Source organism: Paenibacillus sp. GQ49 (assembly GCF_059759055.1).
On the sequence record NZ_JCAXEL010000034.1, the window covers coordinates 1 to 48,992 of the forward strand.

Below are 48,992 nucleotides of genomic sequence, written 5' to 3' on the forward strand. Positions count from 1 at the left end.
CGCTTTCATTCTGCAAGCAGAATTTTTACTCACTCGTTGTTCAGTTTTCAAAGATCAAACTCGTTTTTTTGTCACCATTTTCTCTCAGCGGCGACTTTTATAATATATCATACTTCGTTTGTTTTGGTCAAGTGTTTTTTTGAAATTCTTTTTCGAAGTTCGTAATGAACTCCTTCATTTCATCTAAAGCATCTAACCAAGCAAGCAAAGCAACGAGATATAATGTACCATATAAATATCCTGCGAGTCAACTATCCGAACAAAGAAATTTTCAACCCTAATAATAACCCCACACCTGGCAATCCCAAAACAGTTACAGTCCCTATCGTTGCAGGGTTCAGCGGGATGTAGGTTCCTGTAATCCAGCCGGAATAATTCACGATATATATCCCTACTGCAGCCAGCACCAGATGAATTCCGAATGACGTAAAAAATGATAACCCTATCCGCTTTCTGAATAAAACAATGATAAGCCCCAGTAATGATATAACCAATACACTTCCCAGTATGATACTCTTCATATGTTACACCTCCGTGTTTAATGTAAACGTGACTACATACTAATCCCTCGCTGTGATGTAACATCATCATTAGCTCTGGCTCGCTTCGCTCTTCTCAAGTGGATCTGGTATTTCCGCTCAGCTGCCTCCAATACATAAATGGCATAATCAATCTCATCCTGTCCCTGTGCATCTTCAAACTGTCTCATAGCCCCTTCCCATTCCTGCTTTGCCATCTGAATATCTGCATAGATCTGATCCGCCTCAAGTTCCTTCAACATTCTGTTGTGTTTCTCTACCGAGTTCCGTGTATTTCGCCACAAAAACATAAACTCTCCCCCTCCTGATCAGCACAGCTATTCTCATACTTATCAGGGAAAGGACAAACTTAGAACTCGGGCATTCATTTTCTTCACAAAAAAAGAGAGCCCTAAGGCTCTCTTTACACATCGAAACTTATTTAGCATCCGAAGTTTCCAAGGAAGTGCACTGTGTAATACAAATCGATCACACTAACGCATCTCCCTGCGCCCTTCCAACGCTTTGGAAAGGGTCACTTCGTCCGCATACTCAAGATCGCCGCCTACAGGCAATCCATGCGCAATCCGGGTCACACTGATCTCAAATGGACGCACCAAGCGGGAGATATACATCGCTGTAGCCTCCCCCTCAATATTGGGGTTTGTCGCCAAGATGATCTCTTTTATACGTTCATCACTTAATCGAACCAGGAGTTCCTTCAAACGAATATCATCTGGGCCAATTCCCTCCATAGGTGAAATCGCGCCCTGTAACACATGATAGTATCCATCGAATTCCTTGGTGCGCTCCATGGCCACAAGATCTTTCGAATCCTGAACTACACAGATTACAGATACATCCCTGGACTTATCCTGACAGATGCGACACGGGTCCGTATCAGTGATATTACAACATACAGAACAGTAATGAAGATTACGCTTCACACTTACGAGTGCTTTGGCAAAATCGATAACGTCATCTTCCTTCATGTTAAGCACATGAAAAGCTAAACGCGCTGCCGTCTTGGGACCCACACCCGGCAACCGGGTGAAGGCATCAATCAGCTTGGCTATTGGTTCGGGATAATACAATCGATTGTGTCTCCTTTGACAGGATCAATTTTTTAATTAAAATAATCCCGGAATATTCATGCCGCCTGTGAACTTGCCCATATCCTTGTTGGCAATCTCATCGGCTTTGGCCATAGCATCATTAACAGCTGTCATAACGAGATCCTGCAACATTTCAACATCTTCCGGATCTACCGCTTCAGGTTTGATCGTGATAGCAAGCAATTTCTTGTGTCCGTTAACTTCAGCCGTCACTACACCGCCACCAGAAGTACCTTGGACTGTTTTGTCCGCCAGTTCCTCTTGTGCTTTCAGCATTTGCTCCTGCATTTTCTTCACTTGTTTCATCATTTGGTTCATGTTGTTCATAATTGTTCATCTCCTTTGTTATAGTTATCGCGCTATGCGCATTATTCTTTGATCACTACAAGATCCTTACCAAAGAGCTGGATGGCTTCATCAATCCAAGGCTGTTTGTTGCCTGAACCGCCGTCTTCATGCTCAGGTTCAAGCTTAAAGTCCTCCTTTGGCGCTTCAGAAGCTCCCTCCATTGCTCCGGTCCAATCTTTGAGCATCATCGTCACCAATCGTGCAGGACGCCCAAGCTGTTCCGACAACACTCGCTCAATGACATCGCGGTTAGCCTGCTTCTCCGTCGTTTCACGGTGAATATTGTTTTTAAAAGCAACCAACACATTGTCTTCAAGCAATGATACCGGCTCACCATCCACAAACCAGGCGTGAACGGTAACCCTCTCTTCCTTCACTCGTTGCAGGATCTGACTCCATTTTTTGCTGATCTCTGCGAACTCAGCGGCTCCCTTGCGTGCAACATACTGATCCAACTGTGCAGGAAGCTTCGCAGGTGAATTGCCTCTCGATACAGGCGCTCTTGTTGCCGGACGAGATGGAGCACTTGATGAACCTTCTCCACCAGACAAACCACTTTTCAGTGCACGATCCAACTTCTTCTCCAACTCAGCAAGCTGCTGCTTCAAGCGGTTGATCTCTCCCCCATCAGCAGGTGCTGCATGAGCTGAAGCTCCCACCTGAACAGAAGCCTCACCTCGAGCTGGAATACTACACAGTTTAAGCAATGCAACTTCGAATAATGTCTGTGGTTGTACTGCATATTTCATTTCACTCTGGTACCGATTAAGGGTGTCTATCATGTGGAACAGTTGTTCCCTGGTGAATGACTCCGCCATATCACGGAAAGACTCGGGATTAAGTACCCGGTCCGTCAGTTTATCTGCATCAGGTACCATCTTAATCATAAGCAAATCACGGAAATAATACAGCAAATTCTCCATACACTTGTCTGCACTCTTTCCTTCATGCATGAAACCTTCAATCATCTGCAAAATATGACCAACATCACCCTTGAGCAGCGAAGCAGCCAGTTTGGCAAATTGCTCTGAAGCAATCCCACCCGTCATGTCCATGACCTGCTGGTACGTTACTCGTCCATCCGTAAATGAAGAGATCTGATCCAGCACACTAAGTGCATCCCTCATTCCACCGTCCGATAAACGGGCAATGTATTGGAGCGCATCCTGGTCAGCTTCCATGCCTTCCTGTTCACAGATCAGTGTAAGTCTTGCTGTCTGCTCTTCCAGGGATACCCGGCGAAAATCAAATCGCTGACAGCGCGATATAATGGTAGCCGGAAGGCGGTGCGGTTCGGTTGTTGCCAAAATAAACATCACATGCGGTGGTGGCTCTTCCAATGTTTTGAGCAAAGCATTGAATGCCTCCGTTGTCAGCATGTGCACTTCATCAATAATATAGACTTTCTGCCGGACCTCGGTTGGCGCATATTTAACCTTTTCCCGAAGATCACGGATTTCTTCAACGCCACGATTGGATGCAGCATCAATCTCCTGCACATCCATCACAGCGCCAGTCGTAATTCTGCGGCAAGCTTCACACTCGTTACAAGGTTCAGGCGCAGGCCCACGTTCGCAGTTCACAGCTTTGGCCAAAATCTTGGCGGCACTTGTCTTTCCCGTTCCTCTGGGCCCGCTAAATAAGTAGGCATGGGAAGTCCGCTGTTCACGAATCGCGTTCTGCAAGGTCTGAATAATATGCTGTTGCCCCACCATATCTTGAAACGACTGGGGACGCCAAGCCCGGTATAACGCGATATGCTCCATGATGCGTTACCTTCCTTCCACTTCGCATTCGAGTCCTTTGTCGTTCCCCTATTATACTATATTCTAGGGTGAATCCAAACTTTATCTGACTCATTCATGCGTGGTTTATTAAGACATATCAAAAAGACCTCTGCATACATACAACTGCAAAGGTCTCTACATTTAAAAGATAAGCCGTGCACCTGCTATCGATATTTGCGATCCAAGTGGCACCCCTGAACAATAGCTCGGGCTAGGCAACCCTCCGGCACAAGAGTGATCTCACTTATGGCTGCTTCCTTCCGGACCTGACCAGGTTCATGAGTACTCATTGCGGAGGACCCAACCGTCAACACCACGTTTAGGGACCAAACCTCACATCGGCAAAACCTCTAGCAGGAATTCAACCTCGCTATAGCGGATTGCGAGTTACAGGGCACCGCTACCTCCCCATCTAGCACGGTAAGAAATAGTATAACGTAAGGTTATCCAAATTGCAACCAGAGGAACTCGGAAGCAACCATGCTTACATATAAAATATAAAAACCCCTGCCAGATTAGCAGGGGTATGTTGGATGCAATTAGCAGACAACTCCAAGAATTGTCCAATTAGATTCCGTATTTCTTTTTGAAACGATCAACACGGCCGCCAGCATCGATAAACTTCTGTTTACCTGTGAAGAACGGGTGGCACGCGGAGCAAATCTCTACACGAAGTCCGTCTTTAACCGAACCTGTCTCAAAAGTATTCCCGCAAGCGCAAGATACTTGACCAATCGTGTAATTAGGATGAATTGCTTCTTTCATTACCTTTCACCTCTTTCCGCCCTGAGCCTCAAGCGGACCCAGAGTAAATGGCACAACCCTGAGATTATAACACGGCCTTGTGCCTGTTGCAATCCATTATTGTTATGAGGTAATCAACCGTTTTGGACGTGCCATTCCAGCGGGTGGAACATGGGTGTACGATCCGATCACAACATCAGGCAACTCGTCTTCAAAAATCTCAATCATCTGCTTCATGCCCAGGATATCACCTTGAGCTGGAGGAATTAATTCAAGATAGCTCTCCGGATCAATATTGAGATTACGCATCTGAATCAAGCGTAGATCGGTTCTTCTCGCAAACTCAATCATCGCCTCAATCTCTTCTTCACGGTCTGTTACGCCCGGGAAGATCAGATAGTTAATGGACGTGTATACACCCTGCTGCGCTGCGTATTTCATCGATTTCTCAACATTGGCTAAGGTATAACCACGCGGTTTATAGTAGGCGTTATAGTGGTCATCCAGTGCGCTAATTGTACTTACGCGCATCAGATCCAATCCAGCATCTACAATACCTCTAATATGATCGTTCAGACCGGCATTGGTATTAATGTTGATATACCCCATGTCCGTTACGGAACGCACTTCGCGAATCGCTTCAATAATCAGCTTGGCCTGCGTGGAAGGCTCCCCTTCACAACCTTGTCCAAAACTAATGATAGACTCCGGCGTCTTCAGGTGTTCCAGCATAACCTCCACAATCTCATCCACACGTGGTCGGAAGTTCATACGTGTCTGTGGGGAAACAAAGCCGCTATCATCCGGTTGCTCGGAGATACACCCGAAACAGCCCGCATTGCATGAATAGGATACCGGCACTCCACCTTCCCAACGATTCAGGAACGTGTTCGATGAAGTTAGGCATTCATATCCAAGCGCACAGTTGGATAGATGCGTGTAGAGACGGTTCTCGGGGTATTGCTCTGTCAATCGTTTAACCCCGGAACGTACATCGTCACGATCACAGTTGAGCGGATTCCATTGGTCAGGACTATCCGACTTCGCAGCCGTGACATAGAAACCGCCATCTTTCCAAACCACTGCGGAATAACCGAATAAAGGCAATTTATACTCTTTATCCGTCTTCACATAACCAGGGAGACACAAACGAGTGAATCCCTGTGGAAGCAACGCACCTACAGCCTGTGTGTCCGTTGGCATCGGCAACATCTCACCTGTGTCCGGGTCCATACCAATGGGCCGGGTACTCGGGAGTCCAACCAACGTTGCACCCTCTGGCAAAGGGATGAGTTCGTCTTCCATAATCTCAACGATCATATCTCCACTGCGGGCAAGCCCGTACAGGGAAGGATGATCAAATACATTACCTTTTTCATCTGCGTATACTAAATACATGATGTTCTCCTCACATCTAATGGGTTAAACCTAACGACGAGTGTATTGTAACATTCACAGCAATGCTGCAAAAAGAAAGTGATTAGTCGAACGACACTTACGTCGATGTACCTGACGTTGCTGTCTGTCTAGGTGAGCGACGGGTTGTTGTTGTCCCGGAATTGCTTGTTGGGCTATTACCAGCCGAATCAAAAGCCGCCAAAAACTCTGCATTTGTCTTACTGTTACGAAGTTTTTTCAGGAATCCTTCAACAAAGTCATGGGAATCATTCATGTTTTTACGAATCGCCCAGATTGTATCCAATTCTTCCTTGCTGAGCAACACTTCTTCACGACGTGTACCGGAACGGCGAATGTCGATCGCCGGGAATATGCGGCGCTCTGCCAGACGACGGTCCAGATGGAGCTCCATATTACCTGTACCCTTAAACTCTTCATAAATGACATCATCCATACGTGATCCAGTATCAATTAATGCCGTTGCCAAGATGGTCAGGCTTCCGCCTTCTTCCACATTCCGGGCAGAACCGAAGAAACGTTTCGGACGATGGAATGCAGCTGGGTCAATACCACCACTAAGCGTACGACCGGATGGTGGAATAACCAGGTTATATGCACGGGCAAGACGTGTAATGCTATCCAGCAGGATAACAACATCCTTTTTAGCCTCAACCAGACGAAGCGCACGTTCAAGCACCAATTCCGCCACCTTGATATGATTCTCAGGCAGTTCATCAAATGTTGAAGCCACAACTTCCCCTTTTACCGAACGCGACATATCCGTTACTTCCTCTGGACGTTCGTCAATCAACAGGACAAACAGTTCAATTTCAGGATTGTTAGTTGAGATGCTGTTGGCAATTTCTTTGAGGAGAAGCGTTTTACCCGCTTTGGGAGGTGCTACGATCAATCCGCGCTGTCCCAATCCTACCGGGGCGAGCACATCCATAATGCGTGTGGACAAATGGTTGGGGGATGTTTCGAGAACCAGTTTTTTCTGCGGATACAGTGGGGTTAGTGCCGGGAAGTGAAGTCGCTCTGCAGCCGCCGATGGATTCTCACCATTTACAGCGTTGACTTGCAACAAACCGAAGTATCTCTCGTTTTCCTTAGGCGTTCTACACTTACCTGATACGAGGTCACCTGTTCTTAGGTCAAACTTGCGAATCTGAGAAGCTGAGATGTAGATGTCTTCCGTACTTGGCAAGTAGTTGATCGGTCTTAAGAATCCGTAACCTTCAGGTAAAATCTCGAGTACGCCTTGCATGAACATCAGACCGCTCTGTTCAGCTTGTGCACGTAGTATAGCAAAGATTAATTCTTTCTTTTTTAACGTACCATAGTAAGGTATCTGATATTTTTTGGCCAGTTTGTAGAGGTCCGTTAGTTTCATTTCTTCCAAATCGGAAATTTGTAGATCCATATAATAACCACCTATTCAATTAATAAGTCCGTGTGAAATGGATAGTTTCGCTAGATGTTCCGGCTATAGAGCGCAGCATATGCCACAATCTCTTCTGTCCATTGTACGGAATGTAACCGTTATAATGCAAATACTTGTCTTTGAGTGTAAGTTTCCGGGTGGGATGGCCAACATTCGGCAAGATCCGCTATTGAGTGAACGATGCATTGAGGCGATCAATCCGGATAGACCGGCTGTGGAGCGCAGTTCAAACAAAACCGGGGGTTGGGGATGAGAAATGATGTTCTTACAGCCATATGAAGTTTAATTCAAAAAAAGACCCTCCGGTAAAGGAAACAGAAACATTTCGTCTTATGCCGGAGAGACTGAGAACTCTATTAAAACAGGTTTACCCAATCAACAAAAAGATATGCAGTTCAGTTAAAAAAACATTTGTAGGACCAAATTATGCATAACGCTTCCCGTTTAATCGGTTTCCCGCCATACATCTGCACCGAGCAGGCGCAGATTAGTCACCAGATGATCGTAACCACGATCGATATATTCGACCCCTGTTACTTCAGTCACACCTTCACTGACCGTAAGACCTGCGATCACCAGCGCTGCTCCAGCGCGAAGATCGGATGCTTTTACTTTGGCCGCGTTTAATGCACTGCCTTCAATAATCGCTGACCGCCCTTCTACTCGAATCTTTGCACCCATCCGCACTAACTCAGGCACATGCTTGAACCGATTACTGTATACAAAGTCGCTCAGGACACTCACACCGGTTGCCTGTGTTAAAACACTCGTCATGGGTGACTGTAGATCCGTTGGGAAACCAGGATATACAAGCGCCTTCACGTCAACGTGGTTATAGCTTGGTTTACCAATGACACGTATACTTTCATCCAATTCCTCAATGCCAACACCCATTTCCAGCAGCTTTGCCGTTAAAGCTTCCAGATGTTTGGGAATCACATTGTCAATCAGAACATCTCCGCGCGTCGCCGCTGCAGCGATCATATACGTACCTGCTTGGATACGGTCCGGAATGATGGAATGACGGCAGCCTTTAAGCTCCGAGACTCCTTCAATACGGATCGTTTCGGTACCCGCACCCTTGATGCTGGCACCCATGGAATTCAGAAGTGTTGCTACATCTATAATCTCAGGCTCTTTAGCCGCGTTTTCGATAATTGTAGAGCCTTTGGCACGAGTAGCCGCCAGCATGATATTAATGGTTGCGCCGACACTGCTTACATCAAGATAGATTTTTGCGCCGCGCAGCTCTTTGGCATGCAAATGAATGGAGCCATGTTCGTTTGTTACGGTTGCGCCAAGCGCTTCAAACCCTTTGATATGTTGATCAATTGGACGAGGCTCAAAATTACAGCCCCCTGGTAAACCTATGGTCGCTTCTTTGAAACGCCCTAGCAATGCACCCATCATATAATACGAAGCGCGAAGCTTCTTCACGGGACCATTCGGCATAGGAATGGATTTGATGTCAGAAGGGTCAATCTTCATCTGACTGCCTTCCCAAGTCACACGTGCTCCGAGTTCCTCCAAAATTTCTGCATAAACCGCCACGTCACTCAAAAGCGGCAGGTTGTCCAACACGACTTCTGACTCGGCAAGCAATGCTGCAGGAATAAGCGCAATGGCGCTGTTCTTGGCGCCGCTTATAGTTACAGTTCCCTGTAACGGACGTCCGCCACTAATCATCAATTTTTCCATAAAGCTTAATGTCCCCCTACGTGTTTTGCAGCCGATGAACGGCAATACGTGCTGTTGGCTTCCGATGTAGAAATAAGGTGTGAAAATGGAAAGACACCGGCTAGGCGGTGTTTTTCCATTTCACAGTATGGAACTGGTAAAGATAAATTACGCTTTGTTGTTAGAACCAAACTCACGGATTTTACCTTTAACGGTTTCTTTGATTGCTTCACGGCCTGGTACGATGAATGTACGTGGATCGTAAGCATCTGGTTTAGCTGCAAGCACTTCACGAACCACTCTTGCAAAAGCAATTTGGTTCTCTGTGTTTACGTTGATTTTGGATGTACCCAGGGAAATGGCTTTGTCGATGTCGTGTTTAGGAATACCTGTACCACCGTGCAATACGAGTGGAACTTGTACCGCGTCACGAACTTCTTCCATTTCTTTGAAGCCCAGGTTAGGCTCGCCATGGTAAGGACCGTGTACGGAACCAAGAGCTGGTGCCAATGTATCGATACCTGTTTCTTTAACGATACGGATACACTCGTTCAGATCAGCGTACATGATGCCGCCGATAACGTCGTCTTCTTGTCCGCCTACAGTACCTACTTCAGCTTCTACAGAAACGCCTTTAGCGTGTGCATATTCAACAACTTTTTTAGTCATTTCGATGTTCTCATCGATAGAGTGGTGGGAACCGTCGATCATAACGGATGTGAATCCAGCATCGATCGCTTCTTTACACTTGTCGAAGCTTGAACCGTGGTCCAGGTGAATTGCAACTGGAACGGTGATTTTCATGTCGTGAATGAGTCCTTCTACCATTTTAACTACAGTGTAGAAGCCACCAATGTGACGTGCTGCGCCTTCGGATACACCCAAGATTACTGGGGATTTCTCTTCTTCAGCAGCACCAAGAATCGCTTGAGTCCACTCAAGGTTATTGATGTTGTATTGACCAACTGCATATTTTCCTTCAAGTGCTTTGTTCAACATGTCTGTCATAGATACTAATGGCATGGTTTCAATCCTCCTAGGGGTTTGGGTTGTGTCTATGGTTTTTAGCCGAAATCACATACGGGCTTATTATACCACATCCCATGTCAAATACTAAACAAGCATTTGCAAAAATGCTGTGCTTTGCAGCACAGTTTTCATAGACACCGCTTTATAACTTCCCCATTTCCAATATTCCCCGGATGAAGGGGTGAAATACCTCATTTTCCCACCACGTACCTTCTATGTTCTCCACACGCAAAAAAATCCTGTATCAACAGGATTCAGCTGCATTTATTGGCGGTACCGTTGCGAAGTTGCATATTCACAGCCACTCGCATCTCGTCGATATCAAACGGTTTCGTAAAGTGCATGAGCGCTCCGAGATCCGTGGCTTCCTTAATCATGTCCAGTTCACCATAAGCGGTCATCATGATCACCTTGATACCCGGATCAATTTCTTTAATATGTTTCAGGATTTCAAGACCGTCCATCCCAGGAATCTTCATATCGAGCAATACCAGGTCAGGCTTATCATTATTCACAATCTCCAGAGCAACCTTGCCGTTGGGTGCTTGAAACGTGTTATACCCCTCACTGCTGAACACTTCCATTAACAGGATTCGAATACCATTCTGGTCATCAACAATCAAAACTTTTTTATCTTCCACTCTGTAACCTCCTAGAATTAGGAAAGCATGCACATCTTCGAATCTGGATAACTATCCCATAGTCGTCATGATAAGTATTCTACCTCTTCCATTAAAATCCTGCTACCTTCACAAAATGACAAAAAGCATTTCCACCTGCTTTCTACGCAAAAAAAAGGATGTTCCGGCATCCGCTATGGTTGCCAGGAACATCCCCAATATCTATTACGTTAACACAAAAAAATTTATTACTTCTGCGCATTCTCCAGAGAAGCTTTTACAAACTCACGGAACAATGGTTGCGGACGGTTTGGACGGGAAGTGAATTCCGGATGGAATTGTACCGCCAGGAACCATGGGTGTCCTGGAAGTTCCACGATCTCAACCAGACGTCCATCCGGGGATGTACCCGAGATAACCAGTCCTGCTTTTTCGATCGTTTCACGGTATTCATTGTTGAACTCATACCGGTGACGGTGTCTCTCATACACCAGCTCGTCATCATAACAAGCCATCGCCAAAGAACCTTCCTGAAGCTTACAAGGATACAGACCCAGACGCATCGTGCCACCCAGATTCTCGATATCTTTTTGCTCAGGCAACAGATCGATCACCGGGAATTCCGTAGCCGGATTAATCTCGGAACTGTTCGCACCATTCAAGCCAACGATGGAACGTGCATATTCAATAACGGAAACCTGCATACCCAGGCAAATACCGAAGAACGGAATTTGTTTCTCACGAGCGTAACGGATTGCCGATACTTTACCTTCAATACCACGATCTCCGAATCCACCAGGAACAAGGATACCGCCAATACCATGTAACAGGTCGCCTACATTCTCATCCGTAATATCTTCAGAAGGAACCCAGCGAATTTTCACATCAGCATTGGATGCAAATCCTGCATGAGACAACGACTCAACAACACTCAGGTATGCATCATGCAGCGCTACATATTTACCAACAATAGCGATCTCAACTGTATGCTCCAACTTGTTGATCCGGTCAACCAACCCTTCCCACTCGCTCATATCCGGTGCAGGAGTAGTCAGTTTCAGGTGATTTACCACGATCTCATCCAAGCCTTCTTCACGCAGGTTCAGAGGTACTTGATACAACGTGTCTGCATCACGACATTCAACCACGGCATTTTCATCAATGTCGCAGAAGAGAGCGATCTTGGCTTTCATATCTTTAGACAATTCATACTCTGTACGGCATACAATCACATTTGGTTGAATACCGATGCTTCGTAATTCCTTAACACTATGTTGTGTTGGTTTTGTTTTCACTTCACCAGCTGCTTTGATATAAGGAATAAGTGTTACGTGGATATACATCACATTGTCGCGACCTACATCACTCTTGATCTGACGGATAGCTTCCAGGAAAGGCAAACTCTCAATGTCGCCCACTGTTCCGCCAATTTCCGTAATAACCACATCCGAACCCGCTTCACGTCCAGCGCGGAATACACGCTCTTTGATCTCGTTCGTAATGTGTGGGATAACTTGTACCGTTCCGCCCAGATATTCCCCGCGCCGCTCTTTGCTGATGACGGAAGAGTATACTTTACCAGTCGTGACGTTGCTGTTTTTGGAGAGATTGATATCAATAAAACGTTCATAGTGGCCAAGATCCAGATCCGTTTCCGCGCCATCATCCGTTACAAAAACCTCGCCATGCTGATAAGGGCTCATTGTCCCTGGGTCGATGTTAATATATGGATCAAATTTCTGGATCGTTACCTTAAGCCCTCTGTTTTTCAGCAATCTGCCCAGAGAAGCAGCCGTAATCCCTTTGCCCAGGGAGGACACAACTCCGCCCGTCACGAAAATATACTTTGTCACTGTTATTACCCTCCTAATATAAGTACAGAAATTCAGGCGATATATGATGTTATCGTAACCTGTTTCCCAGGTAATCATCGTTAAAAAGAGCAATGGCAGAAATTCCCTGCATCTGCGAACTGCTCTTTCTGCGAAGACGGTTTAAATAAACGTTGTTCTACAGCAAAAAATGGTGCAAACATTCCGGTAGCCTTCATTCCATTTCGTGTTTTTGATATACAAAAACGGGCCACGAAATGTTGGCCGGGAGCATGTGGAATTGAAAACATTTTGCAAAATTATGCCTCTAAAAATACAAAAAAAAGTACTCCCGCAGGACGGGGCACCTTCTATAAAAAACATAAATATATTGTCGCTCATTCATAAGCCCATGCAATAGTTTACCCGTTACCCCGTCTGCTGTCAAGGCTGACTATTCCGGGGAAACGGGTAAATTATAGACGTCAAAAATGACTACCGATTATCAGAATCGTCGTCAAATTCATCCTCGTTTTCGGACTCTTCTTCGTCTTCTTCGAGGTCTTCATCTTCCAGATCATCATCTTCAACCAGCACTTCTTCTTCGCTGTCTTCTTCGTCAAAGATGTCGTCTTCGTCTTCATCTTCTTCGTCTTCTTCTTCGTCTTTATCAGTGCTGTCGAAGCCTTCATCGCTGCTATAGCTGTCTTCTTCTTCACCGAAGTCTTCATCTTCCAGATCATCGTCTTCATCGTTGATGATACGCGGACGCTTCGCACCCGTCATGGAATCTTCTGTTCCAGCTACCGGATACCAGCGCTTTAAGCCCCACAGACTTGTACCGACGCAAGCAAAACGGCCATCGATATTAATCTCGGTATATAGCTGGGCGATAAACTCGTTGATTTCTTCATCAGTCATTCCGCGCTGCTTCGCTACCTCATTCATTAAGTCACGATAGTAATACGGCGTATTAGCCGCTTTCAGCACCATAAAGGCAAGGTCCACCAAAGGGATCTCTTTTACCTTTTCTTTATCAATTTTCAAATTGAGCGAGGTACTCACTGCAGACACTTCCTCTCACACAAAATTCACTTTTTAACCCCTACGAACTGGACTGTTACGTATAACATATCCATTAACAAACCTAAGTAAAACCTATTTAGCGTTAAAAAGCAAGTTTTTATGTACGGATGTGACGCAAATGCGGAGAGCAGCAACAATATGTCCACATATTAAACGTGAAGTGACATCAAACCCACAGGAATATCCTCTTTGCCAAAGAGACAACTCCATAATAAAAAAGACGGAGTCCCCTCCGCCTTCTGACTGTATACCCTTGGAGGATTACTCCTCACCAGGTTCCCCGCAAGAGCCCTCTAGCTCTCCATCCATCATATGTCCCTGCGCCCGTTTTGACACGAAGAGAATGTGTTTTTGTAAAAAAAGGGCAAGTTCCCCATGCGGCGGGATGAGCGCATTCATAGAATACCTCAGCATGTTCATCCCGAAGGGGGCTGCCCATTATGGACTATACTGGTTTATTGCATCAATTGATTGACGGAATGCGACGCCCTGAACCAGAACAGGGAGGGCGATATTTGATCCGATTTGCCAAACCGCAGCAGTACGAGGCCTGTCTCGTAGAATTGTCCCGAATGCGGAATGAATTCACCGACCTTGGGGCTGTCCGTTCCTCGCGACTGGCTCGTTCCATTATCGCTCCAGTCCAACGCCCGGAGGACCTATACCGCTATGGGGATGAAATTACGATTGAAGCAGACGTTCCCATCTCCCTTCATGCCACTGCACTCCACAGCAAACCAAGCAATGCTCAAGGCATACCCTGGGGAGTAAAGCAGATTCGGGCGCCCAAAGTATGGTCTGTGTCTACCGGACACCGGATTAAAATCGGTGTGATTGATACAGGTGCTGATTATCACCATCCTGATCTTCGTTATTCTCTGGCGCGTGGAATCAACCTGTTAAACCGCAGCTTGCTTCCTCATGATGATAACGGACACGGCACCCACATTGCAGGGACTATCGCTGCTGCCAACAGTACCGCAGGCATGATTGGTGTAGCTCCACGTTCCCTGATCTATCCGGTGAAAGCATTTGACCACAACGGATCGGCTTATGTATCCGACATTGTACTTGGCATCGACTGGTGTGTACGCAACAAGGTCGATATCATCAATATGAGCTTTGGCATGAAAACACGTAGCAAGGCGCTTCTTGACGTTGTCAACCGTGCGTACCATGCTGGAATCGTTATTGTTGCTTCGTCAGGAAATGACGGCAAACGCCGCAGTATTGATTACCCTGCACGGTATCCCCAGACCATATCTGTTGGGGCAACCGACAAAAACAGACGTATTGCGTCCTTCAGCAATCGTGGCGCATATGTGGATGTCTATGCACCCGGTGATAAAATTGTCTCCTCCTGGGTACAAGGCAAGCATCACGAGATGAGCGGCACATCCATGGCGACGTCCCATGTGAGTGGCGCTATCGCCTTGCTACTCTCCAAACATCCGGGGTTATCCCCTAGTGAAATCAAGACACTCGTCAAACGTGCTACGATCCCTTTGCGCGCCCGCAAGACTACCACCGCAAAGAGCAAGGTGCGCGGTGGTGAGATTGATGCCCTGAAGCTAATGCAGGAGGGCGGGGAGTGAGCCAGCTCTGTCAGCCGTCAGCAGAACTTGATTGAGGCTCGTGGCGAAACGCAGTAGCCCGGCCCAGGTAGTATGCAGAGGGAGTATTACGTAGCGGCTGAGACCCTAGGTTACGTCCACTGTGATGTCAGAGCAGGCTAGTGTGCCTTGGATGGACCAGGCATTTCGTTTCTTCAGCTAGGGCACAGAACAAAAAAAGTCTCCATGTACCACGTTGAAGGCACTCAACATGGACATGGAGACTTTTTGCCTTAGGCAGAGCGACGGATAGGCCGCGAGCCTGGAATTTACATTTTGTCAGGAGCGGTTACGCCTACCAGACGAAGCGCTGTTGCGATAACGGTACGTACAGCACCGATCAGTGCCAGACGTGCTTGAGTTTGCTGCGTGTCTTCCGTAATGACACGTTCTGCACGGTAGTAGCTGTGGAACAGGGATGCCAACTCGTATACATAACGGATGATACGATGAGGCGCATATCCTGTTGCTGCTGCCGAGATTTCCTCAGGCAACTCTCCCATTTTGCGGAGAAGGTCATACTCGTGCTCTGTTGTCAGCTTGGACAGGTCAATCTGTGCCAGTGGCAGCAGTTCAATACCTTGTTCTTCAGCCTGACGGTATACGCTGCATACACGTGCATGCGCGTATTGTACGTAGAATACCGGATTCTCATTGGATGTCGAAATCGCAAGGTCCATGTCAAAGTCCAGATGGGAGTCCATGCTGCGCATTGTGAAGAAGTAACGGATGGCATCAATGCCGACTTCATCCATCAGATCTTCCATCGTTACAGCTTTACCTGTACGCTTGGACATCTTCACTTTTTCACCGTTCTGGAACAAGCTCACCATCTGTGCAATCAAGACCACCAGTTTCTCAGGGTCATTACCCAGTGCTTGCATCGCGGCTTTCATCCGTGGAATATATCCATGGTGATCGGCACCCCAGATGTTGATCATCGTGTCGTATCCACGAGCATATTTGTCGCGGTGATAAGCAATATCTGGCGTAAGGTAAGTATACGTGCCATCGTTCTTGATCAACACACGTTCTTTGTCGTCACCGTACTGCATCGTTTTCAACCAAGTTGCTCCATCTTGCTCATAGATCTCATTGCGGTCACGCAATTCATCAAGTACTCGCAGAACTTCTCCGTTGTCGTACAGAGAAGTTTCGCTGAACCAGATGTCAAAGTTCACACGGAAGCGATTCAAGTCACGTTTGATCTTGTCCAGTTCCTTCTCCAGGCCAAAGTCACGGAAATAAGCCGCACGGTCACCCGGATGCATGGACAGCAATTCATCACCCTTTTCAGCAACAAGTTGCTTGGCGAATCCTTTAATATCTTCACCGTGATAACCGTCTTCAGGCATCTCAGCATCCTGACCCAGCTCTTGCAGATAACGAGCTTCAATGGAACGAGCCAGATTAAACACCTGATTACCTGCGTCATTAATGTAGTATTCACGGGTTACATCATATCCTGCATAGTCAAGGATGTTACAGAGTGCATCACCTACAGCTGCTCCACGGGCATGGCCCAGATGCAGGCTGCCTGTCGGATTGGCACTGACAAACTCCATCTCGACTTTGCGTCCTTCTCCGATGTTAATTCTGCCGTAATCTTCACCCTGCTCCTGCACAAGTGCAAGTACTGGATAAAGGTAACTCTTGTCCAATTTGAAGTTAATGAATCCTGGGCCCGCAATCTCAGCCTTCTCGATTCCAGCTTCTGCCAGATTCAGATTGGCAATGATCTCTTCAGCAATCTGACGCGGATTGCGCTTGGCAATCTTGGTCAGCTGCATGGCAGCATTGGTTGCCAAGTCCCCGTGTGTTTTCTCACGTGGCACTTCCAATGTGATGGCTGGCAATTCTTCCTGCGTAACAATTCCGGCCGTCACAATGGCGTTGCCGATAGCCGTGCTTACCCGTTCGTTAATCGTATCTAGTGGATTACGTGTCATGAAATTGGTTCCTCCTGTATATGCAAACTAATCGCGAAATGTCCGGATTCTTCATCAAAGCGGTAAAAGTCGTAGCTCCACGCTGCGCGTGCGCTCAATCCCTGAATGGAAAGTTCCAGCTTCTGTGTATGCGTGGACAGGGCAAACGACATGTATGGCGATCGGTAGAAACCAGGAAGCTTCCGATTCAATTCAAAAGTCTGCTCCGATTCCACCTCACCGTGACGTATAATCTTGATGGATTGTCCGCCCAGCTTCAATGTTGTACGGGTTGTACCTCCCTCAGGTCCAACCTGCGGTTCTTCATAACGAACATAAAGAACGGACCCTTTTAACACAGCTTCACCCTGCATTTCCTGCAGCACATCTTCACCTTCATAACGGCTGTGCAGCCGGATGTGTACCGGTCGCATGTTCGACATGAATGTTAACCTCCATTATATTCGAGGCGACGCAAAATCAGGCACGGCTGGTGAGAACAGCCCTTCCCGTATTGTTGTGTCGCTATACGCGCTCATATTCCCGGATAGCTCGCTATCCTATACTCTACTGTATAACTATATCCAGTTCCCTCGCTCAATTCAAATCCAAATTCAGAGTTTTTTCCTCATCAAGCCAAAAAAGAAGAGCCGCACCTGTAAAGTGCAACTCCCTTTTGCTTCATTATAATAAGATTCGTTCATCCGATCAGGCCCATTGCGATTCATAAGGAAAAGGACATGTCGACTCACTCAGCTTCGCTCGCACCTGTACGAGACAACCACAATGCCGACAAGTTGTGCCATATTGCAATCCCGGACAAGTAGAGCAGATGGATAACCGCCGTTCATATTCCTCATCCTGTACCGTCGGACGCGAACGTGAGGCAATCTCCACAAGTCTGGCCATTTTGGCATCGCTAATCTTCACATCGTACTGATCATTACAGCCCTTGCAAGGTTCCTGCCTTTTCATCATTAACCCTCGACAGCGATGACCCCAACCGATGCTGGTGGAAGGACAAAACGCAAGGTGTTATTCTCCAGTGTGAGTCCTTCCCACGCCACAGGCTGAACATGATTCGGCTGTTCAAAGGTATTGAATGCACCAAAATCAGTATGGTGCAGAATCTGCCCGGTTACTTTAGCCGCTTGAGCTGCGTCCAGCTGGCATACTACTTCCAACTCATCCGTGTGGCTTAGATTACAAGCTGTCACATGAATGACCCCATCCTTGTTGCGGGAGGCTGACAAGCTGAGCTGAGGAATGGTTTCTTCTCCGAAGGTATACCCAGGGCTGTCATAATTCAAATCCAGTCGCTGCGCATCCATATGAACCTGATACATATCAAATACATGATACGTAGGAGTCAGGAGCATTTTGTCCCCTTCCGTGAGCACAAGCGATTGAAGTACATTGACGATCTGCGCAAGATTTGCCATGTGTACCCGTTTATTATGTTGGTTGAAAATATTCAGGTTAACACCTGCAAGCACAGCGTCCCGCATCGTGTTCTGTTGATATAGGAATCCTGGATTGGTTCCCGGCTCAACGTTATACCAGGTACCCCATTCATCCACAATAATGCCGACTCTGCCCTCTGGATCATATTTGTCCATAATCTCGGAGTGTTTCACCAGTAATTCATCCATATGGAGCGTTTTTTTCAAGGTGGTGAACCATTCAGCCTCACCAAATCCTGTAGCTGCGCCTTTATCATTCCACTCTCCTGTAGGGATAGTGTAATAATGAAGACTGATCCCATCCATAAAGCGAGCAGCCTCCCGCATCAGGACTTCCATCCATTCATAGTTGCCTTCGTTCGGTCCACAAGCGATTTTATAAATCTCGTTCCCGGAATAGTTACGTACATATGTAGCATACCGGCGATATTCATCCGCATAATATTCAGGACGCATATTGCCGCCGCATCCCCAGTTCTCATTTCCCACGCCAAAATACTTCATTTTCCACGGTTCTTCCCTACCGTTACTCTTACGCCAGTTCGCCATCGGGGATTCGCCGTCAAACGTGATGTATTCCACCCATTCCTGCATCTCCTGCACTGTACCGCTACCCAGGTTGCCACTGATATATGGCTCCGTGCCGAGCAACTCACATAATCTCAAGAATTCATGTGTGCCAAAGTGATTGTTCTCTTCCACACCGCCCCAGTGTGTATTGATCATACGAGCACGCTCACTCTTCGGACCTACACCATCTTTCCAGTGATATTCATCGGCAAAACAACCGCCTGGCCAGCGAAGTACTGGAATATTAAGCTTCTGCAAGGCCGTTAATACATCATTTCGAATTCCATCCGTATTTGGAATGGGTGAATCTTCTCCTACCCACAGCCCCTCATAAATACAACGTCCCAAGTGTTCGGAAAAGTGACCATATATATTGCGATTTATTAATCCTTGATCTGAATCTGCCTTTAAAATAACATCAACCATGATTTCAACCTCCATATAATGTATTGTTATCGCTTACAATAACTTGTTTTAGAGTAGGTTTCAACCGTTTTTATTTCTACACAAACAAGCCTCTTCCTGTGTAATTGATTAGGAAAAGGCTTGTTTGTTATAGAAATTCATACGGAGACATACCAAATTGATCATCATTCATTTCTAATTTGGATTTGCCCCGTTGTTATTTCAGAATAACAGGCTATTTAATCCTGCTCTGAAGGCAACAACATTTTTTGTGTCCAGGTCGTTCCACCATCTGTAGTCTGATAGATCGCAGGAGAGTTATCACTTGTGACTACGAGCCAACCCGTCTTGGCCGATGGGAACGAGATACGGGAACTGTATCCCGGATCTTTCAGGTCAATATTTTTCCACGTGGAACCTGTATCATAAGAACGTCCAATACCCACTTTGCCAGCTGCGGGTGAACCTGCAGACAGATACGCCGTCTGATTACCAATCAACGCCATGTTGCCGGGATGACCACCCGGGTTGGCTGGTCCGTTTCCTTTGCCCGTACTGTTTGTACCTGGTGCAGGACCTCCCCCTGCTGTGGATTGCGCAAATACTTGGGTCCAGTTCTTGCCTTGATTACCGCTCGCATAGAGGGAGTAGGATTGTTGGGACATGCCTGCATCACCATACAGAAGGGCCCATACTTGCTGGCCATGTGCATACAGATCTGCTCCGCTCCATGTGTCTGAGACAACTTGAAGAGAGGTGGTCCAGTTCTTGCCGCCATCACTCGTTTGCTTCAGATGATATCCCGATCCAGGTACAACCACGACGGCATACCCTTGTTTCTCTGTTGCAAAGGCAGCTGCACGCGTGTTGGCAGGTGTTTTCATTTTACTCCAGGTTACCCCGCCATCCTTCGTCTGATATGCACCATTATAGGTGTAACCGTAACCTACATCTTTATTGCGAAAATCGATTTGCTTGAATTGAATGCCCGGCGTATCAAGCCGCGTCCAGTGCGATCCGCCATCATGGGTACGGATCAGATAGGTTGCAGGTGAATCCTTCACTCGCGCCAGCGCATATCCGTTCACATTATTCGGAAAATCAAGCTGTGTGAATTGCCACTGCCCGGTATATATGGACTGCCACGTACATCCTGCATTCGAGGTACCGATCAGGAAGCCTTCACCCCCAGCTCGTCCAGTCGTATTATTAAGAAAATCAATGTCAGTAAATTGCAGGTGTTGCTCTTCCACACCACTACCTTTTTTCAGTGTAGCAGATAGTCCATGATCTCCCTTTCCACATGCCTGTGAGGATGCGGCGTTAGCACCTGATAGCGTATGTACCGGACCCATCCCCCAAGCCAGCGTTAACGATAATGCGAGTGCACCAATCCGTTTCCATGTCATTGTACTCTTGGTTGTCATCGTAACACCTCCTTTTATGGTTTTACCCAAATTTGATGGTTCTAACGTAACAATCTGATTAACCCCGATGACAATTTCGCAAGAAAAAAACCACCTTTACCCATGATTGGATCATGTAGGCAAGGGTGGTTCATCACCAAACATTGTGTACACTAAGTTAAATGGGATACATCACCACAGCAAGGATAACAAAACTGATACTTCATTCAAGGCATAAATATTAAGATGGAGTCATGCCAAGGCGGGATATCTGCGTAAGAGAAGAATCCATACGAACACATGCAATAAATGGTAGAGACATAGGAACATACGTGCTATAATTAATGTTATGGACTTTTGAATATCGGTGGATGTTTTCAGACCACGACGCAGCTTCCCGAAAGGGGGTGACGTCGATGGTCACACTTGTAGCGTTGCTTGATGTAATCCGATGGATTGCTGCGATCCTCAGTATTGTACTGAGTGGACGAAAGCTTTACCGTTGGTTACGCAAAAAGTTTCGTAGCAAGCGAAAACCCACCTCATAAGGTTGGCGCCTAACGGTGGGTTTCGCTTGAACAACAGTATTTAATTCATGCGCGCCGTGGCAATCCACAGCCTATCGGGTCCTAAGAGTCTTTACCGTTGACGCGGTGAAGACTCTTTTTTAGTATATGACCGAACCCAATCACCATATACTTCACGAATGTAATATATCAATTAATATACTACTGAATACTTATGTAGTCAGTATATCACAGCTCTGTACAAAAGTTAACAATACAAAAACGCCCTCCCCTGCGCAAATTTGAAAAGCGCGCAGACAGAGAGCGTTATACTTATCGATTATTCTGTGATTATTTCACGAACCCAAGCAGCATTTCACGGATCAGCTTCGCAGCTACAATCTGTGTCTGTTGTGTTGGATCATAGATCGGTGCAACTTCAACCAAGTCACAACCAACGACATTCACATCAGCTCCTGCGATCATATGAACGGCTTCCAGCAGTTCCTTGGACGTAATGCCGCCCGCTTCTGCTGTACCTGTTCCTGGTGCTGCTGACGGATCAAGCACATCGATGTCGATAGTTACGTATACCGGACGATTGCCCATCTTCGGAAGAGCTTCCTTCATCGGAGCTGCCACTTCAAATGGATAGAAGTTGATGTTCTCGCGACCATACTGGAACTCCTCACGGGAACCGGAACGGATACCGAACTGATAGATGTTTTGGCCACCCATCAACTCAGCTGCTTTACGCACTGGCGTGGAGTGAGACAATGGCTCGCCTTCATAGTTTTCACGAAGGTCAGCGTGTGCATCAATATGAATCAGGATAAGATCCGGGTATTTCTTGTACATTTGTTGGATGACCGGCCAAGTAACCAGATGCTCACCACCGAGACCAACTGGGAACTTGTCGTCAGCGAGCAGACTGCCGATGTATTCATGAATTACCTCAAGGCTGCGTCCCGCGTTACCGAAAGGCAAGAGCAGGTCTCCAGCGTCAAAGTATGTCATGTCTACAATGCTTTTGTCGAGATATGGGCTGTACTCTTCAAGTCCAACCGATGCTTGACGGATATGAGATGGGCCGAAACGAGAACCCGGACGGAAGCTGACGGTGTAATCCATCGGCATGCCATAGATAACCGCTTTGGAGTTCTCATAATCCTCAGAGCTGCAAATAAATACGTTTCCTGAATAAGCTTGATCCAGTTTCATTAATGATTTCCCCTTTTATTTCGTTAAATCTTCCAAGAATTTAGGAAGTACAAATGCTGCTTTGTGCAGACGCGGAGAGTAATACTTGGTATCCATCTCCGGGATTTGAGTCTCATCCACTTCAAGCGGGTCATGTTTCTTGCTACCCATGGTGAATGTCCATAAACCACTTGGGTAGGTTGGAATATTACAGCCGTACACATGTACGATCGGGAAGATTTCTTTGACGTCTTTGTTCACCTTCTGGATCAGATCCGCTTTGAACCAAGGGTTGTCCGTTTGGGCAACGAAGATTCCGTCTTCTTTCAATGCTTCGTAGATGCCTTGATAGAACCCACGCTCAAACAATGGCGCAGCTGGGCCTACAGGCTCCGTGGAGTCTACGATGATCACATCGTATTCATTTTTATGTTCAATAATATGCATGTAGCCGTCATTTACGAGCACTTCAACATTAGGCTCGTCCAACTTGCCGGCGATTTCAGGCAAATATTTTTTGGAGTATTCAATAACTTTACCGTCAATTTCGACGAGAACAGCTTTTTCTACAGCAGCATGTTTAATGACTTCACGAATGACTCCGCCATCGCCGCCACCGACAACCAGAACTTTTTTCGGATTCGGGTGAGTGTTCAGCGCAGGATGTGCCGCCATTTCGTGATATACGAATTCGTCTTTTACAGTCGTCATCACCATGCCATCAAGGAGCAACATGTTACCGAATTCTTCGGTTTCTACCATGGCCAAATCTTGAAAATCCGTTTTCTCTGTAACATAGGTCTGCTTAATCTTCGCGGTGATCCCGAATACCGGGGTCTGTTTCTCCGTAAACCACAATTCCATAATCTCTACCTTCTTTCCGTAAAGTTAATGATCAGCCATACCCGACCAAGTGCTGTGCACTATAATCAGTTCGCCCAAGCACGTCCAGCGTTCGGCGCCATATCGCGTTATCATTGCTGGCCTGCGGGAAAGGTCCGCGGTTCACTTCATTATATAGATAGTATATCTTGTACCGAATCTTACCTTTTCATTACCCTTTTGCATTATACGCGATTGACGTTTATACTGCAAAACGGTTTTCAAGGCGAAAATGCTACATTTTGTTTGCTTATGCACCCGATTGAATATCCCTGCCAATCCAGTCCCATACTGGAAGAAAAGAGAGGAGCCCGTTCCATGACCAAGCCAAATCAAAAGACCCGCAAACGCGGGTTCCGTGTACGTAAATTGTTTAAAAGCCTGTCTCTGCTCGCCGTGCTCGCCATACTTGCTACCGCTGCAGGATTGGTCTATCTATACGCAACCAGCCTGCCCCTAGCAGACTCTGACCGGAATTCCAGATTACTGGACAGTCAAGGTGAAGTCATCGCTACCTTCTCTGCAGGTGGCAAAGACTCTGTACCCGTTCAACTGGAGGATATCGCTCCAGATCTGGTCAATGCCACTCTGGCTGTAGAGGACCGCAAATTCTATAATCACTACGGGTTCGACGTGCAAGGGATGGGACGGGCTGTGCTCGTTAACCTCGAACATATGCAGATGTCGCAGGGTGCGAGTACATTGACTCAACAGCTGGCGCGTAACCTATATCTATCTCATGAGAAAACATGGACTCGCAAAGCCAAGGAAGCCATGTACACGGCGCAATTGGAGATGAAATACAGCAAGGATGAAATTTTGCAGATGTATCTGAACGAAATCTATTATGGGCATGGTGCGTACGGAATCGAAGCGGCTTCACGAATGTATTTTGGCAAATCAGCCAAACAGCTGGATCTTGCAGAGAGTGCCATGCTGGCAGGAATCCCGAAAGGACCTACCTACTATTCACCCTATAATCATATGAAGAATGCCAAAGACCGACAGAAGATTGTGCTGAATGCCATGGCTGATATCGGTAAGATCACCCAGGCCGAAGCGGATAAGGCCTATGAGAAAATGCTTTCGTTCAAACCGGAAAGTGAGCGTAAAACGGTGGAAAGTGCTCCTTATTTCCGTGACTATATCCGAAATCTGGCCATTAAAGAGCTGGGAATCAGTGAAGCGATGCTGGATCATGGGGGATTGAACATCTACACCACCCTGGATCTGCGTGTACAAAAAGCCGCGGAAGACGCCATAGCGAAGGGTATGGATGCCAAAAGCGAGCTGGAGACGGCCCTCGTGTCCATCGACCCTCGTACGGGCTACATCAAAGCCATGGTAGGCGGCAAGAATTACCGCACCAATCAGATTAACCATGTACTGGCGACAACGCGCCAGCCAGGTTCGGCGTTTAAACCGATTATGTATCTAGCAGCCCTGGAATCCAAGCAACTCACCAGTGCATCCATATTTAACAGTGAACCTACCCTTTTCCACTATGACAATGACCGCAAAACCTATAAACCCGGCAACTTTGGAGACAAGTATCTGGGTGAGATTGATCTAAGACAGGCGATCGCCGCTTCAGACAATATTTATGCGGTGAACACCATTATGCAGATCGGTCCTGAGCAGGTTGTGAGTATGGCAAAAAACCTCGGCATTACAAGCAACCTGAGCGCCGTACCTTCTCTTGCACTGGGAACGTCACCTGTCAGCCCACTGGAGATGGCGTCGGCCTTTTCCGTCATTGCTGCCGGTGGACAACGGACGCCACCTGTCGCCATTCTGCAAGTAACAGATGCCGCAGGACGTGTACTCTATGAATCCCCTCAAACCAAGGCTGAGACCGTCGTGGAACCTGCAGCAGCTTATGTCCTGACTCGTTTAATGGAAAGTGTCTTCGAAAATGGGGGAACGGGTAACCGGGTGTCTAAGGCGATCAAACGTCCGGTTGCCGGAAAGACGGGAACGACCAATACGGATGCCTGGCTCGTCGGATTCACACCCGAGCTCTCCACCGCTGTATGGGTTGGGTACGACCAAGGCAAAGCCATCTCAACTTCGGATGGTCGCCGGGCGGCGCCAATCTTTGCCCAATTCACAGAGCAGGCTCTTGCGAGCGTACCACCCAAAATTTTCACCGTGCCTGATCATGTTGTAAGTGTCTATATTGACCCGGAATCCGGCAAGCTGGCAGGCAACGGTTGTGAAGAGAAACGATTGGAAGTTTTTATTGATGGTACTGAACCGACAGAGGTATGTCACGGTACGACGGATGATTCAGATTCTGGAGAAGATGAGAAGACACGTCAGGTACAGAATCAACAAGGCATACAGGAAGAGAAACATTCTTGGTGGGGAGATTTCAAACGTTGGTGGGTAGAATGACGTAAATGGGCGATGACTTAGTTACGCCACCTATAATTCCTGGTTATATTAAACAATTGGAAATTCACTTCGAATGAAAACTCATAATTATTCAGATCAATGAATACGATTAATGCACAAGCAAAAGACCCCCAGCCGAACTTTCCGGTCAAGGGGCCTTTTGCTTCTTTTTGCTTTTATACTTTGTTGAATGATCTGCCTTAGGCGAGTGCTTCCTTCAATACATCTGGAGAAGCATTCCACCAGTCTTCGTTGTGTGAGATCAGCAGTGTCTTAAGTGCAGCTCGGGCTTCAGGTCCAAGCTCATCCAGCATGAAGCGACGCTTCAAGGCATAATCCATGCGATTCACATGTTCCGCCAACAGTTTCCATCCACGTCTTGCTTCCGTATCAATCCACATCTCACATGCCGTTGCTCCACCATACAGTTGGCCTTCCTCCGTGCGATCGACAGCTACCCACACTAGCCATACCTGGCGTCCGTTGGGCACATCTTCACGATTAGTAGAGAACTTGATATTGCGTTCCACTTTGCTCTTCGCATGCATCGCACCGATATCGATTTTGGCTTCGCCATTATCAATAATGACCGGGGAAAGGTTATTCAGATCAATGGAGCCTGCACCGAAGCCTTTATGCTTGCTTTTTGCACTAACGATATTCAAGGCAATCTGTTTTTTGCCGTTTTGCTCGTTTTGGTCCATGTTTATAGCCTCCAAGGGTTGATACAAATATTTTAACTAATAATTGCCCCATTGCAAACATATACATGCTGTAGATGCTTGTCAACGGGAGGTATTTAACGATGATTCCACGACGCGCCAAGAGCTGGCTCACTGCATCCCTGGCCCTGTGTGTACTTGCCGGAGGGATATGGATCACTCTGGGTTATAATCGCTCAACTCATTCCGAATTGCCAGTACTCGCCCCCGAATCGGGCAAGCCCAAGGCAATAGCTCCAACTCCAGCACCTCCAGAAAGTGTACAGACCCCTACAGCCGAAGTGTACAGCAACCGTGTTGTGGAATATCACATGGATGTGAAGCTGGTCGAAGGAAACGTATTGGAAGGGACTCAGACGATTACCTGGACACATCCAGGCAAAAAAACCGTCAGCGAGCTTTACTTTCATATGTATCCCAACGCCTTCTCTTCTGCTGACACCACCTTTATGAGGGAATCCGGCGGAAAGCTTCGGGGTGATGTCATGCCTACCAATGGTTACGGCTCCATGAACATTACCGAAATGAAAACGGAGGACGGGCTCTCTCTCCTGCACCGGATGCAGTATGTGCAACCAGATGACGGAAATATCAAGGACACCACCCTCATTAAAGTACGCCTGCCCAAACCCGTCAAAGGTGGGGAAAGCATCACGCTCCACACCCGATTTGAAGTGAATCTGCCAAAGATTTTTGCCCGGATGGGAACTGCTGATCATTTTGTCATGGCAGGTCAATGGTTTCCCAAATTAAGTGCCTATGAACCTGTAGGCAGGCGTGGACGAACAACGGAAGGCTGGAATCTGCACCAGTACCATGGCAATTCAGAGTTCTACGCCGACTTCGGTATATATAGTGTGCGTATTCGAGTGCCTGAAACATACAAAGTGGCTGCTACCGGATTTCCAACGCAGCAAGCCGTGGTGAAAAACGGAGAAAAGGTCTATCAATTCTATGCCGATGATGTGCATGACTTCGCCTGGGCAGCCTCACCCGATTTTGTGTACGCCGAGGAACCATTCTCTGCACCCAATGTGCCTGGTGTACGAATCAAGTTATATCTGGACCCAGCTCATCAGGATCTGAAAGAACGTTATTTCCATGCTGCGAAGGCCGCTCTAGCCAATTATAGCAAATGGTTTGGCCCGTATCCTTACGCTACCTTATCCATCGTAGTTCCACCCAAAGCGGGGAACGGTGCTGGAGGTATGGAATACCCTACGCTAGTTACGGCCTTTGGAGCCGATGACACTACGCCAGGTTATGACCTGGAACGTACCGTAATCCACGAGATCGGACACCAGTACTTCTACGGCATGGTTGCCAGCAACGAATTCGAGGAGGCCTGGCTGGATGAGGGGTTCACCTCTTATGCAGAAGACAAACTGATGGAGCAGGAATACGGATTGATTCCGAATCTGCCGGTACAATCGGGACTAATTACGTCTCCTTCATCCTTAACACAAGAATCCTGGAAGTTTGATTCACAGAATGAGTATGCAGCCAATGTCTATACACGTGGCAAGCTTGTATTGCTTGGTATTGAACATCAAGTCGGTACCAAAAAGATGGAACGCATTCTCTCTACCTATGTGAAGAAGTACCGCTTCAAACATCCCACTTCGGCTGATTTCCAGAACGTTGTGGAACAAGTGACTCGCACTTCCTGGTCTGATTATTTTGATCAATACGTCTATGGTAACGGGATGGCTGACTTTGCTGTAGAGAAGATTCGTGTTACGCCCGTACAGAAAGACGGTCAAACATTGTACGAGTCATCCGTGACGATAGCGAAAAAAGGCAGTGACTACAGCGCCGTTCCTGTTCGCATTGCTTTTGAAGACGGGCATATCCTCACCAAGCAATGGAATGGCAAAGAAGATCGCATCACCTATAAATTAACTCACACATCCCCCGTATCCTGGGCCATGACCGATCCCCTGTACACGATCGTGCTGGAGAACCGCCATATGAACAATTTCCTGAAATCCGGACTGGATGAGCGGGCGAAATCCCGCTGGAGCATGAGTGTAACCAAACTAATAGAAGCCATATTCGGAGGTCTGTCATGGTGAGGTGGAAACGGTGAAAGCGAAAATACGTGAAGGCTGGTTTCTCGTCCGTCAGCATATGTTCATTGCCGCACTCTTATTTCTCTATCAACTCATTTGGGGATATTTCTTCTATCGAATGGTACAATCGGCGGTCATCCCCCTACTCCTGCGTTATCCGGATTCTGATGCCGGGGAACTGAGTACACTTTTGTTCAAAATGGAAAGTCAACTCAACCTGTCTACCCATCCGGAGGTTCATCGTTATCTATGGATTCTGGGGGGCATGCTGCTGGTTCGCATGTTGATCAGCCCCCTCATTCAGGCAGGACTGCTCTACTCACTTCAGCACTTTAACTCTACAGAAGAGCGCATCCCCTTCGTCCGCGGAATCAAAAATCTGTGGAAACCGATGCTGCTGCTCCACACCATACGTACTTTATTGATACTTCTGCCCGCCTACTGGCTCATACCGAAGCTCTACTCGATTCTCATGGACGGATTTCATTCCCTTCAATTACTTTTGCCTGGTATCCCTTATGTTGCTGCCTGGATTGTATATGGTTGGATCATCCACCACGCCATACTCTACATGCAGTTCGGTGTTTCGGCACCAGAAGGAGAAGGCGGGGCTCACGGTACCCTCAAAGCACTCTGGATTGCACTGCGTCATCTCATCGCTGTAATCGGCATTGCACTCCTGCTGGGGGGAGTACACCTGCTCGTCTTTGGGGCATTCACTTCAGCCTCATGGTTATTAACGGGACTTACCGGACTTATACTACAACAGACGTATCCACTTGCCAGATGTCTATTGAGTCTGTGGAAAATATGCAGCCATTTCCGATTATGGCAGTCCAAAATATCCAAAGGTGAGAGCAGATAGTTTAAAAATTGTTACCATCACATGTTAAACTCATGCCCTAATATGTACTTAATAAATAGGCAAACCTCAACCTTTCCCCGTCAAAGGTCGAGGTTTTTTTGCTAAATTTGTTGTTAAACGTTGCCAAAGCCGTACTCCTCTGTTACAATAATCGCAGTGAGTTTTTAGTAACAACTTTGTAATCTTTACATTCATATTTGTAACTACTTAAAATTAAATCGTCATTTCTTGATTTCGCAGGTGCATAACTAGCATAGCCAAATTCCTGGCACCTGGGAAGCGGGGGAACCAGTTATGGGTGAATTGATCTTGCTACAGAGGGATCATAGGGGACCTTCAACCGAATCCTTAAGCTAACCTCGCAGGCATTGGAAGGGGAATATCTCTTGTTCAAGAAGAAATTAACCGCAGCTGTACTTAGCATCACATTCGCTTTATCACTTGGTGCAGGTAGCGCATTCGCAGATTCAAAGATGGACACAGTAATTGATTCAGCAATGGGAACTACATACAAAAGTGGAGGAACAACGCTTAACGGCTTTGACTGCTCCGGATTTACACGGTATGTATTCGACAAGTTGGGTATTGATTTGGCACGCCAATCCAGTTCCCAATTCGACATGGGCGATTCCGTATCCCGCATGGAAATGAGAGCTGGCGATCTGGTGTTCTTTAATACAACAGGTAAAGGCGTATCTCATGTAGGAATCTTTGTAGGAGATGGAAAGTTTGCACACTCCTCTTCTTCCAAAGGCGTTACGATCAGTGCATTGAGTGAAAACTATTGGGCCAATCGTTATGTTGGCGCAAAACGGATTATGAGCACGGACGCATATGAATCACTGGCCCTTGACTAGGGACAAGCTGAGCAACATGATGCTGTAACCATTAACCATACTGGAACGAAGCAAGAAGCATAACAGAACCGCCCGGTACATTCTCCGCAGGAATGTATCCGGCGGTTTTTTTGTGCTTCAATCCTTATTCATGTTGCAAGTTACTCGGGGCATATCCTGCGACATCAACAGGTTCATTTTGCGTTCGTTCGTCCGTGCCCTTATGATGTTTTTACCCATCCCGTTATAATATAAACGGAATTACCGGAACTTTTGTTTCATTTTTTTTCTTGGGAAGGAAGACTTGCTAAATGAACATCTCTTTTGTAGAGTGGACAAAGAGTTCTGTTTCAAGGAAAGGAGCATGCAGGTGTATGAAGGAAACCCCTGTGACGTTTCACGTTGTACCCATGCGAGAAGAACATGCGGAGCTTATCTGCAGTTGGCAGTATGACCCGCCTTACAATATCTACAGCTGGCTCCCCTGGGAGCAGATGAAAGCTCTGGAAGTCGAATTCGGAGATGCACAGCTGCGGCAGGAGCAATATGCGATCGTCCTGGATCAGAACGATCGTATATGTGGGTTTGCTCAATACTTCCCACTTCAAGGGGTAACCCGGATTGGCCTTGGCATGCATCCAGAGCTGTGTGGTCAGGGTCAAGGGACAGCTTTTGTCACTGCCATTGTACAGGAAGCCATTCGCCGAAATCCCACGAATGAGATTGATCTGGAAGTACTCACTTGGAATGCTCGTGCCATTCAAGTCTATCTGAAGAGTGGATTTGTCACCCAGGATACATACGAACGACAGACCCCAAGCGGCTTGAAGCCCTTTCACTGTATGGTTTATGAAGGGCCTCGCGGTTAGAAACCATTGCAAAACAACCAAATTCGCCCCTTGTTATGTGATTAGTTCAAAAAATTCCCACAAAATGCTATGATGTCAGTACAGGTTCCGTTATAATGATATGGATAGTTTCAGGTTAGATGATCTTTCATTCTGGAGGGGACATAAGGGATGCACAAATGGATCATGAGCGGAGTATTTTTTGCAGCATGCGCTTTAGCTATTGTTTTAATGTTTACGCTTCCAGGGAAAGAAGAAGTGGCTGAAGAAGCCAAACCAACCATGCCGGAAGTAACATTGGATGCTGGACAAGCTGAAGCACTGGTCAAAGCCAATTGTATCTCCTGTCACGGGGATCAGCTTCAAGGTGGCGTAGGACCTGCTCTGGCCAACATCGGTAGCCAGGATGATCTGGAGAAGATCTATTCTACGATTGTCAAAGGTAAAGGTGGCATGCCTTCCTTCAAGGGCAAACTGCAGGACGAAGAGATTGCAAATATCGCCATGTGGCTGTCAGAGAAGAAATAATCTCTGCACACGCATAACAAAGAGGCGCTTAATCCCCTTTTGGGAGAATAAGAGCCTCTTTGTTATGCCAATTATTAGGACTCTGGCGCATTCTCGGCCAGAAAGGCCTCAACTTCACGTGCGGACGGCATCCCGGACTGGGCGCCGAGCTTTGTCACGGATAACGCGGCCGCACCCATGGCGAAGCCTACAGCCGCGTCCAAGGTCTCACCGCGCGCGAGGGCTACCGCCAGCGCGCCGTTGAAGCAATCGCCAGCGCCGGTCGTATCGACGGCGCTTACGGCGTAGCCGGGCGCACGGCACGCGCCGGCACGCCCTGCTTGTACGCGGCCACCAGGCGCCGCGTACACAGCCCCCTCGGGGCCGAGCGTCGTGACGACAGCGGCCCCGAGGGATGCGGCGAGCTCTGCGACCGCCGCATCCAGGTCTTCCGGCCGGAGATGATCCCGGCCGGTAAGCACGGCAAGCTCGCTGCGGTTCGGCGTGACAACGTCGACGCACCGCAGGAGCTCCTGGGGCAGACCCGGCACCGCGGGAGCCGGGTTGAGCACCACCAGTGCGCTGCCTTCAGCTGCCAGTTGGGCGGCGCGGGTAACCGCTGGCAGCGGGATCTCCAGCTGCAGCAGCACCGCTGCGGCTGCAGTCAGGCTTTTTACCGTATCCGCCTCTTCCAGCATCTCAGGCACTACTTGCCCATTCGCACCAGGAATAACGATAATCCGATTGTCTCCCCGAGAGAGCCAGATGGAAGCCGTCCCTGTAACCGTGTCTTCCAATCTGCGAACCTGCGAGACATCTGCACCACTTTCCGTCAGACTGTGCAGCAGACGTTCGCCAAAACCATCCGATCCCACCGCACCAATCATTGTGGTCTGTCCACCCAGACGTGCAGCGGCAACAGCCTGGTTCGCCCCTTTGCCACCAGCGAGATAATGCAGTTCCTCCCCGCTCACCGTCTCTCCCTCTTCCGGAATCATGTCTGTCTTCACCACGAGATCCATATTGAGACTGCCTACGACAGCAATAAGAGGTTGTTTCTGATTATAGTCTGACATGTATGGTTCACTCACTTCCGCCGTGCGATAATAACCAACCTTGTTATTCCGACCTCATTTTGTCATAAGCTTCGTTGTACTGCCCTGCTTCCTTAATATCTACAGATGTAATACCGCCCGCATCCCATGACGTAAGACGCAGCGTAACCGTTGTATAGTCAATCGTAATAAAAGGATGATGATTGAACGCTTCCGAGATCGCAGCGACCTCATCCACAAATGCAATCCCTTTCATGTAGTTGGAGAACACAAATTTGCGTACAATCCACCGTCCCTCTTCCAGTTCCCAGCCTTCCAGCCTTCCCAGATGAGCTTCGACTTCCTCTTGTGAAAAAACCATGCGTTATCTTCCTCCCCATAGGATGGTACATTACAGACGTATGTCCGTATAACCACCGACACCTTCGGTGCGATCAACAGCAACCTCAAAGGCCAGGCTCACCGCCATGCGGTTGGCCCATTTCACGACTAACATCTTACCACGGACAAGCTTCAAAATCCAATCACCTACATGGCATAGAACCACTAACCATAAGGCTTTGGGGGAAATTCCAGTTCCATTCATCCCCCTGAAAATGCATATAAACACACTAAATTAAAGGTACAAATGTCAACTCTTCTTCCCCGATCAAAATATGAATGCGGTGCTGCTCCTTATCATGGATGACCACGCCACTTCCAACCGGAATAACAGACTCCTCACCCAGCGCATAGAACAAATCCTCCGCCAACGCCTCATCCACTTCAAGTTGGTCAGATGCAGCCAGTCTCTCCCACTCTTCCGAGTCCATTTCAAAGAAAACATACCGATCCGGTATGCGCCCGATTGCCGTTGTCAAATCTGTCAAAATTCCTTCATAATCCCGTCCATGCTTTACGCCCATTGGCTTTTCACTCCTATTCGGCCCCTAAGGAGCGGATTTGATCTTATTATACCTGAAAATAGCCCTTAAAAAAAAAGGCCTATTGGTCGATAAATACTATACATGATCGTTTTAACTGTTTTGGCAATCCAAAAGAGTGCCAAGCATTAAACGAATTGCGGCTCTACGTTCGTCCGGAAGCCCGAATTTAGCCGCTTGAAAGGATTCAATTTTATCTCATGGATGAGGTGTATGATGAACATTTCAACAATTATTGGACTTGTTTTGGGACTGGCTTCACTTGTAATCGGTATGATGTTGAAGCATGCTCCCGTAATTAATCTGGTCAACAACCCAGCAGCCTACATGATTATATTTGTTGGTACCGCAGCAAGTATTTTTATGGCATTCCCTATGTCAGAAGTCAAGAGAATTCCGAAGCTCTTCGGAATTTTGTTCAAACAGCAAAAATTGATCGATCGCGTATCCCTAATCGGCACATTTATGGACTGGGCTTCCACTACCCGTCGTGAAGGTTTGCTTGCACTAGAATCAAAAGTTGAAGAAATCGACGATCATTTCCTTCGCAGCGGCATGCGAATGATTATCGACGGGAACGATCAAGATTTCGTCAGCGATGTTCTAATGGAAAATATTCATACTACAGAGGAACGTCACCGCAGTGGTGCACTGATCTTCTCCCAAGCAGGTATGTATGCTCCAACACTTGGCGTTCTTGGAGCTGTAGTTGGTTTGATCGCAGCCCTTGCGGACCTTAGCGATATGGATAAGCTCTCTCAAGCGATCGCAGCAGCATTCATCGCTACCCTCTTGGGTATCTTCACAGGTTATGTACTGTGGCATCCAATGTCCAACAAGTTGAAGCGGATGTCCAAGCAAGAGATGGAAATCAAGCTCATGATGGTTGAGGGTCTGCTCTCGATTCAATCCGGTGTTTCCACCATTGCTATCAATCAGAAATTATCTGTATTCCTGACACCTTCCGAACGTAAACAACTGGAAGAGAAGGAGGGTTCATCAGGTGAAAAAGGCTAAGAAGCATGAGCCACATGAAGAGCATGCAGACGAGAGTTGGTTGCTCCCTTATTCCGACTTGATGACCTTGTTGCTCGCTCTGTTTATTGTGTTGTTCGGCATGAGTTCCATTGATGCGGGTAAGTTTGAACAAATGGCTTCCGCACTAAGCAGCGCATTGAATGGTGGATCAGGTGTCCTTGATTATAGCTCCATGAATCCTGAAACTCCGGGTGCTGATCTTGGTAAGAAGAAAGAACAGCCTGAGGAAATTACGAAAAAATCACCAAATCAGATCACCGATGCTCAGATGGCTCAGAAAGAGCAAGAGAATCTGGAGAAGCTCAAGAAACGGCTTGACCAGTATATCTCGAAGAACGGGCTTTCCGACCAGCTGAACACCAAGCTGAATCAATCTGAATTGAAGATCACCATCAGTGATAACGCCCTGTTCTCCTCAGGCCGAGCAGATGTGAAGCCTGAATCACGATCCCTCGCCAAAGCGATCTCAAGCATGCTGCAGGAGTTCCCTGAATATGAAGTGGTGGTATCCGGGCATACCGATAATATTCCCATTTCGAACAACCAATATAAGGATAACTGGGATCTGAGTGCAGATCGTGCGCTCAACTTCCTGAAAATCCTGTTGCTGAACACACAATTGGACCCTTCCAAATTCACACCAAGTGGTTATGGAGAGTATCACCCGATTGCCAGCAATGACACCAATACCGGACGGGCACAGAATCGCCGTGTAGAGGTATCTATCATTCGGAAGTATCAAAGTAACAATACAAATGTAAAAGCCGTTGGCGAAGGAAACTAGAGGCCGTCAGCGATTCATTAACCAAAGACCGTTCTCCAGGTACAAGGAGAACGGTCTTTTGGGTTTATATAAAGCTTATGCTTGGTTTATCTCTAAATTTTTCACACTATTTGCGAAGATTCACCTGTCGTCATTGATCCTATACCAAAAAGCCCTGCGCTCCTTTTCGGAAAGCAGGGCTTCAATCAGTTAATTAGTCAAAGTCGAATCAACTATTCCAGTGAATAGTCCAACAGACCGCCCAGCTCCGCTTTTTCAGCAGCGGTAAGCTCTCTCCATGAACCTGCCGCCATTTCTCCAAGATGAATGTTCATGATCCGAATACGCTTCAACTTACGAACCTCGTAGCCAAAGGCACTACACATACGCCGAATCTGACGGTTCTTTCCTTCAGTCAGGATGATACGGAATACTCGATCGGTCATCCGGGTCACTGTACAAGGCAGGGTCATTTCACCCAGGATCTTCACCCCAGTGCTCATACCTCTAAGGAAACTCGGGGTTACAGATCGGTCAACAGTAACGATATACTCTTTCTCATGGCGTCCTTCTGATCTAAGAATCCGGTTAACGATATCACCATCATTGGTCATCAGGATCAAACCTTCTGAGTCCTTATCCAGGCGCCCAATTGGAAAGATACGTTCATCGTGTCCGACAAAATCAACGATATTGCCCTGAATATGCTGCTCGGTTGTGCTCGTGATCCCGATCGGTTTATTCAGCGCGATATATACGTGTTTTCTCTTTTCCTTGATTGGCTTGCCGTTGATTCGTACATCGTCGCCTTCTTCTGCCTGACTGCCCAGTTCAGCCTTAACTCCATTAATGGTTACCTGACCACTATCCACCAACTTATCTGCTTCGCGCCGGGAGCAGTAACCTGTTTCACTAATAAATTTATTAATACGCAAAAGGTAATCTCACCTCATCTATTTCTCTTCATCTGTACATGGTTCATCCGTTACCTGATCTACCTCAATAACTTCCGGTTGTTGCTCGGATGCAGGCAGTTCAATGATAACCGTTGTTCCCTTGTTCATGACGCTTCTAATATCCATCATGCCCTTATGTGATTGAATAATGCGCTGACTGACCATCAGGCCAAGCCCTGTCCCAGACTCTTTATTCGTAAAGAAAGGCTCCCCAAGCTTGGGCATCATCTCTTCCGGGATACCAATGCCTTCATCCCTGATCTCAATTCTGACGCGTTTCGACTGTTCGTCATGCTTGAGCTTGATATGGATGCTTCCTCCATTTGGCATGGCCTCCATACCATTTTTCAGCAAATTGATGAATACCTGCTTCAACTGGTTCTCTTCACAGTGTACCATAGCCGAATCGGATGAGGCACGCAGTACAAATTCTACACCATGCAGATGCGCCTGACTATCCAGTAACGAGATGACATCGCCAAGAATAAATCGAATATCCCGATTCTGAAAATGAACCGCCTGCGGTTTCGCCAAAATCAGAAATTCACCGACAATAAGGTTGATTCGATCCAGCTCCGATAACATCAGATCCAGATGACGATGATTCAGCTTGTTGCTCTCTTGCTGTAACTGCAGGAATCCGCGCAGCGTGGTCAGTGGATTACGAATCTCATGTGCCACACCTGCTGCAAGCTGGCCCACGGTTGTTAGCTTCTCAGAACGTCTGAGCAGCTCTTCCATCCGATTACGACTTGTAATGTCCCTGGAGACGCTAATCAGCGCGGTAATCTCTCCAGCTTCGTCTCGCACTGGAGCCGTACTGACACTGACCTCTACTCGGGTCCCGTCTTTCTTCATCCAGGTGGTTTCGTTGGACGTAATGGACATCCCTTCAACGAGTTGAGCATGCTGACGTTTCATTTCTTCTTCTGCCTCTGGCGGGATGATCTTCAGATTACGACCTTCCACCTCACGACTTCGAAAGCCATATAATTGTTCAAATGCGCGGTTAACCCGCAGCACTTTTCCTTCAAGATCCGTAATGTGAATGGCATCCGCTGTCTGATTGATAATGGACTCCAGATGTTCTTTCACCGCCCGATTCTCTTCATACATCTGTTTCAGACGGCTCGTATAATGGCCCAGATTACGAATCATGGCATTAATACGATTCGCCAGCTGGCCAAGTTCATCCTTCCTCCGGACTTTCAGACGGAAATCAAAGTGCCCTTCCGCTACATCATTCACTTTGCCCAGTATGGATTGGATCGGACGCGTAATATACCCTGCGAGCAGATAGCTGCCAAAGATCACGATCTCCAGCAAAACCAACGATATGGAGGCATGGCTCACCAACTGCTCAGATACCATGGAGGATATTTGCTTATAGTCCATGACAATACTGATCACATAGGAAGACTGATTGGGTGTGAAAATGGGAATAAAACTCTTCAATACCTTCTGTTCATGCGTTTCACTGACAAAAGATACATTTTGCCCTGTTCGAATGGCACGCACCACAGCACGATGATCCTCATCCGTAGAACCATACTGGTATGTACCAAAGCGAATCGGTCTGTTATTCAACTTGCTAAAGTTCGAATCTCTTCCGTCATCACCCATATTCGGGCTGCCAAAAGTCAACGGATTGATGCCTGTAATCTCCAGAATGGAGGGATTGACCTCACGAATTTTATTTAAAATCTCATCCGGACTAGAGATTTTCACATAGTCATCAACTTCCGTATTATTATAGAAAGGATTGATTATGTAGTTTCTCTTTCCATCATGGTAGTAACCCCAGATATCAATATCCGAAGGACTGGATGTCGAATATTCGAATCCATCTGACCAGAAATGCTCCAACTTCTGCCCTTGGGGAATCGTCACCTGTTGTTCTTCAAACAACTGCTTAAAGGCCTGATACCAATAGGTCATGGATTTGGTGGACAGCCCGATTTCTCTCGGATCCGAAGAGCGGCTAACAACGATGTCATCATCCGTCTGCTCCATTAACGAAATATGTGAGACGCCGACCTTTTGGCTCAAGCGTACAAGTTCTTCATTTGTGATATTATTAATATCCGGGTCCAATTCTTCCGCTGCCATGACAGCAGCAAGCCACAGATTGTTTCCAATCTGCCGTTTTACATAATCCGAACTGTATTGATTCTGTTCGACAGAAATTGCAATCTGCTTTGCAGTGAGCACCATCTTGTTTTCACTGTCCTGCCTCAGATTCTCTTCTGTAGTATAATAACTCAGTGCGATATTCAACACTAAAATAACGAGCACTGAGCACGACATAATCATGGATAATTTCGTTTTAATAGACAAGTTTTTTTGTTCACCTCTCGGCTTGTACCCTCTGGCGATATATGGCAAAACCTATCTCCATCATAACGCTTGTATGTCTTTTTGAAAAGGATAATTGACCTGTGCCCAAAAGTTACCGAATGACTGAAAAGCTCGAAATTCGTTGTTTTTTGCATTTTCGAACTCTACAATGAAATGAATCACTATATTTATCCACATACCCACAGGCTTGTGGATAGTTTGTTTATAACTATGTGAGCAACTACACGTTTATCCACAATTCTATACACAACATGTTAACAACCCGAATACTTGTTCGCTGAATAAACGATTTTGGAAGGAGTTATATAGTAATGACTGACCATTCTCTCCAGCCCGATCTTGGGAATTTATCGGAGGAGGCTCAACATGAGCACTGGATGCGGGAGGCCATTGCCGAGGCCTACAAGGCTGAGGCTCTTGGGGAAGTGCCGATTGGAGCTGTAATCGTACAAAATAACCAAATTATCGGTCGGGGATACAATCTGCGTGAAACTACACTGGATTCCACCGCCCATGCAGAGATGGTGGCTATTCGTCAGGCCAGCGAGACCATCGGAGCTTGGCGTTTGTTGGATTGTTCTCTGTATGTCACCCTGGAACCTTGTCCGATGTGTGCAGGTGCAATTGTACAGTCGAGGGTCCCCCGCGTAATCTATGGTACGGCTGATCCCAAGGCAGGCTGTGCAGGTACATTGATGAACCTGCTACAGGAGCCTCGTTTTAACCATCGCACCGAGGTGATCCCGGATATCCTTCAGCCTGAATGCTCCACGATGCTAACTCAATTTTTCAGACGTCTGCGTAAAAAATAACACTAACTATTGAATATCAACATTCCAATCGGAAAGGAAGTGTGCTGTAATGGCACTAACACTCTATGATACAGCCAACGGCATAAGCCTTCGGTTGCTCACACCCCAGGATACACAGTCCTATCTGGACCTGATTCAGGTCACACGCGTCCCCTACCAGTCTGTAGAACCCGTGCGAGACGATGAATTCTATACACTGGATGCTCAGACTCGGCGGATTGAGGATCGGGTCAAGGCAGCAGAAGAAGGTACAGGATATCAATTTGGAATCTATACCATTAAAGACAGCCTGCTGATTGGACAAGTAAGTATCAACAATGTCGTACTGGGCGTTGCCAATTATGCGGATATGGGTTACTTTATCCATCCAGATTATCAGGGTGGCGGACGAATGACAGCAGCGGTTAAACTGGCCGTAGCTTATGGCTTCCGTGCGCTGAAGTTAAATCGGGTTCAGGCTGCGGTATTGCCCTCCAACAAAGGTTCACAGCGCGTACTGGAGAAGAACGGATTCCAGTTTGAAGGTACTGCTCGCAAATACCTCAAGATCAACGGCAAATATCAGGATCATCAGATCTATGCTGTGCTTGCTGAAGACTTGGACGAACTTGCGAATTAACTGATTTAGAATTTCCACCACAAAGCTGTCTGTATTTCCAATTCAACAATATACAAATTTAATATTCCAAACCGCACTACTCTAGCTATGTAGGAGAGAGTGCGGTTTTATTTGTATAGATCACCAGCCACCATTCAAAATCAAAGATCAATTATTTTGCGGATTCCCCTCATACGCTGTGTAACAAAAAGAAACCGCCTGTATCCAAGCGGAAGGAGATTATCCCTCACTTGAATCACAGACGGTTTATTTGAACTCAGCGAGATTAGTATCCGTATGAAGCGTTCATCAGTTCTTCGAACTCTTGCATAGTAATTACGTCATCGCCAGTAGGGATGTTGATTTTGAATGCTGCTTTTTCGTTAATCTTGGTGTACGTATTGGAACCGGTAAATGCCAATTTCACTTCGTCTTTTGTATCTTCTGGCTTGATCAGCACATCAGCGACCATCTTTTGATATACCGGGAAGTCGTTTTTGTCCAATGCGAAATCGATGTTGAATTGGTTAATTGTCAGAACATCTTTCAATTTGTCCAAGTCTTTAGCCATTTCAGCCTGATCTGCTTCAGTGATCTTCAGATCTTCTTTAGCTTTGTCGATATCAGCCTGATCCATTTGCAGCATTTCACGATATTCCTCTTTGGACAGAATATCCAATACTTTAGGCATAGCTTTTGTTACCAGTACAGTAACTGCTTCTTTAACATTGTCATTATTCACCGAGAATTGTACAACCTGCTTCGCATCTACACCTTCAGGAAGTTGTGCATCTTTGGTGTCTAGGTTTTTGAAGAATTTAGCCTGATCGTACTCGCCCAGCACTGCGTCCATGACTTCGTTGCTCAGCTTTTGCGTTTTGGCTGCGTCCATAGCATCCGGGTTCCATTCCGTACCCTCTTGCTCAGCCAGTTCTTTCAGGTCAAGTTCCAGGAATTTGCCTACAACGTTCTCCGGAATCGGGAAGAACGGAATGTTCGGCACTTTCACATAGAGTTTCTCTGCCGTCATCACCATTGGAATGTTAAAGGTCATACCCATATCACCTTTAAGCTCGATGCCAAGAGTCATCTCTGTCTGCATTGGCTCACTTTGGTATACACCTGTTACATTCAACTGAGCATCCTTCAGCATGCTCATAAACTGAGTCATAGTAGGATCAGTTTGTGAAGCATCCCCAGGTTTATAGCTCAATTCATTAATTGTAAAGTTGGAACTCATTTCATACGAAGTCAATTTGGAAGCATTGGCCGCAGCCGTCTTCAATGCCTCTTTTGGTTCCTGCTTGCTGCTACATGCTGTCAATGCCATAGATACGGTCAACAGCAACGTAAGAAGAAGCGCCCCCATACGTTTAGTCATTTGTTTCTCTCCTCTCGTGATAACCCCAAAAAAAGTAATTCAATATCAATGATATACCATATCGTCAGATACCGAAACCTAATTTGGGAAAAATGTGATCTTTCCTCTTTAAAATGGCTACAAAGACCTATGTCAGCTTGGGAATAACCATGTGCCTATCTTTATATATGTATGAATACGCAAAAGCCCCCTGTTAGGTAACAAGGGACTTTTGCTTGAATCTGTTTCTTCTATTAACCTTGGGGATTCAAATGATCCACATGATTTTGGTTTTTTACTTTTTTGGAACCGGATAATGGTTCCTGCATGGAAGAGCGTTTGGATGAATGACGATGCTGTTCGGATGCTTGTGCTTCCGGTACGGGAATTGTTTTTGGTTTGCTCATATTATTGCCCCCTCATCATTGGTTAGGAATGGGATGGGTCCCTATCTTCCGTTTTGTCATGATTCAGTGCATCCTGATGACGACGATCATTAATATCTTGCTGAATTTGCTGGGCATGATGACTGTTTACGGCAGGCTGCTCCAGATCATCGACTACATTTTGCAGGTTTTTGTCTACTCCCGCTTTGGCTTTAGTCAATTGAGTTCACTCCTTCAGATTTCAGGCTATTATCTCGTCTGGGATTGTAAGGACTGGGCGCATTCATGAATGTGCCGTGTATAATCGTGAGCCAGTTCCTGAATCGGTTCTGTACGCTCATCCGTCGTTCGTCCATCCCGTTCCACATCAATCAGCTGTACGCTGACTTCACGGGAATCGACATAAGCACATTTGAAATCAAAAGAGTACATCTCGTGCCCTGCTGTAGCAATGTGTATCCGAATCGCCTGCTGATCGGCTTCATCGGCCATTACCTGAGCCTGGTCTCCAACATTCAGGACTTGAGGCAAACGTTCTTGCCAAGCCCCTACAAGCTCTGTCTGATCGATGTTTAACTCGCGGTTCATCTTACCACCTCCACTCCTATAAAGTGCGGCGATGAAGATGTTTTTATACATATTAGCCTTATTCCAAATATAACGTTGTACTGTGCAACGTATACATCAGTCACCAACCTGTATACTCACTACGTTTAAAAAACTCACAACGCAAAAAAGGACCCGAGCGAGATCGCTCGAGTCCTTGTTATAAGTGTAGTATGGCGGAGAGGGTGGGATTCGAACCCACGTGGAGTTGCCCCCTAACGGTTTTCAAGACCGCCCCGTTATGACCGCTTCGGTACCTCTCCAGGGAATTAACTTTTATAAACTTGCCACGAAAAGTATCATACCACATCTCGACATTATAATGCAACCTTTTTTATATTAAAAATGATGATCCTGTATCAGACAACTGCCTCCGTTATACAAAACACTCCAATCCGCCATTCCGAAATGACGGATTGAATTTGTATTCCTCTTGATGAGGATGTTTAACTAACTCTTAAGAGCGATGTGCAATCACACTGATGCCGCCCATATAAGGACGCAATGCTTCAGGAATAACAACCGTACCATCTTCCTGTTGATAGTTCTCCAGGATAGCGGCTACCGTCCGTCCAACCGCCAATCCTGACCCGTTCAATGTATGAACAAATTCCGGTTTGGCTTTTGGCTCTCTGCGGAAACGGATATTGGCACGACGTGCCTGGAAGTCCTCACAGTTGGAGCACGAAGAAATCTCACGATAGGTATTGCTCTCAGGCAACCATACTTCAATATCATACGTTTTAGCTGAAGTGAAGCCCATATCTGCGGTACACAATGTTAGAACACGATACGGCAAGCCCAACAATTGAAGCACACGCTCCGCATTTTGAGTCATTTGCTCCAGCTCTTCATACGAAGTCTCTGGAGTGGAGAGCTTGAGCAGCTCTACTTTGTTAAACTGATGCTGACGAATCAATCCGCGTGTATCCCGTCCAGCGGAACCGGCTTCAGAGCGGAAACAAGAGCTGTATGCCACAAAGTGCTTAGGCAATTGATCTACATTCAGAATCTCTTCGCGATGGTAGTTCGTTACCGGAACTTCAGCAGTTGGGATCAGATAATATTCAGTATCTTTTAACTTGAACAGATCTTCTTCAAACTTAGGCAGTTGACCGGTTCCAAACAAGCTGTCCCGATTAACGATGTATGGAGGCAGAATCTCTTCATATCCATGTTGATCACTGTGCAGATCCATCATGAAGTTAATCAATGCACGTTCCAGACGCGCACCCAGACCTTTATAAAAGGTAAAACGGGAACCTGTTACTTTGGCAGCCGCCTCAAAATCAAGAATATCGAGATCCTGCGCAATTTCCCAGTGGGCTTTTGGTGCAAAAGTAAATGACTTCGGCTCTTCCCAACGACGAATCTCAACATTGTCGTCTTCAGAAGCTCCAATAGGTACACTTTCGTTAGGAATGTTCGGAATCGCCATTGTGAGATCATTGATCTTCACTTCCAGTTCCCGAACTTCTTCGTCCATAGCTTTGATTCGATCAGACACTTCGCGCATCTCCACAATCAGATCATCAGCATTCTCACGATTCTTCTTCAGTCTAGCAACTTCCGCGGAGACTGTATTCCGACGACTCTTCAGCGTTTCACTCTCTTGAAGCAATTCCCGACGCTTGGCATCCATCTCGGTAAATCCAGCGATAAGATCCAGCGATTTGCCACGTTTAGTCAATGCTTCTTCTACACGTGCATACTCATTCCGCAATATTTTCACATCAAGCACGATATACCCCTCCTAAATAACCTCACAACGTGAAGCCTTATGTTAAATCCATTCTCAAAACTCTACTGTATATACCTTACTATATACTTATCGGAACCTGTAACCCAAAAAACAACCTATATCCCCGGTGTCACCCTCCGCTGCGATTCCCGCTTTGAAGCAGATACAGGCAACATCAGGCATCCGTTCAGATGCAACTGCCATCCAGCGGCCTTACAAGGCTTCTGGGGAAGTGATCCGATGACCGGGAGATCATAGGTTGTACATCATGCATTATTTAGAGTCTACCGTGTGTTTGTAGGATCTGGCCATGTCTACAAAATAAGTATGCAGACGATAGTCATCCGTCAATTCCGGATGGTAGGAGCAAGCCAGCAAATGCCCCTGACGAGCGGTAACAATCTCATCCTTGTATGTGGAGAGAACTTCGACCTGGTCTCCGACACTCTCGATCAAGGGTGCCCGTATAAACACAGCCCTTACCGTTTCCTCAATGCCTTTGACCGGCAAATCCGTCTCAAAACTTTCTCTCTGCCGTCCAAATGCATTTCGGGATACAGTCATATCCATTAGCTCCAAATGAGCTTCTTCTTGCCCTGCAATGTGTTTAGCCATAACGATCAAGCCAGCACAGGTACCAAATACCGGTTTGCCGTCAGCAGCAAACGCGCGTATGGCATCCATAAACCCATACTTGCGCATCAGTTTACCGATCGTTGTGCTTTCCCCGCCAGGAAGGATAAGACCGTCCAAGTCCTCCAATTGCTGAATCTGTTTGATAGCTATACCTTCTGCTCCAGCACGTTCAATACTTCGAATATGCTCTGTTACAGCTCCTTGAAGTGCTAAAACGCCGATCTTCATACGCTCATTCCCCTTCTCTTACCAGCCACGATCTTGCATACGGTAAACGAACATTGTACTTTTTTACTTCATCATACGTGAATTCTAACTTGATATTTTACCGGAAAAATTGTAAATATACAATCCATCCGGTCGGAAATATAGACTAAAAGAGATTTTTGATCCCGTCAAAGAGATCTACGAAGAAATCCTTCACGGCACGGAAGAACAAACGGAACCATCCGCCTTTTTCAGCCTCTTCAGCAGTGATCAAGTTCACTGTTTTTTCCTGTGGCTCAATTCCATCTGCTTTATACGTGTACGTTACCGTACCCACTTTCGTACCTGCCTTGATTGGTGCTACCAGCTTATCAGCCTCATTTACGTTAGCTTTGAACGTCACATTCAGGTTCTGAGTACCTTTGGGAACAACAAAACTTACCGCATTATCAGTTACAACAGGAACGGTTGTTTCTTTCCCTTTTTTCAAAGGTACCGCTTCCCAGCCCGTCACTTTGGTCTTGCCTGCAACAGCCTGTTTCACTTCAAAGTTGTTAAATCCATAGTCCAATACCTTTTTAGTTTCTCTGAAACGTGCGGATTCCGAATCTGTGCCCATAACAACACTAATTAGACGCATACCGTTACGTTCTGCTGTACCTGTAAAGTTATTACCTGCGTTCGTGGTATGGCCTGTTTTCATTCCATCCAGACCTTCATAGGCATAGCTTTTGAAATTGGTTATATTTTTATTCGCTTCCAGCATCCAGTTATAATTGATAATTGGAGCTTTATCATTGGGACGGAACTTGTAGGATTGAATAGTTGTAAATTCTGTGTAGTCCGGGTGATCCATAATGATGTATCGGCATAGAATTGCAGCATCTAGAGCGGACATCACAGTTTCCTTGTCTTCAGCTGGGCGGAAATCAGCAGGCATATCTGCTCGGTCGAGACCGGAAGAGTTGATAAAGAAGGTATCCTTCATGCCCATACGCTTCGCTTCATCATTCATCATTTTCACGAAAGCTTCTTCCGAACCGGCAACATGTTCAGCCAAAGCAACCGTAGCATCATTGGCAGAGCCAACAGCCATAGCAATATAGAGATCCTTAACTGTGTGCTGGTCACCTTCCGCGAGGAAAATTCGCGACCCGATACTTTGTGCAGCATTCTTTTTAACAGTTACAATATCGTCCCAACCGAATTTACCTTGTTTGACTTGTTCGGCGACAATGTACTCTGTCATCATTTTGGTCATACTTGCAGGTGGCATCGCTTTATCCGCATCGACATTTAGTAGAATCTGTCCCGTTGAGGCTTCCATTAGCACCGCAGATCTAACCTCAAGCCCAAGCGAGTCTACCCCAGGCACCTGTACAGCTTTCTCCGTCTTTGTTGTTGTTGCCGCAGCAGTCAGAACCTGACCGGAGTTGTCCGCAGCAGCCATGACCGGCATTACTGCAGACATGCAAAGCATGTTAATTAGCATTACCGAGGCTACGCTCTTTTTGAGCATTTGGCGTTTCTTTTTATTCATGTGTTTGGCTTTCAATGATGAATACTCCCTTCGATCCAAAGCATTGTTAATTGCTTCAGTGCAGCTTATGCTGCGATTTTCTTGTTCCCTAACCTGCGTGTTTGATGTACGAGTTGTGTGCTATATGCGCTGTATCGAACGAGCAATATTATTGCTCCTAAAGTTCGTTATCGATTGTCACTTAGTCCGCATTTTGCAAATGCTTATGTAAAAGGACGTCCGCGCTTCTGTTTACCTGGCAGCCTTTTCTGGCACTACATTTGCTTTTCAAAACCATATTCATAGATTCACGTCAAATAGCCGCCGCAACGCCTTAATCCATCCATGGATCGTCACCGCTTGTTCTATTCTATCACAGGGGTATCTGCAAAAAAAGACAGACCCGGTGAAAATCACCGAGCCTGTCCTGGAAATGATTAACTCTCTTCCGATTACAACGAGTAGTTAGGTGCTTCTTTGGTAATCTGTACATCATGGGGATGACTTTCGCGCAGTCCCGCACCGGTAATACGAATAAAGCCAGTATCGTTCCGAAGCTGCTCCAGGTTGCTTGTACCGCAGTAACCCATACCGGAACGCAGACCACCAATCAGTTGGTGAATCGTATCAGACAATGGACCTTTGTAAGCGACACGACCCTCAATTCCTTCTGGAACCAGTTTTTTGTCATCATCCTGGAAGTAACGATCTTTACTACCTTGTTTCATTGCTGCCATTGAACCCATACCGCGATAAACTTTGTAGCTACGTCCTTGGAAGATCTCAGTTTCCCCCGGGCTTTCCGCTGTGCCGGCAAACAAACTTCCCAGCATCACCGCGTGTGCACCTGCAGCCAGTGCCTTCGTAATTTCACCGGAATATTTGATTCCGCCGTCCGCGATAATCGGAACTCCATATTCGCGTGCCACTGTTGCACAATCGTAGACTGCAGTTACTTGAGGTACACCAATACCAGCGATAACACGTGTTGTACAAATCGAACCTGGACCAATACCCACTTTGACTACTGAAGCCCCTGCTTCGATCAGGTCACGAGTGGCTGCGCCAGTAGCGACGTTACCTGCAACGATGGTCAGGCTAGGGAAACGTTCACGAAGCTGACGTACAGCTTCAATGATATTGATGTGGTGTCCGTGAGCCGAGTCTACCGTAATCAGGTCGACACCAGCTTGTACCAAAGCATCTGCACGTTCGAATGTATCTTTGGAGATACCAATCGCTGCACCAACCAACAAACGACCTTGAGCGTCTTTGGCTGCATGAGGGAATTGAATGGCTTTTTCAATATCTTTAATTGTGATAAGACCTTTCAATGTGTTTGTCTCATCAACTAATGGAAGTTTCTCAATCTTGTGCTTTTGAAGGATACCTTCAGCTTCTTGCAGTGTAGTGCCAACAGGAGCGGTAACCAGATTCTCACGAGTCATGACTTCGCTAATTTTGATGCCGTAATCATGAATAAAACGCAAATCGCGGTTAGTCAAAATACCAACCAGCTTCTGATCTCCTTCAATAATAGGTACACCGGAGATCCGATATTTCGCCATTACTGCTTCCGCATCAGACACCAGATGATCTGCCGTCAGTGAGAATGGATTCGTAATAACACCACTCTCCGAACGTTTAACACGATCTACTTCTTCTGCCTGTTGTTCAACCGACATATTTTTATGGATAATACCGATACCGCCTTCACGTGCAATGGCAATAGCCAATGTCGCTTCAGTTACCGTATCCATACCCGCACTGATCAAAGGAATATTTAGCTTTACAGTATCACTCAAACGAATAGATACATCTACTTCTTTAGGCAGTGTCTCGGATTTCCGTGGCACTAGCAATACATCATCAAAGGTGAGGCCTTCCTTACCAAATTTATCTTCCCACACGCAAGTGTTCCTCCTTATGTTTGCTCAGCTTTACGGTCCAAAACCCGAAGATTCCAGGCTGTATTTTACGCCGAAAATACGTTTTCTGAAAAATTTATTATTGCCATCTTAGCAAAGCGATATTTAGACTGTCAAGGAAAAGTACTTGGTTATATCAGGTGTATTGCCTGATGAACACAACTGTTTTTCCAGAGCGGACAAGTCTAGTTATTACGCAAAAAAACGTCAATTCGTATCGAATAACGTTACATGTATACATCCTATTGTGCTGATAAATCAACAAATTCAATCTGTATTTTAATCCCATACTGCATAATAAAAATATAT

Annotated in this window: 47 protein-coding genes, 1 tRNA gene, 1 other RNA gene and 1 riboswitch; of the genes, 12 read left to right on the forward strand and 37 right to left on the reverse strand. The window is 46.5% G+C overall.

Annotation, left to right across the window (positions count from 1 at the left end):
• Nucleotides 1-251: 251 nt before the first annotated feature.
• The 14 genes from AC6CIF_RS31215 to rpoE all read right to left on the reverse strand — a co-directional run bounded on the left by AC6CIF_RS31215 (nt 252) and on the right by rpoE (nt 13,556).
• Entirely contained in the window at nt 252-521 is a 270-nt protein-coding gene (locus AC6CIF_RS31215) for a pro-sigmaK processing inhibitor BofA family protein (protein WP_498202682.1), read from the reverse strand.
• Nucleotides 522-553: 32 nt separating this feature from the next.
• The gene (locus tag AC6CIF_RS31220; protein WP_498202683.1) at nt 554-829 is read right to left on the reverse strand and encodes a DUF2508 family protein; all 276 of its coding nucleotides are present in this window, start codon (nt 827-829) and stop codon (nt 554-556) included.
• A 183-nt stretch (nt 830-1,012) separates the two neighbouring features.
• On the reverse strand, nt 1,013-1,612 hold the full coding sequence (gene recR, locus AC6CIF_RS31225; RefSeq protein ID WP_036607246.1) for a recombination mediator RecR: 600 nt from the start codon (nt 1,610-1,612) through the stop codon (nt 1,013-1,015).
• 36 nt (nt 1,613-1,648) lie between these two features.
• Nucleotides 1,649-1,960: a YbaB/EbfC family nucleoid-associated protein gene (locus tag AC6CIF_RS31230; RefSeq protein WP_036607248.1), complete on the reverse strand. Its 312-nt coding sequence runs from the start codon at nt 1,958-1,960 to the stop codon at nt 1,649-1,651.
• Between the two features lie 41 nt (nt 1,961-2,001).
• Nucleotides 2,002-3,747 (reverse strand): DNA polymerase III subunit gamma/tau, encoded by a 1,746-nt coding sequence (dnaX, locus tag AC6CIF_RS31235; protein ID WP_498202684.1) that lies wholly within the window; start codon nt 3,745-3,747, stop codon nt 2,002-2,004.
• A 174-nt stretch (nt 3,748-3,921) separates the two neighbouring features.
• Nucleotides 3,922-4,189: signal recognition particle sRNA large type (ffs, locus tag AC6CIF_RS31240), an RNA gene on the reverse strand.
• Nucleotides 4,190-4,335: 146 nt separating this feature from the next.
• A complete protein-coding gene (gene rpmE / locus AC6CIF_RS31245) occupies nt 4,336-4,533 on the reverse strand; it encodes a 50S ribosomal protein L31 (RefSeq protein WP_036607255.1) in 198 nt (65 codons plus the stop codon).
• A gap of 102 nt (nt 4,534-4,635) precedes the next feature.
• Complete coding sequence (locus AC6CIF_RS31250; RefSeq protein WP_091039190.1) at nt 4,636-5,910, reverse strand: radical SAM family protein; 1,275 nt, start codon at nt 5,908-5,910, stop codon at nt 4,636-4,638.
• A gap of 97 nt (nt 5,911-6,007) precedes the next feature.
• Entirely contained in the window at nt 6,008-7,333 is a 1,326-nt protein-coding gene (rho, locus tag AC6CIF_RS31255) for a transcription termination factor Rho (protein WP_036607258.1), read from the reverse strand.
• 465 nt (nt 7,334-7,798) lie between these two features.
• The gene (murA, locus tag AC6CIF_RS31260; RefSeq protein ID WP_017691290.1) at nt 7,799-9,052 is read right to left on the reverse strand and encodes a UDP-N-acetylglucosamine 1-carboxyvinyltransferase; all 1,254 of its coding nucleotides are present in this window, start codon (nt 9,050-9,052) and stop codon (nt 7,799-7,801) included.
• A gap of 147 nt (nt 9,053-9,199) precedes the next feature.
• Nucleotides 9,200-10,054, reverse strand: coding sequence for a class II fructose-1,6-bisphosphate aldolase (gene fba, locus AC6CIF_RS31265; protein WP_036607263.1), 855 nt, complete (start codon nt 10,052-10,054; stop codon nt 9,200-9,202).
• A 260-nt stretch (nt 10,055-10,314) separates the two neighbouring features.
• The gene (locus tag AC6CIF_RS31270; RefSeq protein ID WP_017691292.1) at nt 10,315-10,701 is read right to left on the reverse strand and encodes a response regulator; all 387 of its coding nucleotides are present in this window, start codon (nt 10,699-10,701) and stop codon (nt 10,315-10,317) included.
• 227 nt (nt 10,702-10,928) lie between these two features.
• Entirely contained in the window at nt 10,929-12,533 is a 1,605-nt protein-coding gene (gene pyrG / locus AC6CIF_RS31275; protein WP_076217010.1) for a CTP synthase, read from the reverse strand.
• Between the two features lie 453 nt (nt 12,534-12,986).
• Nucleotides 12,987-13,556: a DNA-directed RNA polymerase subunit delta gene (rpoE, locus tag AC6CIF_RS31280; protein WP_076217009.1), complete on the reverse strand. Its 570-nt coding sequence runs from the start codon at nt 13,554-13,556 to the stop codon at nt 12,987-12,989.
• 461 nt (nt 13,557-14,017) lie between these two features.
• Between rpoE and AC6CIF_RS31285 the strand changes: the two genes are divergently transcribed.
• A complete protein-coding gene (locus tag AC6CIF_RS31285; protein ID WP_017691297.1) occupies nt 14,018-15,172 on the forward strand; it encodes a S8 family peptidase in 1,155 nt (384 codons plus the stop codon).
• Between the two features lie 287 nt (nt 15,173-15,459).
• Here the strand turns inward: AC6CIF_RS31285 and argS are convergent, their stop codons facing one another.
• The 5 genes from argS to AC6CIF_RS31310 form a co-directional block, all read right to left on the reverse strand.
• Nucleotides 15,460-17,139, reverse strand: a complete 1,680-nt coding sequence (gene argS, locus AC6CIF_RS31290) for an arginine--tRNA ligase (protein WP_498202685.1) — start codon at nt 17,137-17,139, stop codon at nt 15,460-15,462.
• Complete coding sequence (locus AC6CIF_RS31295; RefSeq protein ID WP_017691299.1) at nt 17,136-17,561, reverse strand: YwiB family protein; 426 nt, start codon at nt 17,559-17,561, stop codon at nt 17,136-17,138. The genes argS and AC6CIF_RS31295 overlap by 4 nt, the downstream gene beginning before the upstream one ends.
• Before the next feature lie 265 nt (nt 17,562-17,826).
• Nucleotides 17,827-18,096, reverse strand: a complete 270-nt coding sequence (locus tag AC6CIF_RS31300) for a DUF6171 family protein (protein ID WP_498202686.1) — start codon at nt 18,094-18,096, stop codon at nt 17,827-17,829.
• Entirely contained in the window at nt 18,096-19,577 is a 1,482-nt protein-coding gene (locus tag AC6CIF_RS31305; protein ID WP_498202687.1) for an alpha-N-arabinofuranosidase, read from the reverse strand. The genes AC6CIF_RS31300 and AC6CIF_RS31305 overlap by 1 nt, the downstream gene beginning before the upstream one ends.
• Nucleotides 19,578-19,795: 218 nt before the next feature.
• Nucleotides 19,796-20,983, reverse strand: coding sequence for a WD40/YVTN/BNR-like repeat-containing protein (locus tag AC6CIF_RS31310; RefSeq protein WP_498202688.1), 1,188 nt, complete (start codon nt 20,981-20,983; stop codon nt 19,796-19,798).
• Between the two features lie 395 nt (nt 20,984-21,378).
• Here AC6CIF_RS31310 and AC6CIF_RS31315 point away from each other — a divergent pair, with 395 nt between their 5' ends.
• The gene (locus AC6CIF_RS31315) at nt 21,379-21,510 is read left to right on the forward strand and encodes a hypothetical protein (RefSeq protein WP_498202689.1); all 132 of its coding nucleotides are present in this window, start codon (nt 21,379-21,381) and stop codon (nt 21,508-21,510) included.
• 309 nt (nt 21,511-21,819) lie between these two features.
• On the opposite strand, the gene speB is transcribed toward AC6CIF_RS31315, so the two are convergent.
• Nucleotides 21,820-22,689 carry an agmatinase gene (gene speB, locus AC6CIF_RS31320; protein ID WP_498202690.1) on the reverse strand — a complete coding sequence of 290 codons (870 nt, stop codon included), beginning with the start codon at nt 22,687-22,689 and terminating at the stop codon, nt 21,820-21,822.
• 15 nt (nt 22,690-22,704) lie between these two features.
• Nucleotides 22,705-23,532, reverse strand: coding sequence for a polyamine aminopropyltransferase (gene speE / locus AC6CIF_RS31325; protein WP_498202691.1), 828 nt, complete (start codon nt 23,530-23,532; stop codon nt 22,705-22,707).
• A gap of 336 nt (nt 23,533-23,868) precedes the next feature.
• Between speE and AC6CIF_RS31330 the strand changes: the two genes are divergently transcribed.
• Nucleotides 23,869-25,947, forward strand: a complete 2,079-nt coding sequence (locus tag AC6CIF_RS31330) for a transglycosylase domain-containing protein (protein ID WP_498202692.1) — start codon at nt 23,869-23,871, stop codon at nt 25,945-25,947.
• A 200-nt stretch (nt 25,948-26,147) separates the two neighbouring features.
• Here AC6CIF_RS31330 and AC6CIF_RS31335 read toward each other — a convergent pair whose 3' ends face one another.
• Nucleotides 26,148-26,651 (reverse strand): YwhD family protein, encoded by a 504-nt coding sequence (locus AC6CIF_RS31335; protein WP_091039209.1) that lies wholly within the window; start codon nt 26,649-26,651, stop codon nt 26,148-26,150.
• A gap of 101 nt (nt 26,652-26,752) precedes the next feature.
• On the opposite strand from AC6CIF_RS31335, the gene AC6CIF_RS31340 reads away from it, so the two are divergent.
• The 5 genes from AC6CIF_RS31340 (at nt 26,753) to AC6CIF_RS31360 (ending at nt 31,818) form a co-directional block, all read left to right on the forward strand.
• Nucleotides 26,753-28,744: a M1 family metallopeptidase gene (locus AC6CIF_RS31340; protein WP_498202693.1), complete on the forward strand. Its 1,992-nt coding sequence runs from the start codon at nt 26,753-26,755 to the stop codon at nt 28,742-28,744.
• 10 nt (nt 28,745-28,754) lie between these two features.
• Nucleotides 28,755-29,606 carry a hypothetical protein gene (locus AC6CIF_RS31345; protein WP_498202694.1) on the forward strand — a complete coding sequence of 284 codons (852 nt, stop codon included), beginning with the start codon at nt 28,755-28,757 and terminating at the stop codon, nt 29,604-29,606.
• 245 nt (nt 29,607-29,851) lie between these two features.
• Nucleotides 29,852-29,989, forward strand: a riboswitch (cyclic di-AMP (ydaO/yuaA leader).
• A 3-nt stretch (nt 29,990-29,992) separates the two neighbouring features.
• Nucleotides 29,993-30,463 carry a C40 family peptidase gene (locus AC6CIF_RS31350; protein ID WP_036607285.1) on the forward strand — a complete coding sequence of 157 codons (471 nt, stop codon included), beginning with the start codon at nt 29,993-29,995 and terminating at the stop codon, nt 30,461-30,463.
• Nucleotides 30,464-30,816: 353 nt separating this feature from the next.
• Complete coding sequence (locus AC6CIF_RS31355) at nt 30,817-31,311, forward strand: GNAT family N-acetyltransferase (RefSeq protein ID WP_036607287.1); 495 nt, start codon at nt 30,817-30,819, stop codon at nt 31,309-31,311.
• A gap of 150 nt (nt 31,312-31,461) precedes the next feature.
• Nucleotides 31,462-31,818 (forward strand): c-type cytochrome, encoded by a 357-nt coding sequence (locus tag AC6CIF_RS31360; protein ID WP_036607288.1) that lies wholly within the window; start codon nt 31,462-31,464, stop codon nt 31,816-31,818.
• Nucleotides 31,819-31,892: 74 nt separating this feature from the next.
• Here AC6CIF_RS31360 and rbsK read toward each other — a convergent pair whose 3' ends face one another.
• From rbsK to AC6CIF_RS31380, 4 genes are read right to left on the reverse strand one after another with little or no spacing between them, the layout of a single operon-like run.
• Entirely contained in the window at nt 31,893-32,873 is a 981-nt protein-coding gene (gene rbsK, locus AC6CIF_RS31365) for a ribokinase (protein WP_498202695.1), read from the reverse strand.
• Between the two features lie 43 nt (nt 32,874-32,916).
• Nucleotides 32,917-33,213: a 4a-hydroxytetrahydrobiopterin dehydratase gene (locus AC6CIF_RS31370; RefSeq protein WP_062838136.1), complete on the reverse strand. Its 297-nt coding sequence runs from the start codon at nt 33,211-33,213 to the stop codon at nt 32,917-32,919.
• Between the two features lie 30 nt (nt 33,214-33,243).
• The gene (locus AC6CIF_RS31375; RefSeq protein ID WP_076216999.1) at nt 33,244-33,438 is read right to left on the reverse strand and encodes a hypothetical protein; all 195 of its coding nucleotides are present in this window, start codon (nt 33,436-33,438) and stop codon (nt 33,244-33,246) included.
• Between the two features lie 25 nt (nt 33,439-33,463).
• Nucleotides 33,464-33,757 carry a hypothetical protein gene (locus AC6CIF_RS31380; RefSeq protein WP_076216998.1) on the reverse strand — a complete coding sequence of 98 codons (294 nt, stop codon included), beginning with the start codon at nt 33,755-33,757 and terminating at the stop codon, nt 33,464-33,466.
• 234 nt (nt 33,758-33,991) lie between these two features.
• Between AC6CIF_RS31380 and motA the strand changes: the two genes are divergently transcribed.
• Together motA and motB are read left to right on the forward strand one after the other, a co-directional pair.
• Nucleotides 33,992-34,792, forward strand: coding sequence for a flagellar motor stator protein MotA (gene motA, locus AC6CIF_RS31385; protein ID WP_056698100.1), 801 nt, complete (start codon nt 33,992-33,994; stop codon nt 34,790-34,792).
• Nucleotides 34,779-35,597, forward strand: coding sequence for a flagellar motor protein MotB (gene motB, locus AC6CIF_RS31390; protein WP_076216997.1), 819 nt, complete (start codon nt 34,779-34,781; stop codon nt 35,595-35,597). The genes motA and motB overlap by 14 nt, the downstream gene beginning before the upstream one ends.
• Before the next feature lie 212 nt (nt 35,598-35,809).
• On the opposite strand, the gene AC6CIF_RS31395 is transcribed toward motB, so the two are convergent.
• Both AC6CIF_RS31395 and AC6CIF_RS31400 read right to left on the reverse strand, forming a co-directional pair.
• Nucleotides 35,810-36,511, reverse strand: coding sequence for a pseudouridine synthase (locus AC6CIF_RS31395; protein WP_498202696.1), 702 nt, complete (start codon nt 36,509-36,511; stop codon nt 35,810-35,812).
• Between the two features lie 18 nt (nt 36,512-36,529).
• Nucleotides 36,530-38,869, reverse strand: coding sequence for an ATP-binding protein (locus tag AC6CIF_RS31400; RefSeq protein WP_498202697.1), 2,340 nt, complete (start codon nt 38,867-38,869; stop codon nt 36,530-36,532).
• Nucleotides 38,870-39,201: 332 nt separating this feature from the next.
• Between AC6CIF_RS31400 and tadA the strand changes: the two genes are divergently transcribed.
• Together tadA and AC6CIF_RS31410 are read left to right on the forward strand one after the other, a co-directional pair.
• Complete coding sequence (gene tadA, locus AC6CIF_RS31405) at nt 39,202-39,702, forward strand: tRNA adenosine(34) deaminase TadA (protein WP_237178622.1); 501 nt, start codon at nt 39,202-39,204, stop codon at nt 39,700-39,702.
• 49 nt (nt 39,703-39,751) lie between these two features.
• Nucleotides 39,752-40,321, forward strand: a complete 570-nt coding sequence (locus AC6CIF_RS31410) for a GNAT family N-acetyltransferase (protein WP_076216994.1) — start codon at nt 39,752-39,754, stop codon at nt 40,319-40,321.
• Nucleotides 40,322-40,586: 265 nt separating this feature from the next.
• On the opposite strand, the gene AC6CIF_RS31415 is transcribed toward AC6CIF_RS31410, so the two are convergent.
• From AC6CIF_RS31415 to guaB, 9 genes are all read right to left on the reverse strand, one after another.
• On the reverse strand, nt 40,587-41,681 hold the full coding sequence (locus AC6CIF_RS31415) for a hypothetical protein (protein WP_498202698.1): 1,095 nt from the start codon (nt 41,679-41,681) through the stop codon (nt 40,587-40,589).
• Between the two features lie 233 nt (nt 41,682-41,914).
• Nucleotides 41,915-42,067 (reverse strand): small acid-soluble spore protein P, encoded by a 153-nt coding sequence (locus AC6CIF_RS31420; RefSeq protein WP_036607296.1) that lies wholly within the window; start codon nt 42,065-42,067, stop codon nt 41,915-41,917.
• A 22-nt stretch (nt 42,068-42,089) separates the two neighbouring features.
• Nucleotides 42,090-42,266 (reverse strand): hypothetical protein, encoded by a 177-nt coding sequence (locus tag AC6CIF_RS31425; RefSeq protein ID WP_017691325.1) that lies wholly within the window; start codon nt 42,264-42,266, stop codon nt 42,090-42,092.
• Nucleotides 42,267-42,295: 29 nt separating this feature from the next.
• Nucleotides 42,296-42,634 (reverse strand): hypothetical protein, encoded by a 339-nt coding sequence (locus AC6CIF_RS31430; protein WP_036607297.1) that lies wholly within the window; start codon nt 42,632-42,634, stop codon nt 42,296-42,298.
• A gap of 192 nt (nt 42,635-42,826) precedes the next feature.
• Nucleotides 42,827-42,915: transfer RNA gene (locus AC6CIF_RS31435), tRNA-Ser, on the reverse strand.
• Between the two features lie 194 nt (nt 42,916-43,109).
• A complete protein-coding gene (gene serS, locus AC6CIF_RS31440; protein ID WP_498202699.1) occupies nt 43,110-44,393 on the reverse strand; it encodes a serine--tRNA ligase in 1,284 nt (427 codons plus the stop codon).
• A 273-nt stretch (nt 44,394-44,666) separates the two neighbouring features.
• The gene (gene pdxT, locus AC6CIF_RS31445; RefSeq protein WP_498202700.1) at nt 44,667-45,257 is read right to left on the reverse strand and encodes a pyridoxal 5'-phosphate synthase glutaminase subunit PdxT; all 591 of its coding nucleotides are present in this window, start codon (nt 45,255-45,257) and stop codon (nt 44,667-44,669) included.
• Nucleotides 45,258-45,402: 145 nt separating this feature from the next.
• Nucleotides 45,403-46,791, reverse strand: a complete 1,389-nt coding sequence (locus AC6CIF_RS31450) for a D-alanyl-D-alanine carboxypeptidase family protein (protein WP_076216990.1) — start codon at nt 46,789-46,791, stop codon at nt 45,403-45,405.
• Nucleotides 46,792-47,207: 416 nt separating this feature from the next.
• Entirely contained in the window at nt 47,208-48,665 is a 1,458-nt protein-coding gene (guaB, locus tag AC6CIF_RS31455; protein ID WP_017691330.1) for an IMP dehydrogenase, read from the reverse strand.
• Nucleotides 48,666-48,992: the final 327 nt, after the last annotated feature.

Excerpts from the sequence above, each read along its gene's own strand:
- rpmE (WP_036607255.1), bottom strand. The coding sequence starts at position 4,533 with ATGAAAGAAGCAATTCATCCTAATTACACGATTGGTCAAGTATCTTGC.
- AC6CIF_RS31370 (WP_062838136.1), bottom strand. The coding sequence starts at position 33,213 with ATGGTTTTTTCACAAGAGGAAGTCGAAGCTCATCTGGGAAGGCTGGAA.
- AC6CIF_RS31355 (WP_036607287.1), top strand. The coding sequence starts at position 30,817 with ATGAAGGAAACCCCTGTGACGTTTCACGTTGTACCCATGCGAGAAGAA.
- fba (WP_036607263.1), bottom strand. The coding sequence starts at position 10,054 with ATGCCATTAGTATCTATGACAGACATGTTGAACAAAGCACTTGAAGGA.
- speB (WP_498202690.1), bottom strand. The coding sequence starts at position 22,689 with ATGAAACTGGATCAAGCTTATTCAGGAAACGTATTTATTTGCAGCTCT.
- AC6CIF_RS31295 (WP_017691299.1), bottom strand. The coding sequence starts at position 17,561 with ATGTCGAACATGCGACCGGTACACATCCGGCTGCACAGCCGTTATGAA.
- AC6CIF_RS31360 (WP_036607288.1), top strand. The coding sequence starts at position 31,462 with ATGCACAAATGGATCATGAGCGGAGTATTTTTTGCAGCATGCGCTTTA.
- AC6CIF_RS31415 (WP_498202698.1), bottom strand. The coding sequence starts at position 41,681 with ATGACTAAACGTATGGGGGCGCTTCTTCTTACGTTGCTGTTGACCGTA.
- AC6CIF_RS31285 (WP_017691297.1), top strand. The coding sequence starts at position 14,018 with ATGGACTATACTGGTTTATTGCATCAATTGATTGACGGAATGCGACGC.
- motA (WP_056698100.1), top strand. The coding sequence starts at position 33,992 with ATGAACATTTCAACAATTATTGGACTTGTTTTGGGACTGGCTTCACTT.
- AC6CIF_RS31250 (WP_091039190.1), bottom strand. The coding sequence starts at position 5,910 with ATGTATTTAGTATACGCAGATGAAAAAGGTAATGTATTTGATCATCCT.
- AC6CIF_RS31220 (WP_498202683.1), bottom strand. The coding sequence starts at position 829 with ATGTTTTTGTGGCGAAATACACGGAACTCGGTAGAGAAACACAACAGA.
- tadA (WP_237178622.1), top strand. The coding sequence starts at position 39,202 with ATGACTGACCATTCTCTCCAGCCCGATCTTGGGAATTTATCGGAGGAG.
- AC6CIF_RS31310 (WP_498202688.1), bottom strand. The coding sequence starts at position 20,983 with ATGACAACCAAGAGTACAATGACATGGAAACGGATTGGTGCACTCGCA.
- AC6CIF_RS31380 (WP_076216998.1), bottom strand. The coding sequence starts at position 33,757 with ATGGGCGTAAAGCATGGACGGGATTATGAAGGAATTTTGACAGATTTG.
- AC6CIF_RS31215 (WP_498202682.1), bottom strand. The coding sequence starts at position 521 with ATGAAGAGTATCATACTGGGAAGTGTATTGGTTATATCATTACTGGGG.
- AC6CIF_RS31230 (WP_036607248.1), bottom strand. The coding sequence starts at position 1,960 with ATGAACAACATGAACCAAATGATGAAACAAGTGAAGAAAATGCAGGAG.
- AC6CIF_RS31315 (WP_498202689.1), top strand. The coding sequence starts at position 21,379 with ATGGTCACACTTGTAGCGTTGCTTGATGTAATCCGATGGATTGCTGCG.
- AC6CIF_RS31375 (WP_076216999.1), bottom strand. The coding sequence starts at position 33,438 with ATGAATGGAACTGGAATTTCCCCCAAAGCCTTATGGTTAGTGGTTCTA.
- rbsK (WP_498202695.1), bottom strand. The coding sequence starts at position 32,873 with ATGTCAGACTATAATCAGAAACAACCTCTTATTGCTGTCGTAGGCAGT.
- rho (WP_036607258.1), bottom strand. The coding sequence starts at position 7,333 with ATGGATCTACAAATTTCCGATTTGGAAGAAATGAAACTAACGGACCTC.
- dnaX (WP_498202684.1), bottom strand. The coding sequence starts at position 3,747 with ATGGAGCATATCGCGTTATACCGGGCTTGGCGTCCCCAGTCGTTTCAA.
- murA (WP_017691290.1), bottom strand. The coding sequence starts at position 9,052 with ATGGAAAAATTGATGATTAGTGGCGGACGTCCGTTACAGGGAACTGTA.
- AC6CIF_RS31330 (WP_498202692.1), top strand. The coding sequence starts at position 23,869 with ATGACCAAGCCAAATCAAAAGACCCGCAAACGCGGGTTCCGTGTACGT.
- AC6CIF_RS31410 (WP_076216994.1), top strand. The coding sequence starts at position 39,752 with ATGGCACTAACACTCTATGATACAGCCAACGGCATAAGCCTTCGGTTG.
- argS (WP_498202685.1), bottom strand. The coding sequence starts at position 17,139 with ATGACACGTAATCCACTAGATACGATTAACGAACGGGTAAGCACGGCT.
- AC6CIF_RS31430 (WP_036607297.1), bottom strand. The coding sequence starts at position 42,634 with ATGAACCGCGAGTTAAACATCGATCAGACAGAGCTTGTAGGGGCTTGG.
- AC6CIF_RS31420 (WP_036607296.1), bottom strand. The coding sequence starts at position 42,067 with ATGAGCAAACCAAAAACAATTCCCGTACCGGAAGCACAAGCATCCGAA.
- AC6CIF_RS31300 (WP_498202686.1), bottom strand. The coding sequence starts at position 18,096 with ATGATGAAAAGGCAGGAACCTTGCAAGGGCTGTAATGATCAGTACGAT.
- AC6CIF_RS31305 (WP_498202687.1), bottom strand. The coding sequence starts at position 19,577 with ATGGTTGATGTTATTTTAAAGGCAGATTCAGATCAAGGATTAATAAAT.
- AC6CIF_RS31335 (WP_091039209.1), bottom strand. The coding sequence starts at position 26,651 with ATGGACCAAAACGAGCAAAACGGCAAAAAACAGATTGCCTTGAATATC.
- pdxT (WP_498202700.1), bottom strand. The coding sequence starts at position 45,257 with ATGAAGATCGGCGTTTTAGCACTTCAAGGAGCTGTAACAGAGCATATT.
- AC6CIF_RS31340 (WP_498202693.1), top strand. The coding sequence starts at position 26,753 with ATGATTCCACGACGCGCCAAGAGCTGGCTCACTGCATCCCTGGCCCTG.
- speE (WP_498202691.1), bottom strand. The coding sequence starts at position 23,532 with ATGGAATTGTGGTTTACGGAGAAACAGACCCCGGTATTCGGGATCACC.